Raw genomic sequence first — 56,132 nt, forward strand, 5'->3', positions numbered from 1 at the left:
GCGCTGCTGAACAACGAAGGCAAGGCGTTCAAGCCGCAGAACATTGGCAGCTTCAGCGAGCTGCCGCGCCTGAGCGGGCCGGAGCGAGCCAAGCGCAAGGTCATGCGTCAGTACCAGCAATTTAGCGGCCTGTTGCGGCCGCAGGGCATGGTGGTCAGCAGTCTTGAGTTGCGTGATCGCGGCAGCTGGTTTCTGACCACCGAGGACGGCATGCAGCTGTTGCTCGGGCGCGACAATCTGGTGGAAAAAATGCAGCGGTTCATGACCGTCGAACAGCTGATGCTGTCTGACCGCCGTGAACTGATCGCGCGGGTCGACCTGCGCTACAGCAATGGTATGGCCGTGGCCTGGCGAGATGCCGCCACGGCGGAAACAGCGGGGGAGTAACGGGAGATTATGGCAAGCAAGCAGGGCAGCAGAATGATTGTGGGCCTGGACATCGGCACCTCCAAGGTGGTCGCGCTGGTCGGTGAGATCGGCTCGGACGGCGAGTTGGAGATCGTCGGTATCGGCTCGCATCCCTCGCGCGGACTCAAGAAAGGCGTGGTGGTCAATATCGAGTCGACCGTGCAGTCGATCCAGCGCGCTATCGAGGAAGCCGAGCTGATGGCGGGCTGCCAGATTCACTCGGTCTACGCCGGTATTGCCGGTAATCACATCCGCAGCCTGAACTCCAACGGCATCGTTGCGATTCGCGACCGTGAAGTGGTGCAGGCCGATATCGAACGCGTGCTGGATGCCGGTCAGGCGGTCGCCATTCCTGCGGATCAGAAGGTGCTGCACATCCTGCCGCAGGAATACGTCATCGATAACCAGGAAGGCGTGCGTGAGCCGCTGGGCATGTCGGGTGTGCGTCTGGAAGCCAAGGTGCATCTGGTGACCTGCGCACTGAATGCGGTGCAGAACATCGAAAAGTGCATCCGTCGCTGCGGCCTGGAAGTCGAAGACGTGATTCTGGAGCAGCTGGCGTCCAGCTACGCGGTGCTGACCGAGGACGAGAAAGAGCTGGGCGTGTGCCTGGTGGATGTGGGTGGTGGCACGACCGATATCGCGATCTTTACCGAAGGGGCGATTCGCCACACCGCGGTGATTCCGATTGCCGGTGATCAGGTGACCAACGACATCGCCATGGCGCTGCGTACGCCGACCCAGTACGCCGAAGAAATCAAGATTCGCTATGCCTGCGCGCTGGCCAAGCTGGCTGGCCCGGAGGAGACCATCAAGGTACCGAGCGTGGGTGAGCGCCCGCCGCGCGACCTGTCACGTCAGGCGCTGGCTGAAGTGGTCGAGCCGCGTTATGACGAGCTGTTCACGCTGATTCAGGCGGAACTGCGTCGCTCCGGCTTTGAAGACATGATCCCGGCCGGCATCGTGCTGACCGGCGGCACCGCGAAGATGGAAGGGGCCATTGAGCTGGCCGAGGAGATTTTTCACATGCCGGTTCGCCTTGGTATGCCGCAGGAGTTCAAGGGGCTGACCGATGTGGTCCGCAACCCGATTTACGCCACCGGTGTGGGCCTGTTGCATTACGGCATCAAGCACCACGGTGAGCAGAGCGCTCAGCCAACTGACAGCAATAAGGCGTCGGTGGTTGAGCGTATGAAGAAGTGGTTCCAGGGCAACTTCTAGTCGCCCGCAGTTAACAGACCCGCCAGAGCGGGCACATGCAGTAAACGAAACGACAACGAAACAAAGAGTGATTCAAGGAGAAAGGCCATGTTCGAACTTATCGACAATGTTCCCCAGAACGCAGTAATCAAAGTCGTCGGCGTTGGCGGCGGTGGCGGAAACGCCCTCCAGCACATGGTGGTCAACAACGTGGAAGGCGTTGACTTCATTTGTGCCAACACTGATGCCCAGGCACTGAAGAACGTCAGTGCCCGCACTGTCCTGCAACTCGGCTCCGGCGTGACCAAGGGCCTGGGTGCCGGCGCGAATCCGCTGATCGGCCGTGAAGCGGCGATCGAAGACCGCGAGCGCATTGCTGAAGTCCTGCAGGGCTCCGACATGGTGTTCATTACCGCAGGCATGGGCGGTGGTACCGGCACCGGTGCTGCACCGATCGTTGCTGAAGTCGCGCGCGAAATGGGCATCCTGACCGTTGCCGTGGTGACCAAACCGTTCCCGTTTGAAGGTCGCAAGCGTCTGCAGGTTGCCGAAGAAGGTATCCGCGAGCTGAGCCAGCACGTTGACTCGCTGATCACCATCCCGAACGAAAAACTGCTCACCGTACTGGGCAAAGATGCCAGCCTGCTGGCTGCCTTCAGCAAAGCCAACGACGTGCTGCTGGGCGCGGTACAGGGTATTGCTGACCTGATCATGCGCCCGGGTATGATCAACGTTGACTTTGCCGACGTGAAAACCGTGATGAGCGAAATGGGCATGGCAATGATGGGTACCGGCCACGCCAGCGGCCCGAACCGCGCCCGTGAAGCGGCCGAAGCGGCCATCCGCAGCCCGCTGCTCGAAGACGTCAACCTGATGGGCGCCCGCGGTATCTTGGTCAACATCACCGCCGGTCCGGACCTGTCGCTGGGCGAATTCTCCGAAGTAGGTAGCACCGTTGAGGAGTTTGCCTCCGAGTCCGCCACCGTTGTAGTCGGTACCGTTATCGATCCTGAACTGCGTGACGAACTGCGAGTTACCGTGGTTGCCACCGGCCTGGGTGCGCGTGAAAAGCCAGTCAAAGTGGTCGATAACACCGCCGCCGCTGCACCGGTTGCCCGTCAGTCTGATGCCGGTGCGCCTAACTACCGCGACCTGGATCGCCCGACTGTAATGCGTAACCAGCCTGCAACCAGCGCTGCTGCGCACCTGAGCAAACCGGCAGAAGATCTGGACTACCTGGATATCCCGGCCTTCCTGCGTCGTCAGGCCGATTAATCCGGTTAATCGGAGGCATAGGGCTAATTGGTATTCATCAAAAGCGGTCTTTGCTATGATGCACGCCAATTTATTGAGGGTTTTTCGCAACCAGAGCGGAAGCAAACATGATCAGACAACGCACACTGAAGAACGTCATCCGGGCAACCGGTGTAGGTCTGCATTCGGGTGAGAAGGTATATCTCACCCTGAAGCCGGCACCGATTGACACGGGTATCGTGTTCCGTCGCGTGGATCTCGACCCTGTGGTCGAGGTCCCTGCCCGAGCCGAGTGCGTGGGCGAGACGACCATGTCTACCACCCTGATCAAGGATGGTGCCAAGGTCGATACCGTCGAGCATTTGCTGTCTGCCATGGCCGGTCTGGGGATCGATAACGCCTATGTCGAGTTGAGCGCACCGGAAGTCCCGATCATGGATGGTAGCGCCGGTCCCTTCGTATTCCTGATTCAGTCGGCGGGTATTGCCGAGCAGGATGCAGCCAAGCAGTTCATCCGCATCAAGCGGGAAGTGACTGTCGAGGAGGACGGTAAAACCGCGACCTTCGTACCTTTCGAGGGCTTCAAGGTCAGCTTCGGGATTGATTTCGACCACCCGGTATTCCGTGGTCGCAGCCAGTACGCCAGCGTCGACTTCTCCAGTACCTCCTTTGTCAAGGAAGTCAGCCGGGCACGGACCTTCGGTTTCATGCGCGACATCGAGTACCTGCGTTCACAGAACCTGGCGCTCGGCGGCAGCGTTGACAACGCCATCGTCGTCGATGAATACCGGGTGTTGAACGAAGACGGTCTGCGCTACGAAGACGAGTTTGTGAAGCACAAGATCCTGGATGCCATTGGTGACCTGTACCTGCTGGGCAAAAGTCTGGTTGGCGAGTTCCGTGGTTACAAGTCCGGGCATGCGCTGAACAACAAGCTGCTGCGCGCGCTGCTGGCCAATCAGGATGCCTGGGAGCTGGTGACCTTCGATGATGCTGGTACCGCACCCATTTCTTTCATGCGTCCGGCCACCGCTGTATGAGGGCCTGAGCCCACCCCTTTCTCGTTTCGTTGTACTTTGTTTCGGCCACCCTCGGGTGGCCGTTTTCTTTTTGGCGGGACGGGGAACTTGGCGACCGCTTGGGTGTCCCTGTGTGCCTCAAGATTGTCCCTGGCCATCGTCGTGGTGACGAGCCAGGCGTTGCAGGGCGGCTTTCAAGCCCGGGTCTTCCACGTAGTCGGCGGTTTCGCGCAGGCTGGCACTGGCCACTTGTGAACGCGGCATAGTGCGAACCGGTGGTGCTTTTTTGACCAGTGGTGGTTGTACCCTGCAATGAATTTTCGTTAAGGTGGCGAATTCGTTGAACGCCTGCAGGTCGCGAATCAGCCGTTTTTGCTGATAGCGCAGCCTGGTTGCCCAATGGCTGCTGCTGACCACCAGGCGTAATGTGCCGCTATCCAACGCTGCAACATGACAGTGCGCGCGGGCCGCCGGTTCCAGACGGGATTCCAGCAGCGCCTGCAATCGCTCAATTTGACGGGATTTTTCCAGCAGCGCCTTGAGCGTGCTGTTGGTGCGTAACAGGTCGGTTGGTCGACGTGCATCCAGTGGACGGAATGCCATGGGGGTTGCTGCCAGCCAGAGAAGTAGAGGAGCGGCCATGCTAACAGAAGCGCCGCCACGATTGTTTGGGGTCGTTATTTGAATATCATCATTTTAACCGGACGCCACGGCGCGTCGCGGACCGTGACGCTGGGAGCGCACTGGGTTGCCGCGGGGGTGAGCCTGTTGCTTGCCTTGCCGTTGGTGGCTTCTCTTGTGACCTGGCAATTGCTCTCCGGTTCCGGAAGCGCTGTTGCTGACGACCGGGCTGTGCCGGCCTGGCAGCAAGCCTTGCAGGAGTATGAAGTAGAGCCGCTGCAGGAAGACGACGGCACGCAGGCGCAGATAGAGCGTATGAGCCAGCAGCTGGCGCGGTTGCAGATGCGTCTTACCCGGCTGGATGCCCTCGGTGAGCGGTTGACCGAGCTGGGTGAATTCAGTGATGGCGAGTTTGATTTTGGCGCCGAGGTCGATTTTGGTCTGGGTTCGGAGCTTGAGCCCGGCATGGGCGGCCCCGAGCTGCGCGATGATGACCTCAGCTACAACGCACCTGATCTGCAGGGCCTGATCGAGCAGCTGTCGGCGCGAGTCGATAATCGCACTCGGCAACTGCAATTGCTGGAAGACCTGATGGTCAGCCGGCAGACCGATGTTGACGCAATTTTGGATTTCATTCCGGTGCCCGACGGGCGCCTGTCTTCCGGTTTTGGGCGTCGTACGGACCCTATTACCGGGCGTTTTTCGATGCATAACGGCCTGGATTTCGCCGCGCCGCGCGGCACGCCAATCCACGCGGTGGGGGCGGGCGTGGTCACCTTCGCTGCCCGCAATGGGGCGTACGGCAATATGGTGGAAATTAACCACGGTAACGGTCTCAAAACCCGCTACGCTCACGCCTCGGAGCTGAAGGTGAGCAAAGGTGATCTGGTGCAGAAGGGGCAGGAAATCGCCACTGTTGGCAGTACCGGGCGCTCCACTGGCGCTCACCTGCACCTCGAAGTGTACAAGAATGGTATGGCCGTTAACCCACGCCGTTTCCTGGCATTGAATTAGTCTCGCGTCGCCCCCACTCATATCCTTTCATACCGGCCTTTGCCTGAATTGTTGTGGCAAAGGTCGCGCCGGCCGCGCGGTTTAATGTGCGGCAAGAATCAGAGTAGAATGCCTTTTTCAGTGCTGGTCCGGGCTGCACGGGACTGAGCTCGTCACCTCTCACATGGATACCTAATTCGATTATGTTTGCGCCGTTAGTCAGAAAGCTGTTGGGAAGCAAGAACGATCGTGAGTTGAAGCGCATGGGCAAGGTGGTTGTCGCCATCAACGCTCAGGAGGAGGGGTTGAATGCGCTGAGCGATGAACAGCTGAAGGCGAAGACCGGCGAGTTCAAGCAACGCCTGGCTGATGGCGCCACCCTGGATCAGCTGCTGCCGGAGGCCTTTGCTGTTGTGCGCGAGGCCGGTAAGCGGGTGATGGGCATGCGTCACTTTGATGTCCAGCTGATCGGCGGCATGACCCTGCACGAAGGCAAGATCGCCGAGATGAAAACCGGTGAGGGTAAGACGCTGGTAGCAACCCTGCCGGTCTACCTGAATGCGCTGGCTGGCAAGGGCGTTCACGTGGTGACGGTCAACGACTATCTGGCCAGCCGTGACGCCAACACCATGCGTCCGCTATACGAGTTTCTCGGTATGACGGTTGGCGTGGTGGTGCCATTCCAGGACCCGCAGCAAAAACGCGCGGCCTATCAGTGTGACATCACCTACGGTACCAACAACGAACTGGGCTTTGACTACCTGCGCGATAACATGGCTTTCCGTCTGGAAGACAAGTTCCAGCGCGAACCTTATTTTGCGGTGGTCGATGAAGTTGACTCCATTCTGATCGACGAAGCCCGCACGCCGTTGATCATCTCCGGCCCGGCCGAAGACAGCTCCCAGATGTATGCGGCGATCAACAAACTGATTCCTCAGCTCAAGCGCGGCCAGGCTGCCGAAGAGGGTGTCGAGGCGGTCGATGGTCATTACCTGATCGACGAGAAGGCGCGCCAGGTTGAGCTGACCGAAAGCGGCCACCAGTTTATCGAAGACCTGCTGGTACGCGAGAAGCTGCTCAATGAGGGCGACAGCCTTTATGCGGCGCAGAACCTCGGCCTGCTGCATCACGTGAACTCCGCGTTACGCGCTCACACCCTGTTCCATCGCAACGTCGAGTACATCGTACAGAACAACCAGGTGCTACTGGTCGATGAGCATACCGGGCGCACCATGCCGGGCCGTCGCCTGTCCGAGGGGCTGCACCAGGCCATCGAGGCGAAAGAAGGCCTGCAGATTCAGGCTGAGAGCCAGACCCTGGCCTCCACCACCTTCCAGAACTATTTCCGTCTGTACCAGAAGCTGGCGGGCATGACGGGTACGGCGGATACCGAAGCCTTTGAGTTTCGTCAGATTTACGGCCTCGACGTGCTGGTCATTCCGACTAACAAGCCGATGGTGCGCAAGGATTACAACGACCTGGTCTATCTCAGCATTGAAGAGAAGTTTGCCGCCATCGTTGCCGATATTAAGCACTGCATGGAGCAGGGCCGTCCGGTGCTGGTAGGTACCGCCTCCATTGAGTCGTCCGAAGTTGTTGCCCAGTTGCTCAATCGTGAAAAGGTCCCGCACAAGGTCCTCAACGCGAAATTCCACGAGAAGGAAGCCGAGATCGTAGCCCAGGCGGGTCGTCCGGGTGCCGTCACCATCGCCACCAACATGGCCGGCCGGGGTACTGACATCATTCTCGGCGGCAACTGGGAAGCCGAGGTCGCCGCTCTGGAGAACCCGACAGAACAGCAAGTCGCGCAGATCAAGGACGAATGGCAGCTGCGGCACCAGCAGGTGCTGGAAGCGGGCGGCCTGCATATCATCGCCTGCGAGCGTCACGAATCCCGCCGTATCGACAACCAGCTGCGCGGTCGTGCTGGTCGTCAGGGTGATCCGGGTTCCAGCCGCTTCTACCTGTCGCTGGAAGACAACCTCATGCGCATCTTCGCCTCTGACCGGGTGAAGAACTTCATGAAAGCCCTGGGGATGGAGAAGGGTGAGGCCATCGAACATCGCATGGTCACCAACGCCATCGAGAAAGCCCAGCGCAAGGTCGAAGGCCGTAACTTCGATATTCGCAAGCAGTTGCTGGAATACGACGATGTTGCCAACGAACAGCGTAAGGTGATTTACGGCCAGCGTAATTCCATTCTTGCCAGCGAATCGGTTGAAGAAACCATCGCGGCGATCCGTCAAGACGTCGTCAACGACATGGTGGCCATGCACATGCCGGCAGGTAGTCTGCCTGAGCAATGGGACGTTGATGGGCTGGAGAAGGCGCTTGCCGGCGAGCTGGGCCTGCATCTGCCAATCCAGCAGTGGCTGGATGAAGATGAACGGTTGCAGGAGCAAGGCGTAGCCGAGCGCATTCTGGACGCGCTGGTTGCGGCCTATCGCGAGAAGGAAGAGCTGGCAGGCGCGGAAGCCCTGCGTACCTTTGAGAAGCAGATGCTGTTGCGCGTGCTCGATGACCTGTGGAAAGAGCACCTGGCGACGATGGATCACCTGCGCCAGGGCATCCATCTGCGTGGTTATGCGCAGAAGAACCCGAAGCAGGAATATAAGCGCGAAGCCTTCAACCTGTTCCAGGAACTGCTGGATACGCTCAAGCGCGACACCATTCGCGTGCTGAGCCACGTGCAGGTGCGTCGCGAGGATCCGGCCGAGGAGGAGGCGCGTCTGCGCCGCCAGGCCGAGGAAATGCAGCGGCGCATGCAGTTCAAGCATGAAGAGGTCAATGCCGTCGCAGACGAGGCAGAGCCCGCCGAAGAGCCCCAGCAAGCCGCGGCGCCGCAGACCCGTGAAGGGCCCAAGGTTGGCAGAAATGATCCCTGCCCATGTGGCTCCGGCAAGAAGTACAAGCACTGCCACGGGCAGATAAGCTGAGCCTGAAAAGCAGCTGTAAGCTTCAGCGGCAAGCTACAAGTTAAACCCGTTAACCCTCGGCTTTATAGTCGGGGGAATCTGTATGCTTTTGAAGCTTGAAGCTTGAAGCTTGAAGCATGCAGCTTCTCTCTCCCTCTTTCTTTGGAGCGTTATACATGCCTGTTGGTCTTGGTCCTCTGCCCGCATTGCACCCGGTTTCCGGTTTTCGTCTTGGCATCGCCTCGGCGGGTATCAAGCGTGCTGGCCGTAAGGATGTGGTGGTAATGGAGGCCGCTCAGGGCTCCAGCATGGCTGGCGTGTTTACCCGTAATGCTTTTTGCGCTGCACCCGTAACCCTGTGCCGCCAACGGCTGGCAGGGTCGCCGCAGTACCTGCTGGTCAACACCGGTAATGCCAACGCCGGTACCGGCAAGTCTGGCATGCAGGCTGCCGAGCGCACCTGTGAGGCGCTGGCCGAGAAGGTAGGTTGCGAGGCGGCGCAGGTGCTACCGTTCAGCACTGGTGTGATTGGCGAATTGTTGCCTGCCGACAAAGTGATCGCAGCGCTGCCGGCTGCCTTGGCTGATCTGGCCGAAGATAACTGGGCGAACGCGGCGGAAGGCATCATGACTACCGATACCCAGCCCAAAGGCTGCAGTCGGCGTATCGAGATTGCCGGCCAAGTCATCACCATCACCGGTATCTCCAAGGGCGCCGGCATGATTCGCCCGAATATGGCGACCATGCTGGGCTATGTCGCGACCGATGCGCCGGTTGCTCAGCCGCTGCTGCAATCGCTGCTGCGTGAGGCGGCCGACCTGTCGTTCAATCGCATCACCATTGATGGCGACACCAGCACCAATGATTCCTGCATGCTGATTGCGACCGGTAAGGCGGATATTCCGTTGATCGACAGCGCTGATGCGCAGGGCTATGAGGAGCTCGCAGCCGCCATCAAGGATGTGATGCTGACACTGGCGCAGGCCATTGTGCGTGATGGGGAAGGGGCGACCAAGTTCGTGACCATTCGTGTCAATGGTGGGGTCAACGTCGACGAGTGCCTGGATGTCGCATACGCTGTGGCCCACTCTCCTCTGATCAAGACCGCGCTGTTTGCTTCCGATCCCAACTGGGGGCGCATCCTGGCTGCCGTTGGCTATGCCGGTGTGCCTGATCTGGATGTCGAAAAAATCGACGTTTATCTGGACGATGTCTGCATTACCCGTCAGGGTGGTCGTGCCGCCGAGTACGAGGAGTCCCAGGGTGCGCGCGTCATGGCGCAGTCAGAGATCACCATTCGCATCGAGCTGGGTCGCGGCGAGGTGAGTGAAACCTTGTGGACGACCGACCTCTCGCACGAATATGTCCGGATTAACGCCGAGTACCGTACCTGAGGTACCTAGGGGCTGTTGACGTTTCGCTCGCCCGCCTGCCGGAGGCCATTTTTTCGGTCAGGCAAGGCGGAGGAAGCGTAGTGTCGTTGATCTACATAAGCGACCGACAACGTAGCATGGCCGAAAAATGGCCCCGGCCCTGCGGGTGGGGCCGTCGAGGTTGCGCCTGTAAAGCCGCCACTCGGCGTCGCTCGTCGCTGATTTGGAATGACCACAAAAACGCAGGGAGCGTTTTTGTGCGCCAGCCCCAAAGGGGTGAGGTACAGGGATGTGCTGAACAAACTGCGCTCTTTGCCTCTTGATTGGCGGCCCTACAGGCAGCAACAGGTGGGTGAACGAAACGTCAACAGACCCTAGGCGCACACCTTGTCACGGGTGTGCGCTTCGCTTATGGCGTGGCGGCGCACTGCCGTGCGTCAAACTGACGAGACTCTGTGCGCAGGCGCCCGACACGATTGATGATCAGCTGTCGGCCGCGCTGCTTCAGATCTGGCGGGCACAGCCTAAAGCTGCCGGCCAGAAAGCCGCCGTATACCTGCTCTGACTCGCCCAGCGCGTTGTAGCGCAAGTAGCTTCGCAGTTGACCACTCGCGGCGACGCTGGACAGCAATGCCGCCTGATCTTCCAGCAACAGAACGTCACCGGCGCCAAGTGCAAGGTTGTTATCCCGGTCGACAAACACCTGCCAGCCTCTGTTCCAATCCCCTGTCATTGGCATCATTACTACCGGCTCATTGCGCTCGATGGCCTCGTTCCGAGTAAACCGAATGCTGCGCTCTAAGGCGTCCTGCGCGCTGTCCAGGCGCTGCTGGTCGATCAGTCGCTGCAGTGACGGCACGCCAATACTGATCAGAATGCCGAGTAAGGCCACTGCTACCAGCAGTTCGGTCAGGGTAAATCCGTTACTTTTCATCTGCACTTGGCCCACACCTTCGGATCGGTTGTCAGCTTGTCCGGTGATTATGACCGCCTATCTGCAGTGCCGAGCTATTGATGTAGGCGAGATTTATGATCTACCAATCAAAAAGTGGAGGTTCTGAGAATGCAGCGGGAAAGAGGGTTTACTGTGCTCGAGCTGATGGTGACGCTAGTGGTCGCTGCCATTGTGTTGAGTCTTGCCGTGCCGTCCTTCCAGAGAACTGTTGCAAATAATGCCGTCAGATCAACTACCAGTGATCTGGTCTCCGCGCTTAAGGCTGCCAGGGCGGAATCTATGAGTTCCCGGGCGACGGTTACGGTGCTACCCCAGGGCGGGGACTGGGGCAACGGGTGGGCCATCGTTCATCAGGCTTCTGTAAACAGTGACGACGCTTACCAGCTTGCCGACAAAATCAGAGTTAGCAGTGATATCGCTTCCGTCGTCTTCAGTCCAGAGGGTGGTCTCTCCGCTGCGGGAAACAACATCACCATCTGTCACGACGATGCCACCATTGATGGCAGGCGTATAACACTTTCTTTTCTCGGGCGTGTGACGGTTGAGGTGATCGCAGGGGGGTGTGGAGCGTGAAGATGCTTTCGATGAAGAACGCTCAAGCAGGCGTGAGCATGGTAGAAGTGCTTATTGCGGTGCTTGTTTTGGCGGTTGGCGCGCTAGGGTTTGCCGGCGTGCAAGTAGTCGCGATGCAAAAGTCCGAGGATGCCAACTATCGCAGTGCGGCCATGTTAATTGCGCAGGACGCCGCAGAGCGCATACAAGCAAACGCAGCCAATATTGCTGACTACCTGAACGGCGCTGCTGTTGCTACGCCTGCCAGTGTGCCTGCGCAGACTTGCGGTGCTAATTGTAACGTGGCTGACCTGGATTTAGCCCAGTTGGCATGGGCTGCCAGCCAAACTCTGCCAAATGGCCAAGTCAAGATTGATAGCTGCGATTTCAATGGTCTGACTTGTGTGGTGCTCAACTGGGGGGAGCGAGACGGCGGAGCGAACAGTATTGATGCGTGCACCAGTGGTGCTGGCGTGAACCTGTCCGAGGATGCGAATTGCCTAGTAATGGAGTTTGTTCGATGAAGCACGCTCAGCAAGGGTTAACCTTGGTAGAACTCATGATCGCATTGTTACTTGGCTTGTTGCTGAGCTTTGCGGCTATACAGCTGTTGGTTAGTAATCAGCGGACTTTCTCATTGCAGGATGCTGTGACGGCCATTAATGAAGACGGGCAAACCGTGTTGCGATATATCGCTGCCGATATTCGAAACGCAGGGCGGGGTAGTTCAGTTGAAGGGTATGTCCAGCCCGTTGTACTCAACCTGGCGGTGGACGATGGTGGCGGCACGCCGGTCGCATTTCAATCGTCGGATGGTGGTGCTGGCGGTAACGATGTGTTGGTGGTCCGTTACCTGGCTCAAAGAGCCTGCCAGGGCGCCGACCTAACTGCGGGGGGCGCCAACCCAGAAGGGGAGATCGTCGTCAACCGCTACTTTGTCGTCGATGAAAGTCTATGGTGTGCAAGTTTGAGTGAGAGAGCAGACGGGGGCTATGACGCGTTGGCCCCTAATGCGGTGGAGCTGATTTCCGGAGTTGAGAGCTTTCAGGTTTTGTACGGTGTAGATGGCCTTCGCAATGGCAAGATTGGTGCGACTGGGTTTGTGTCAGCTGCCGGTTTGGCTGCTGCTGACTCTGTTGTAGCTATACGAGTTGGCTTGCTCCTCCGGAGTAGCGACACAACGCTACCGGTTCCTGCTGGTGGTCAGACGCTCTCAGTGCTTGATCAGCAGGTTGTGACACCGGAAGATCGCGCAATTCGCCGTGTTTTCTCTACCACCGCGCAAGTTCGTAACATTTTCTGGGATGGTATTTGATATGAGGTCTTTGCTTAATAATGGCATCGGGCAGCGAGGTTCTGCGCTAGTTGTCGCGCTGTTTATCCTGCTCATGGTGTCGGTTCTGGGGATCTCGGCGATGCGCACGAGTATCTATTCCGCCAAGGTAGCGACCGGCGTGCAGGCGGATACGATGACCTTTGACGCGGCAGAGTCGGCTGTGTCTAAAAGTTTTACACATTTAGGGGAGCTTACTGAGCAAGAGCTATCGCTAGGCGTGCTCAACGGCGAATCACTTACATCTTGTCTCAAATCGAATGGTGAATTGGGTGTGGGTGGGTGCGGTGATAGTGATCGAATGGACTCGCGCGGGCTTCTCCAGGCAGAAAGTTATATTGTGCATGTCAAGAATAATTGCCGCATGGTGTCTGGGAGTGATGTTGAGTTATATCGAGACTATGTGATCGATATATTGGCTCAGAGCAAGATGGATTCTTACCAGATAGAAAATAATCACTTGCAAGAGGCCTTGAAAGTTGGTCTCGACTGTATCCAGCTTTGAGTCTGGAGGAGGCGAAAATGAATATTTTTACTCGTTACACTCCTGTTGCTTTTTTTGCTGCTACAGCGGTTTTTGCATCGGGGCAGCTCTGGGCTGAAGATGTTGAAGTTTATTACTCTGAAGTATTGTCAGACGACTCGGTTAATAAAAATATCGCTAACGTCATGATTATGCTGGATAACTCTGGCTCGATGCGTAACTGTGAGCAAGGTACCGGGGCTAACTGGTGTACAGGGAGCGACTGGCGTGAGCGCAGGATCAATCTATTGCATGATGCGATGGAGACCATTCTGGATGAAGTAGATGAGAACGTAAGAATAGGCTTGGGGCGGTTCAATAACTCCAGTAATGGCGGCTATGTCATGGTGCCGGTAATGCCGGTGACTGAGAAAACGCGCCCCTATTTTGATGCTGCGCTTAACTCGATCAACCCTAATCGAAATATTCAGTCCCCTTCTGGGAGCGCTGCAGATCGGATGCCAAATACCGGTACGCCAACTTCCCGTGGTTATGAGGAGATGGCGGACTATATGCTTGGTCGTGCCAGTAGTAATTCGTACTCTTCTTCAAATAACCAGTTTTGTATTAAGGATGAGTACGAGGAGCAGTGTACGACGGAGTACGAGTACTCAGGAGGGGTTCCTGTCAGCTATTGTGATGTAAGCCATCCATCCTGCACTGTCACCTATGGAGACTGGACAGCTTTGCCTGTATCGGCCAGTTGTAACGAGTCTAATGCTGACGTTTGCCGGGTCATCGAGCTTGGGTGGTCCAGCGGACGATGCCCCTCAGGCGCTGTGCGCTGCGAACAGCGGTGGGGGTTGTTTAGCGGGTGGCGACACAATTTGTCCCAGTTTCAAGAGCGGACAGGAAGCTACATGCAAGGGTCGGTTATAAATGAGGTCACCTATTGTGAAATGGTGCCGACCGGCGACTGCGAGGAGTCTGTGCAAATTACCTCGGGCTCTAGTTATGACTCCCCAATTGTGCAGGCTAACCAGTGTGAGTCAAATCACATTATCCTGTTTACTGATGGTGCTCCCTCTGGCGATAGTCCCAACAATGTGGAGCTGGTTTCCTGCTCGAACGGTTCTTACGATTGTCAGGTTCGCATTGCCCGCCACCTGAATAGGGACAATAACGCGGCTGGGCGTGAGATTAAAACGCATAACATCGGCTTGTACATGGGGGAGAACACTCTTGCAAATATGCGGAGTGTATCGTCAGCAGGTGGCGGAAGCACTTACAACTCCGACAATGCCGATAGCCTGCTGTTAGCTTTTCAGTCAACCCTTGATTTGATTGCCGACGAAGCCAGTACGATGGTTTCGCCGGGTGTGGCGGTGAATCAAAGTCAGCGTTTTCAGCATCTTGACGAAATGTACTTTTCGTTGTTCAAGCCCCTGCAGAATAGTTTTTGGAACGGTAACCTCAAGCGTTATCGGGTCGGAATACAAGGCGGGGAGGCGACCTTTTATGACGCCGCTGGCAGCAACGCGATGAGCGGCAGTGATTTTTCTGCTTCGGCTCGTAGTTGGTGGAGTCGTTCGGTCGACGGGGCGGACATCATGCTGGGCGGTGCTCGTGATCGGCTGCAGACGTCCTCGCGCCGGCTTTACTACACAGCCGCTCCTGGCGGTAGCCTGCGTCAGTTTGATCTGAATGACTTTACGAATGCGCAGCTATTGCTACCTCCAGAAGCGACCGATGCCGTGCGCACCAACGTGGCCAATGAGCTGCTTAACATGTGGGGAGATCCGCTGCACAGTCGGCCGCTGATGGTAAATTATGGTGGCACCGGAAGTGGTGAAAACTTTGTTGAAGACAATATCGTCTTCGTCTCTACCAACGCCGGTATGTTGCACGCAATCGATACGAGCAATGGTGACGAGAAATTTGCCTTCATGCCGTACGAGTTTATATCGAAGGCGTCCAGTTACACAGTTAACCGCTTACCATTAGCTGGAGGAAACAAACGCCAAACCTACGGCCTAGATGGCAGCTGGTCTGTACTTCGGGTGCCTGGCGCAACGATTCAGGATGCCCCAGAGAAGGTCATGATCTACGGCGGGATGCGCCGCGGCGGGAATAGCTATTTTGCGTTGGATGTCACCAATGTCACTAGCCCGGAACTGGCCTGGCAAATTAGCGGCAGCACTGGTGACTTTGTTGACATGGGGCAGACTTGGTCTACGCCTAAGGTTGCTCTCTTTCCCGGTCGCGTGCCGGTGGTAATCTTTGGGGGCGGCTATAGCCCAGCAGATCATGACGACCATAAAGAACGTCGCTCTCAGGATGAAAAGGGTAATGCGATTTATGTGGTTAATGCTCTGACGGGCGAGCTGGTCTGGTCTGCGGGCAGTCGGAATGCGAATGTTCAAGAAACAGTGCCTGAAATGACGCACTCAATACCGGGAAGTATCGCGGTGGTTGATGTTGATGCTGACGGTGTAGTGGATCATTTGTATTTTGCCGACCTTGGCGGTCAGCTGTTCCGTGCTGACATTGATGGCTCGGCGTCGGCCAACCACAAGGTTGAGCTATTGGCGCAACTGGGTGGCACCGGTGAGAATCATCGTCGCTTCTACGAGCAGCCGACGGTCTCCTACGTGCGTGAGGGCAATAAGTCTATCTACTACGTATCACTGGCGTCGGGGTATCGTAGTCACCCCTTGGATGTTGATACGCAAGATGCGCTCTTTGTGCTGCGTGACCAGGTGCCGTTTGGTGGTGCGGAGCAAACGGTTGCAACACTGACAGACTTTACCAACGTGTCGACCGGAGCTGAGCCGGATACAACCAAGCGTGGTTGGTACATGCCGCTTAACAAGGCTGAAGGTGAGAAGTCGCTGTCATCGCCCGCAGTCTTTAACTACGAGGTATTGTTCACTACTTACTCTCCTCGTAGTGCCGCGGATGATGAGAGTGATCCATGCTCGGTCAGCTATGGTCAGTCTTATCTGCATCGCGTTGACCTGCTGACTGGGGAGGGTGAGCGTTCTACTCTGCTGCAGCCTGGTCTCCCGCCGGGTGTTACTGTTCTGTTTGGCGAGAATAACGAAACCGCGATTGTCGTTGGGACCGAGACTGTCTCAGCTGACTCGCCCGATGACGATGACGATGACGATGACGAGCCGAACGTGCGTTCGTTGCGCCAAGGGCGCTGGATGCAGTTGACGCCAGATGGTGCTGGGGCTATCAAACAGCCTTGAGGCTAAGGCGAGAAGGGGATTAAATGGTTACGAGTAAAGCGATAAGAGTCCCGCGTAGTGCCGGTTTTACGATAGTCGAGGTGATGATTGTAGTAGCGATTGTGGGGATTCTCGCCGCAATCGCTTATCCCTCTTATCAAGAGCACATCCGCAACACGCGAGAGGCGGAGGCTAAGGGTTTGATAATGGAGTACGCCAGCGAGTTGGAGGCATTCAGGGCTAAAAACTTTGAATACCCTGCTGACGATGCTGCGGCTAGGAGGTTCGCTCCTGACGGTCTATATGGCGGTGATTTTTATACGCCTGTGTACAGTCGTGATAGTCCTCATGCCTTTACGATCACCGCGGCTCCTAAAGGTATTATGACGGGTGAGCAGACGCTTGAGTTTGAGACCGTAAATGGTGGGCCGCAGTGGGCTGACTGAGGGGCTCTTATTTTTGCTCCAGCAACACCCCGGACTCCATATGGTGGGTATAGGGGAATTGATCGAACAAGGCGCACCGCACTACGCGGTGCGTTTTTGTTAGGGTCTGCAGGTTGTCTGCCAGGGTCTCCGGGTTGCAGGAGATGTAGAGAATGCGCCGGTAGTCTTTGACCAGGTCCAGCGTGGCGGGATCGAGGCCGGCGCGCGGCGGATCGACGAATACGGTGCCGAACTCAAAGCCGCTCAGATCGATGCCCTGTAAGCGGCGGAAGGGGCGCACACCGGTCAGTGCCTGGGTAACTTCTTCGCTGGCCAGGCGTACCAGGGTGACATTGTCGACGTTGTTCAGGCGCAGGTTTTCCTGTGCGGCGCGTACTGAGCTCTTGGCCAGCTCGGTAGCCATAACCCGGCGGAAAGCGGTAGATAGCGGTAGCGTGAAGTTGCCGTTGCCGCAGTACAGCTCCAGCAGGTCGTCGCTGTTGCTGCCGGTGGCATCCAGCGCCCAGCTCAGCATATGCTGGTTAACGCCGCCGTTGGGTTGGGTAAACCCGCCTTCAATCTGCTGGTAGTGCCATTGGCGGCCAGCCACATCCAGCACTTCCACTACGTGATCTGTCTGCAGAACACGCTTCTGACCGCGGCTGCGGCCGATCAGTTGTACCCCGAGTTGGGCTGCAAGCGTGCGGGCGGGGCCATCCCAGGCGTCGTCCAGTGGGCGGTGGTAGCACAGGGTGATCAGTGCTTGGCCGGATAGTGTTGTCAGAAACTCGACCTGGAACAGCTTGCGGCCCAGAATGGGATCGGCCTTGCAGGCGTCCAGCAGGGGCATCATCAGTGCATTGATCTGGCGGCTGGCGATGGGCAGTTGGGTGATCAGGATCGGCTTGCGTTTGTCGCCCTGCTCAAACATTGCGTAGTGCGGCTCGCCATTCTCGTACCAAAGACGAAACTCGGCGCGCAGGCGAAAGTGTTCGCGCGCGGACTCGAATACCTCGGGGGCAGGAGCGTCAAAGGGGGCAAGCAACTGCTCAAGACGTTCGCGCTTGGCGGCCAGTTGGGTGTCGTACTGCTCGGGTTGGAATGCGGTACTCATTAGCTGAACAGCGCCAGTTTGATGACGAACAGGGCAGCCAGGATGTACAGGCTGGGGTTGAGTTCACGCCAGCGGCCCGCCAGCAGCTTGATCACCGTCCAGCTGATAAAGCCAAGCGCGATACCATTGGCGATCGAGAAGGTCAGCGGCATTGCCAAAGCGGTCACGACGACGGGAGCCGCTTCTGTCAGGTCGTCCCAGTTGATCTGTACCAGGCCGTGGGTCATCAGTACTGCAACGAACAACAGTGCGGGTGCCGTCGCATAGCCGGGTACGGCCGTGGCCAGTGGCGAGAAGAACATGCTGAGCAGAAAGAGCAAAGCGACCACGCAAGCGGTCAAGCCGGTACGGCCGCCGGCGCTGATGCCGGCGGTGGACTCGATATAGCTGGTGGTGGTTGAGGTGCCTAGGGCGGCGCCGGCCATGGTGGCGGTGCTGTCGGCCATCAGGGCCCGGCCCAGACGCGGCATCTTGCCGTCGGCTTCGACCAGGTTGGCCTTCTGTGCCACGCCGATCAGGGTGCCGGAAGTGTCGAACAGGTCGACGAACAGGAATGCAAATACGACGCTTAGCAGGCCGACTTCCAGCGCTCCCTTGATATCCAGTTCCAGAAAGGTGGGCTTGAGACTGGGGGGCGTCGACACCAGGCCGTCAAGGTGGCTCAGGCCAAGCAGGAAGCTGGCGGCGGTGACCAGCAGAATGCCGATCATCACGGCGCCGGTCACCTTGCGGTAGGACAGAGCCACGATGACGGCGAAGCCGGCTGCCGCCAGCAACGGCTCTGGCTGCCCAAGGTCGCCCATGGTGACCAGTGTGACCGGGTGATCAACCACCAGTCCTGCGCTCTTGAGTGCGATCAGTGCGAGGAATAGCCCGATACCTGCCGCGATGGCGGAGCGCAGCGGCAGCGGGATGCTGTCGATAATCCACTCGCGAATGCGGAACAGACTAAGCAGAAAGAATAAAAAGCCGGACAGGAATACGGCGCCTAGGGCAACTTGCCAGCTGTAGCCCATGGAACCGACCACGGTGTAGCTGAAGAACGCGTTCAGCCCCATGCCGGGCGCCAGTGCGATGGGGTAGTTGGCCCACAGGCCCATGACCAGTGAGCCGATTGCTGCTGCCAGGCAGGTGGCGACAAAGGCAGCGCCCGGATCGATCCCTGCGTCTGCCATCATCATCGGGTTGACGAAGATGATGTAGGCCATGGTCAGGAAGGTGGTAACGCCAGCGAGCACCTCTGTGCGTACGTTGCTGCCGTGTTCGTGCAGTTTGAACAGTTTTTCCAACATGGGTGTGGCGTTCCAGGCTGAGGGCGAAAAGCCGCCAAGTGTAGCGGATTCGCCGCTGCGGGTGAATTTTTGCCGACAATGTGTCAGTCTTGTCGGCCATTTTTCTAGCGGAGTGCCGCCACCATGAGCAATACAATTGATACCGACGAGAAGCGCGTCAGCTACGGCATTGGCCGCCAGATGGGCGATCAGCTGCTGGCCAGCAATATTCCTGATCTGGATCTGGAACTGGTTGCCGCCGGCCTTAAGGACGCGTTTGGTCAGCAGGCGAGCCAGGTGCCGGAAGCTGACCTGCAGGCTGCCTTCCAGGTGCTGCAGGGGAAAATGCAGGCTGCGGCCGAGGCTGCTGCAAAAGAGGCGGCGCAGGCTGGTGTCGATTTCCTGGCTGAGAACGCCAAGCGCGATGGCGTTGTGACTCTGCCTTCTGGTTTGCAGTACGAAGTGGTTACCGCGGGTACCGGCGCTACCCCTGAAGCCAGTTCCACGGTACAGACTCATTACGAGGGCACGCTGATTTCCGGTGAGGTGTTCGACAGCTCCTACAAGCGTGGTCAGCCGGCAGAGTTTCCGGTTGGTGGCGTGATCGCAGGTTGGACCGAGGCGCTGCAATTGATGCAAGAAGGTGCCAAATGGCGCCTGTTTATCCCCTCGGAGCTGGCCTACGGCGCTCGCGGAGCGGGCAACAGCATTCCGCCGCACAGTGCACTGGTGTTCGATATCGAGCTGCTGAAAGTGCTCTGATGCTGAATGGCAGGACCAAAAAAGGCACGCATTGCGTGCCTTTTTTGTCTCAAGAAGCGTTGGCTCCCGGTCTGTTGTTGGCCAGCGTGCTGGCTGCGGGTGCGATTGCGCCGCTGCTCCAGTTTCAGAAGCTACGCTTGACCGCAAAGCGTGCCAGTTGCTCCAGCGCGTCGCGGTATTCAGACGCCGGCAGAGTGTCCAGCAGAGCGATGGCGCGATCAGCATGCTGCTGGGCAAGGCGGGCGGTGTAGTCCAGCGCGCCAGAGGCGGTTACGGCTTCGCGGATGGGGGTCATGTCATCGGTGCCGCCTTTCTGGATCGCCTGGCGAACCAGCGCTGCCTGCGCCTCAGTGCCGTGGCGCATGGTGTAGATCAGCGGTAGCGTAGGTTTGCCTTCGGCCAGGTCATCGCCAACGTTCTTGCCCATCTCGGCCGCGTCACCGCTGTAATCAAGCAGGTCGTCCATCAGCTGGAAGGCAATGCCGAGCGCGTCGCCAAACTCGCGCAGCGCCTCAATTTGATCGGCCTTGGCTCCGGCCAGCACGGCGGCGCTGTGGCTTGCCGCTTCAAACAGCATGGCCGTTTTGCTGCGGATGACTTCCATGTAGGTGGCTTCGTCGGTGTTGGCGTCGCGCACCTTGGACAGTTGCAGGACTTCACCTTCGGCGATGACGTTGGTCGCGTTCGCCAGAATTTGCATGACTTCCATATTGCCCAATGCAACCATCATCTCGAAGGCGCGGGAATAGAGAAAGTCGCCCACCAGCACGCTGGGCGCATTACCCCAGAGTGCGTTGGCGGTGGAGCGGCCACGGCGCAGGTCGGAGGTGTCGACCACGTCGTCGTGCAGCAGAGTCGCTGTGTGCAGGAATTCGATGATGGCTGCGAGTGTGTGTTGCTCGCTGCTGTCTGCACCGCAGGCGCGTGCGCTGAGCAGCACCACCAGTGGGCGCAGGCGTTTGCCGCCCGCGCTGATGATGTAATGGCCGATCTTCTCCACAAGCGGGACCCGGGAATGCAATTGATCCAGGATCAGCTGGTTGACCGCAGCGAAGTCTCCGGCGACCGGCTCATAGAAAGGCAGCGTGCTCATTGAATGCAGAATTCCAGAAAAGGTTCCGCGGCATGCTAGGTTGCGGGCTGCGGGCTGTCAAGAAAGGCCGGTTGTCGCAGTGTTTCAAGGCTTGCTTAATGGCAGGCGGTTGAGTAAAATCCGCGCCCTGAGATAAAAAGCATCCCTGTTTTGACAATGGCAAGGTTGAACTCGATAGGCGAGCTCACTTGCAGCCATGCCAGCCAATAACCATTAGATAAAGCGCTGGGTGAGCAGGATTACGGAGAAAGCAACATGTACGCAGTCATTGTTACCGGCGGCAAGCAATACAAGGTCGCTGAAGGCGAGTTCCTGAAAGTAGAGAAACTGGACGTTGAGACTGGCGCCAGCATCGAGTTCGACAAGGTGTTGCTGGTAGGCAACGGTGACGACATCAAGATCGGTGCGCCGGTTGTTGAAGGTGCCAAAGTGACTGCCGAAGTCAGTGCGCACGGTCGTGGCGATAAAGTTCGCATCATCAAGTTCCGTCGTCGCAAGCACCACATGAAGCGTCAGGGCCACCGTCAGTGGTACACCGAAATCAAGATCACCGGCATCTCTGCCTAAGCTGATTCAGGAGAGTAAAGACTCATGGCACACAAAAAAGCAGGCGGTTCCACACGTAACGGTCGCGATTCAGAATCCAAACGACTTGGTGTGAAAATCTACGGCGGCCAAGCCATTATTCCGGGCAACATCATTGTCCGTCAGCGTGGCACCGAATTCCACGCCGGCAAGAACGTCGGTATGGGCAAGGATCACACTCTGTTCGCCAAGGCGGAAGGTGTGGTCAAGTTTGAAGTCAAAGGTAAATTCAATCGCCGTTACGTCAGTGTCGTAACTGCCTGATTGGCCTGAGATTGCAAAAAGCCCTGTCTTGCGACGGGGCTTTTTTGTTTGTAGCGTATTCTTTCCATTAGCCCGTCCCTTTCGGGAAGGGGAGCAGAATGAAATTTGTTGATGAGGTAGCCATCACGGTCAAGGCTGGCGATGGTGGTAACGGCTGCATGAGCTTCCGGCGTGAGAAGTTCATCCCCAAAGGCGGCCCTGACGGCGGTGATGGTGGTGATGGTGGGTCCATCTTTCTGGAGGCCGACGTCAATCTGAATACGTTGGTTGATTATCGCTACACGCGTCGCTTTAACGCCAAGCGCGGCGAAAATGGCCGTGGTAGTGATTGTACTGGCGCCAAGGGCGAAGACATGGTCCTGACGGTGCCGGTGGGTACGACGGTGATCGATGCGGGCACCCAGGAGATCATTGGTGATCTAACTGAGCCGGGTCAGCGCTTGCTGGTTGCGCAGGGCGGTTTTCATGGTTTGGGCAACACGCGCTTCAAGTCCAGCGTGAACCGCGCGCCGCGCCAGACTACCCAGGGTTCGCTGGGGGATCTGCGTGATCTCAAGCTGGAGCTGAAGGTGTTGGCTGATGTCGGCTTGCTGGGGCTGCCCAATGCCGGCAAGAGTACCTTTATTCGTTCTGTTTCCGCGGCCAAGCCCAAGGTGGCTGATTATCCCTTCACGACCATGGTTCCCAATCTGGGTGTGGTGGATGTGGGTCAGCTGCGCAGCTTCGTGATTGCTGACATTCCGGGTGTTATCGCCGGCGCTGCCGATGGTGCGGGTCTGGGGACGCGCTTTCTCAAGCACTTGTCACGCACGCGTTTGCTGTTGCACCTGGTCGATATGGCGCCGCTGGATCAGTCTGATCCTGTTGAGGCGGTTGAAACCATCCTGCACGAGCTGGGCAAGTTCAGCCCCTCGCTGACCCTGCGTGAGCGCTGGCTGGTGCTGAACAAGTGCGACCAGCTGCTCGAAGACGAGCAGCAGGCGATTCTGGATGATGTTGTCGAGCGTCTGGAGTGGGAAGGTCCGGTATATGTCATCTCTGCATCTGAGCGCCAGGGTACCGCTGAGCTGGCCAAGGACGTAATGAATTGGCTGGATGAGCGTGAGCATCGACTGATCGAGGATGAAGAGTACGCCGAGGCGATGGCGGAGCTTGATCAGCGCATTGAAGATGAGGCTCGGGCGCATATCCAGGAGCTGGATGATCGGCGTGCTCTGCGTAAGCAGGGTATCGGTGCTGATGATCTGGATGATGACGACGATGAGGATGATGAAGACGGGCCTGAGATTATCTACGTCCGTTGAGTGAGCGCCGTGGCGGCCGCCGCAGTCGCCACGGGTGGGCTTTGACAATCTGTTGATGGAATCAGCATGCGTGAAAAGGTAACCGGGGCCCGTCGCTGGGTGGTGAAGATTGGTAGTGCGCTGCTCACTGGTGACGGTCGTGGCCTCGATCAGGCGGCCATGGCGGTATGGGTTGAGCAGTTGGCGGCCTTGCGTGCCTCCGGTGCTCAGGTGGTGCTGGTGTCCTCAGGGGCGGTCGCGGCTGGGATGAGTCGCCTGGGCTGGAGTGAGCGGCCTAAGACGACCCATGACTTGCAGGCGGCGGCTGCTATCGGTCAGATGGGGTTGGTGCAGGCTTGGGAGTCCAGCTTCCAGCGTCATGGGTTGTCGACTGCGCAGGTGTTGCTGACCCATGATGACCTGTCTGATCGCAAGCGCTACCTGAATGCCCGCAGCACGCTGCGCGCCCTGCTGGATCTGGGGGTTATCCCGGTTATCAACGAAAACGATACTGTCATCACTGACGAGATTCGTTTTGGTGATAACGATACCCTGGGTGCCCTGGTGACCAATCTGGTTGAGGCTGATCTGCTGGTCATCCTGACTGATCGCGATGGCTTGTTCACCGCCGATCCGCGCAGCAACCCAAATGCCGAGCTGGTGTCCTCTGCCATGGCAGACGACCCTGAGCTGGACGCGATGGCTGGTGGCAGTGCGGGTGCGCTGGGGCGCGGGGGGATGGCTACCAAGCTCCGTGCTGCGCGGCTGGCGGCGCGTTCCGGCGCAGCCACGGTGATTGTGGGTGGTCGGCTGGAGCGAGTGATTGATCGGCTGCACGCGGGCGAGTCGCTGGGTACGCTATTGCTGTCCGAAAAGGGCATGCTGGTGGCGCGCAAGCAGTGGCTGGCGGGGCATCTGCAGACCCGTGGTCGCCTATTGCTGGATGCGGGCGCTGTCAGGGCGCTGCGGTCGGGCAAGAGCAGTTTGCTGCCCGTAGGTGTTGTGGGGGTTGAGGGTGGTTTTCGGCGCGGCGAGATGGTTGTCTGTGTCGGGCCGGACGGGCGCGAGGTTGCCCGAGGGCTGGCCAATTACGCTGCGCAGGATGCGGCGCGTATTGCTGGCAAGTCGACCGATGAGATTGCCGGTATTCTGGGTTATATCGACGACCCGGAGATGGTGCACAAGGACAATCTGGTCCTGGTGTAAGTAGTTTGGTCGGGCGTGCCGCGGCGAGCCCGGCCTGGTTGTTCTGACTGGCCCGGTTTGCGGGCGCAAAAAAACCGGCCTTGGCCGGTTTTTTTTGTTCAGCAAGAACTGCGAATCAGGCGGCTTCAGCCATGGCCTTGATGTGCGCGTTCAGGCGGCTCTTGTGGCGAGCAGCCTTGTTCTTGTTGATGATGCCCTTGTCAGCCATGCGGTCGATGACCGGAACAGCAGCGGTGTAGGCTGCTTTGGCTTTGTCGAGGTCCTTGGTATCAATCGCCTTGACGACGTTTTTGATGTAGGTGCGGACCATGGAGCGCAGGCTTGCATTGTGGTTGCGGCGCTTCTCGGCCTGCTTGGCGCGTTTCTTGGCTTGAGGTGAGTTGGCCACCGTCTTGCTCCTCAGAAAATCTGGATGAATTAGGTACAAATAAGGCCGCGTACTATGCCGCCGGTCTTATCGAATGTCAAGCCTGTCAACGCGGGCTTGAACGGCTCAGTTGACCAGTGGTCACAGTGGCCGAGGTGGCGGCATTTTACACCCAAGCTGCCTGACAATGGCAGCGGTGCGCCGCTATTATGGCGCTTTTATTTCGGTGTGATACTTCATGTCCCAATCTGCTGCACCTGAACCTGCTACTCCCAAGGCGCCCAGCCTGCTCAGATCCGGCATGGTGGTAAGTGTCATGACCCTGTTGTCGCGGGTACTGGGCATGGTCCGGGACATTGTCGTGGCGGCCTATTTTGGCTCGCAATCCGAGGCCGACGCGTTTTTTATTGCCTTCAAGATTCCGAACTTTCTGCGTCGCCTGTTTGCTGAGGGGGCTTTTGCGCAGGCGTTTGTGCCGGTGCTGTCGGAGTACCGTACCAAGTTCACGCTGGCAGAAGTGCGCCAGTTGGTGGACAGGGTGACCGGCACCCTGGGTTTGACGCTGGCCGGGATCACCGCGCTTGGTGTGGCTGGGGCGCCGGTGCTGATTACGCTGTTTGCGCCCGGCTTTTATGATGATGCGGCCAAGCTGGCGTTGGCGACGGATATGCTGCGCATTACCTTCCCCTACCTGTTCCTGATTTCGCTGACCGCGCTCTGCGGGTCGATTTTGAACAGTTACGGCCGCTTTGCCGTGCCGGCTTTTACTCCGGTGCTGCTGAATGTCTGCATGATCGGTGCGACCCTGTGTCTGACGCCTTATTTCGACCAGCCGATCATGGCGCTGGCTTGGGGGGTGTTTATTGCCGGGGTGGCGCAGCTGCTGTTCCAGCTGCCGTTTCTTGCGCAGATCAAGTTGCTGCCGGTGCCAAGGCCCAACCGCAAGGACCCGGGCGTCAAGCGCATCATGACGCTGATGATTCCGGCGCTCTTTGGTGTGTCGGTCAGTCAGATCAATCTGTTGCTGGACACAGTGCTGGCCTCCTTTCTGCAAACGGGCAGCATCTCCTGGCTGTATTACGCTGATCGCCTGTCCGAACTGCCTTTGGGCGCCTTTGGTATCGCCATTGGCACGGTCATCCTGCCTGCCTTGTCTCGCCAGCATGCCGGTGAAGATCTGAAGGCCTTCGGGCGCACGCTGGACTGGGCGGTGCGCATGGTACTGCTGGTTGGGGTGCCGGCTGCGCTGGCGTTGTTGCTGCTGGCAGAGCCGTTGATTGCTACCTTGTTTCACTACGGCGCCATGACCGATGCGGACGTGGGGCAGGCCGCAGCAGCGCTTCGGGCCTACGCTGTGGGGGTTATGACCTTCATGCTGATCAAGGTGCTGGCGCCCGGTTACTTTGCACGCCAGGACACCAAAACGCCGGTGCGCATCGCGATTATCTGTATGGTCGCCAACATGGGGCTGAACCTGCTGCTGATCTGGCCGCTGCAGCACGTGGGGCTGGCGCTGGCGACCTCGCTGTCGGCGCTGCTTAATGCAGGTCTGCTCTGGTGGGGGCTGCGCCGTGATGGTGTTTACCACGCGCAGCCAGGCTGGTTGCGCTTTGCGCTGCGGTTGCTGGTCGCGACGTTGGCTATGGCGGCGCTACTGGTCTGGCTGGTCCCGCCAACGGCGGACTGGCTGGTCTGGGGCTGGCAGCGCAAGGCCTGGGAGATGACGCTGCTGGTCACTGGCGGCATGCTGATCTATCTGGTGGTGCTGTTTGCCCTTGGTCTGCGTCTGCGTGAGCTGAGGGCAGGGCAGGGCTGAACGGCATGACGGGCGGCCCTGCAAGTCTGTATACTGCTGCGTTTCGATTGATCCACCTTTGACGAGCAATATGGAACTGGTCCGCGGTTTACATAACCTGCGGCCCCGGCACCGGGGCTGCGTCGCCACCATCGGCAATTTCGACGGCGTGCATGTCGGACATCAGGCCATTCTGGCGCGTCTGCGTGCGCACTCCGAGCGCTTGGGGCTGCCCGGCTGCGTGGTGATTTTCGAGCCTCAGCCACGGGAATTCTTTGCGCCCGATGCGGCGCCACCGCGCCTGACACGCTTGCGCGAGAAGCTTGCGCTGCTGCAGCAGCACGGCGTTGATCGGGTGCTCTGCCTGGCATTTAACCGCCGGTTGCGCGAGCTGAGCGCCGAGCAGTTTGTTCAGCAGGTGCTGATCGAGGGCTTGGGCGTGCGCCATCTGGAAGTGGGTGACGATTTCCGCTTTGGCTGTGATCGTTCCGGCGACTTTGCCTTCCTGCAGGATAGCGGCGCCAAACACGGCTTTACCGTCGAGGCGGCCAATACCGTGGCGGAGAATGGCGAGCGCATCAGCAGCACGCGTTTGCGCCAGGTGCTGGCCGAGGGCGATTTTATTCTCGCCTCGTTGTTGCTGGGCCGGCCGTTCAGCATTACCGGACGGGTGGTCTATGGCCAGCAGTTGGGGCGTACCCTGGGTGCGCCGACCGCCAATGTGCAGCTCAAACGCGTCAACCCCCCGCTGCACGGAGTGTATCGTGTCAGTGCCGAGGTCGATGGCGTGGTGCGCAAGGGCGTAGCCAACATTGGCAAGCGTCCGTCGGTCAGTGGTGACGGCAAGGCGCACCTGGAAGTGCATCTGTTTGACTTTTCCGGCGACCTCTACGGCCGTCGTCTGACTGTGGTATTTCACCAGAAACTGCGGGACGAGCAGCGTTTCGACTCGCTGGACGCATTGCAGGCGGCAATCAAGGCTGACTTTGCTGCCGCCAGAGCCCAATGGGGCCTGTGAATTTTTCGAGAGCCTGATAGAACATGACCGATTACAAAGCAACATTGAATCTGCCCGCCACGGATTTTCCGATGAAGGCTGGCCTGCCGAACCGTGAACCCGAGACGCTCAAGCGCCTGGACGGGTTGTATCAGCGGATTCGTGAGGTCAGCAAGGGGCGCCCGCAGTTCATCCTGCACGACGGCCCGCCCTACGCCAACGGCGTGATTCACATCGGTCATGCACTCAATAAAATCATCAAGGACATGATCACCCGCTCCAAGACACTATCGGGTTTTGATGCGCCTTATGTGCCGGGCTGGGACTGTCATGGCCTGCCGATCGAGCATAAGGTTGAAACCACCCACGGCAAGCATCTGCCTGCCGAGCAGGTGCGTGCGCTGTGCCGCGAATACGCGGGCGAGCAGGTTGCGCTGCAGAAGGCGGACTTTATTCGCCTGGGTGTGCTGGGTGACTGGGATAATCCCTACCTGACCATGAACTTCGCCAACGAGGCCGGTGAGATCCGCGCCTTGGGCCGCCTGGTTGAGCAAGGTGTGGTGTTCAAGGGCCTGAAGCCGGTCAACTGGTGTTTTGATTGTGGCTCGGCGCTGGCCGAGGCGGAAGTCGAATATCAGGACAAGACCTCTGAAGCCATCGATGTTGCCTTTGTGGCGGAAGATACCGACAAGCTCGCTGCCGCCTTCGGCCTGCCAGCGTTGAGCAAGCCCGCTGCCATCGTCATCTGGACCACCACTCCCTGGACCATCCCGGCCAACCAGGCGCTGAATGTCCATCCTGAGTTCAACTATGCGCTGGTCGATACCGGCGAGCGCCTGCTGGTGCTGGCCGAAGAGCTGGTTGAGAGCTGCCTGGAGCGCTACGGCCTTGAGGGGCAGGTGCTGGCAACCGCTGAAGGTGCTGCGCTTGAACTGATCCGTTTCCGTCATCCGCTGTACGAGCGCTTCTCGCCGGTCTATCTGGCCGAGTACGTTGAGCTGGACGCCGGTACGGGCGTGGTTCACTCGGCGCCGGCCTATGGCGAAGACGACTTCCGCACCTGCAAGCAGTACGGCATGAGCAATGACGATATTCTCAGCCCGGTACAAAGCAATGGCGTGTACGTGTCTGACCTGCCGTTCTTTGGTGGCCAGTTCATCTGGAAGGCCAATCCGGCCATTGTGGCCAAGCTGGAAGAAGTCGGCGCGCTGCTCAAACACAACCGCATTCAGCACAGCTACATGCACTGCTGGCGCCACAAGACGCCGCTGATCTACCGCGCCACTGCACAGTGGTTTGTCGGCATGGACGTAGCGGTTGATGGCGGCGCGACGCTGCGTGAGCGCGCCGTCAAGGCCATTGAAGAAACCGAGTTTGTCCCGGCGTGGGGCAAGCAGCGTCTGCACAACATGATTGCCGGTCGTCCGGACTGGTGTATCTCCCGCCAGCGTAACTGGGGGGTGCCGATCCCGTTCTTCCTGCATCGCGAGACGGGCGAGCTGCATCCGCGTACCGTTGAGCTGATCGAGCAGGTTGCGCAGCGGGTCGAGCAGCAGGGCATCGATGCCTGGTTCAATCTGGATGCCGCCGAGCTGCTGGGTGACGAGGCGCCGCTTTACGAGAAGACCAGCGATACGCTGGATGTGTGGTTTGACTCCGGGACGACTCACTGGCACGTCATGCGTGGCTCGCATCCCATGGGCCATGACGAAGGTCCGCGCGCCGATCTGTATCTGGAAGGCTCTGATCAGCACCGTGGCTGGTTCCACTCGTCGCTGCTGACCGGCGCTGCGATTGATGGACACGCTCCCTATCGCGGTCTGCTGACCCACGGCTTTACCGTGGATGAGAAAGGCCGCAAGATGTCCAAGTCGCTGGGCAACACCATTGCCCCGCAGAAGGTCAATGACACGCTGGGCGCCGACATTCTGCGTCTGTGGGTATCGTCGACCGACTACTCGGCCGAAATGGCCGTGTCTGACCAGATTCTGCAGCGCAGTGCCGATGCCTATCGTCGTATCCGCAATACCGCACGCTTCCTGCTGTCCAACCTGAACGGCTTTGACCCGGCGACCGATGCGCTGCCGGCCGAGCAGATGCTTGATCTGGACCGCTGGGCGGTGGATCGCGCGCGCCTGCTGCAGCAGGAAATCGTCGAGGCTTACGACACCTACCGGTTCTGGAACGTCTATCAGAAGATCCACAACTTCTGTGTGCAGGAGCTGGGCGGTTTTTACCTGGATATCATCAAGGACCGTCAGTACACCACGCAGACCAACAGCGTGGCGCGCCGCTCCTGCCAGACGGCGCTGTACCACATTGCCGAAGCGCTGGTGCGCTGGATTGCGCCGATTCTGAGCTTTACCGCCGAGGAGCTGTGGCAGTACCTGCCGGGCGAGCGCAATGAGTCGGTGATGCTCAATACCTGGTACGAGGAGTTGGCCGAGTTGCCGGAGGGGCAAGCCTTGGGCCGCGAGTTCTGGGCCGATGTGATGCGCGTGAAGGAAGCGGTCAATAAAGAGATCGAGAACCTGCGCAACGCCAAGACCCTGCGCGGTAACCTGGAGGCGGAAGTTACTCTGTACGTTGACCAGCCGCTGCAGGAACGCCTGGCTCAGCTTGGCGATGAGTTGCGCTTTGTGCTGATCACCTCCCAGGCTGCGCTGGCGCCGCTGGCGCAGGCCGATGAGCAGGCCGTGGTGACCGAGGTTGACGGCTTGAAGCTGCGGATCGTCAAATCGGCTGCGACCAAGTGTGCACGCTGCTGGCATCTGCGTGATGATGTTGGCAGCAACCCGGCGCATCCGGAGATCTGCGGTCGCTGCGTAGAAAACATCGAAGGTGCAGGCGAGGTGCGCAAGCATGCCTGATCTGCGTCGTGGCAGTCTGATCTGGCTCTGGTTGTCGGTTGCCGTCATCGCGCTGGATCAGGTGACCAAGTGGATCGCTGTGGACGCCCTGCAGCTGTATCAGCAGGTGCCGATCATTGATGGCCTGTTCAGTTTTACGCTGGCCTATAACACTGGTGCCGCATTCAGCTTTCTGGCTGACGCCAGCGGCTGGCAGCGCTGGCTGTTTGCCGGCATTGCTGTCGTCGTGAGCGTGGTGCTGTGCGTCTGGCTGGCGCGGCTGGATCGCGCGCGCAAGATGGAAGCGATTGCACTGGCGCTGATTCTTGGTGGCGCCTTGGGTAACCTCTATGACCGGGTTGTTCACGGCAAGGTGACCGACTTTATTTTGGTGCACTGGCAGCAAAGCTGGTTCTTCCCGGCGTTCAACATCGCCGACAGCGCGATTACCGTCGGTGCCGTGCTGCTGCTGCTCGACATGTTCTTTGGCCGCAAGCCTGAGTAATAATGCGCGCCCGCCCTTAGTGAGGCGGGCGCCGCCGTCCTGATGAGATTGATACCATGACAGAAAGCCGAATCGGTCACGACTCCGAGGTGACCCTGCACTTTACCCTCAAGCTGCCCAACGGTGACGTGGTCGATACGACGCTGGACAAGCAACCGGCGACCTTCAAGGTAGGGGATGGCAGCCTGCTGCCCGGATTTGAGCAGGTGCTGTTCGGACTCAAGGCAGGCGATGCTCGTAGCTTTGAGATTGACCCTGAGCGCGGCTTTGGCCCAGGCAATGAACAGAACATTCAGACTGTGCCCCGCGATCAGTTCAACGAAATGGAGCTGGAGCCGGGTTTGCTGGTGATCTTTACCGATGCCGCCGGTGGTGAGTTGCCGGGCGTGGTCAAGCAGGTGCATGATCAGGTGGTCGAGGTGGACTTCAATCATCCGCTGGCCGGCAAGGTCATTACCTTTGATGTCGAGATCGTCGACGTACGCTAGCGAGCACCAAGAGGCAACTCATGCAGATTAAACTGGCCAACCCACGCGGCTTTTGTGCCGGTGTTGACCGCGCCATTGAAATCGTCAACCGCGCGCTCGAAGTGTTCGGGCCGCCGATCTATGTGCGTCACGAGGTGGTGCATAACAAGTTCGTGGTGGAAGACCTGCGCAACCGTGGCGCGGTGTTTGTCGAGGAGATTGATCAGGTCCCCGACGATGTGATCGTCATCTTCAGCGCCCACGGCGTTTCCCAGGCAGTGCGGCAGCAGGCGGAAGACCGTGGACTCAAGGTGTTTGATGCGACCTGTCCGCTGGTCACCAAGGTGCACATGGAAGTAACCCGCTACAGCCGCGATGGCCGTGAATGCATCCTGATCGGTCATGCTGGTCACCCGGAAGTTGAAGGCACCATGGGCCAGTACGACCCCAGCAGTGGTGGGGCGATCTACTTGGTTGAGGACGAGGACGACGTTGCGCGTCTGGCAGTGAAGGATCCTCAGCGTCTGGCGTTTGTGACGCAAACAACCTTGTCAATGGACGACACTGCCAAGGTGATCGATGCTTTGCGGACACGTTTTCCGGCGATCGACGGGCCGCGCAAGGACGATATCTGCTATGCCACCCAGAACCGTCAGGACGCGGTCAAGCAGCTCGCTGCTGAGTGCGATGCTGTGCTGGTGGTGGGCAGCCCTAACAGCTCCAACTCCAATCGCCTGCGTGAGCTGTCTGAGCGCATGGGCACGCCGGCCTTTCTGATTGATGGCGCCAGCGAGATCCAGGCGGCCTGGTTGGAGGGTGTCAGCAAGATCGGCGTTACCGCTGGGGCGTCTGCACCGGATGTGCTGGTGCGTCAGGTGATTGAGCACCTGCACGCCCAGGGAGCTACCGGTGCTGAAGAACTGGCGGGCAAGGAAGAAAATATCGTTTTCAGCGTGCCGAAAGAGCTGCGGATTGTTGATCTGAGCTGAGGCATTGATGCGCTAGGGAAGCACTGACTCATCGCCCTCCCGTAGGGACGCGACATGTCGCGTCCGTGCCGTCCCGCCGGCGCCAATGCCAATCGGCCGCGGCATGCCGTGGCCCTACGGCTGTTTCCACAGCCCGCGTATGGCGGCGATGCCCTGGGCGCCGGCGTCATGCGCTGCTGCCAAGTCCTCAGCTGTCAGTCCTCCAAGCAGGTAAACCGGCAGGCGACAGTTGCCGAGCATAGCGTGGGCCCGCTCCCAGCCCAATGGGCTGGCGTGCGGATGTGATGCTGTAGGCAGCAGGGGCGATAGCACCGCAAAATCCACCCCAAGCATCCCAGCCATCTGCAGCTCCTCGACATCATGACAGGATGCGCTGAGCCAGCGCTCAGCGGGTAGAGGGCGTGCTGGTTCCGGCTGGCTGCACAGTGCACGTAGCTGCCGTGATGTCAGGTGCCACCCGGCACTGGGCTCTGGAGTTGGCTGATCGCCCTTGAGCATAAAGGTGGCCCGTGCGCCGTAGCGCTGTAGCACGTCCTTGCATAGAGCTCGATAGCCTTGGGTATCAAGCTGGGTTTGGCGCAGTTGAATCAGGCGAATGCCAGCGTCGATGGCGTGCTCAATGCCCTGTAGCAACTCTACCGCTGTGCAATCGGGCGTAATCAGATAGCGCTGGGGGAGTCGGGCTGCTGCCACGATAGGCTGGTTGGCCGCCGGAAAGTCATAGCTTGGCAGCTGCTGTTCGGTTACCCATTGGACCGGTTGGCCTTCTGCGCCGTGCGCCGTGCCCGTGAACTCGGATACTTCCCAGACATCCAGTCTGATGTGCTTGTCCGGGTAATTGTGCTGCAGGTCAATCAGTGGGCGAGCTTGCTGCACGGTTATACCCAGCTCCTCACGCAGCTCACGTTGCAGCGCCTCCAGGCGGCTCTCGCCCGGCTCGAGCTTGCCCCCCGGAAACTCCCATAGCCCGCCCTGGTGGGCGTCGTTGGGTCTTTTGGCAATCAGAATACGACGTTCGGCGTCGCGAATCACCGCGGCCATGACATGAATGCGGCGCACTGTCATTGCTCCGGCAGGTCGTCAGAGAACAGATCCTGCTCTTCATTCTCGCCGCCGGGGATGACATGTTCTTCGGCGGCCCAGGCGCCCAGATCGATCAGCCGGCAGCGCTCGCTGCAGAAGGGGCGTTGTGGAAATTGATCAGTCCAAGACACCGGGGCCTGGCAGGTGGGGCAGTTGACGGTCAGCGTCATTGGGGGCGCTCCAGCAGTTCCAGATAGCGTTTGTGCAGTGCGTCTACCTGCGCGTGCAAGGCGGCCAGGTCACCGTCGTTGGTCAGCACGTCATGAGCGTGACGCATGCGCTCTTCACGCTGGGCTTGCGCCTGCATGATCGCGCGCACTTGGGCCTCGGGAACGGCGTCACGCTCGACGGTGCGGGCTAGCTGCATCGCCTCTGGAACGTCGACGACGATGACGCGAGAGGTCAGGTTATTCTGTCCGGACTCCACTAGCAGGGGAGAAACCAGCAGGGCGTAAGGGGAGTTTGCCGACTGCAGGTCGGAGATGATCTCGTCGCGGATCAGTGGGTGCAGCAGCTCCTCCAGCCATTGCCGCTCCTGCGGGGCTGCGAAGACCTTTTCGCGCAGGGCGCTGCGATTCAGGCTACCGTCCTTCAGCAGGATGGCTTCGCCAAAGCGATCAACGATATGGGTGAGTGCTGGGCGGCCGGGCTCGACAACAACGCGGGACTTCTGGTCGGCATCCACAACATGAATGCCGTGAGCGGCAGCAAAGCGGTTGGCGGCAGCGGTTTTCCCGCTGCCGATCCCGCCGGTCAGGCCTATGATCATCCGGGGTTCCTTCGGTCAGGCAGCCAGCGATCTGGTCGCCCTGGGAGGGCAGCTCAGAAACCGGCGAAACGCAAATAGTGGCCGGTGATTGTCTCACCCCAGATCAGTGCGATCCAGCCGGCGATGGCCAGGTAGGGGCCAAAGGGCAGGGGAGTGCTGTTGTTGGCACCACGTGCCTTGAGAATTATGATGCCCAAAATCGCACCGACCAATGACGACAGCAGGATGGTCAGTGGCAATACCTGCCAGCCACCCCAGGCGCCCAGCATGGCCAACAGCTTGAAGTCGCCGTAACCCATGCCCTCCTTGCCGGTAACCAGCTTGAACAGCCAGTAAACCGACCACAGGCTCAGGTAGCCTGCAACGGCGCCCCAGAGCGCGGTGTTGAGGTCGGTGTACACGCCAAAGCTGTTGAGGATCAGGCCTAGCCACAGCAATGGCAGGACGATGATGTCCGGCAGCAATTGGGTATCGGCGTCAATCATACTCAGGCAGATTAACGCCCAAGTGAGCACCAGCATACCCGCGGTTGCCAGGCCAAAGCCCATTTGCCAGGCAACCAGCATGGACAGGCCGGCAGTGAGTAGCTCGATTGTCGGGTAGCGCAGGCTGATCGGCTCCTTGCAGTTGCCGCAACGGCCACGGAGCAAGAGGTAGCTGATGACCGGTATGTTCTGCCAGGGTTTTATCTCGGTCTTGCACTTGGGGCAATGCGAGTGCGGCAGAATCAGGTTGTACGTGGCAGGTGGTTCATGCTCGCTGTCCGGCTCAAGAATCTCCCGCGCCTGCTGCTGCCACTCAATCTCCAGCATGCGCGGCACGCGCAGAATAACCACGTTGAGAAAGCTGCCAATGATCAGGCCCAGGAGGCCGGCGAGCAAAATAAAGGCCAGCGGGGTGCTGGCCAGATAAGAGCTGAATTGCATGTGTTTAGACGACGTTACCGAGCTGGAAGATTGGGAGGTACATGGCGATGATGAGGCCACCTACCAAGACACCCAGCACACACATGATCATCGGCTCAAGTAGTGTCGTCAGGTTGTCAACTTTGTTGTCAACTTCCGCCTCGTAGTAGTCCGCTACTTTTTCCAGCATTCCGTCCAGGTTACCTGACTCCTCGCCGATGCCGGCCATTTGCACAGCGAGCGAAGGGAACACATTGGTGGTGCGCATTGAGAAGTGAAGTTGAGAACCGGCAGAGACGTTCTCTTTGATTTTCATCACCGCGTTGTAAAACACGACATTACCTGATGCTCCGGCCACAGAATCAAGGGCATCTACAAGAGGTACGCCGGCCGCAAAGGTTGTCGACAGCGTACGCGCATAACGCGCTACGGCAGCCTGATAAATGATTTCGCCGACAATGGGAGCTTTGAGTAAGGTTCTGTCCTGGAAGTCTCGAAAAGCTTTGGATCGGCGGTGCGCTTGCCCATAGGCATAACCCGCGATGATTATCATAACCAGCAGGATGAACCACCAAGATTGGAGCCATTCGGATAACGCGATGACGAAGGTCGTGAACGCGGGTAGCTCGGCGCCAAAGCTAGAGAAGACCTCTTGGAAGCTTGGAACCACTTTCAGCAGCAGAATGGCGGTCACGATAATCGCTACCACAATAACTGCAATCGGGTAGGTCATCGCCTTCTTGATTTTGGCTTTGAGGGCCTCGGTTTTCTCTTTGTAAGTTGCGATGCGGTCAAGTAGCGACTCGAGACGACCGGACTGCTCCCCCGACTCGACAAGGTTGCAAAAGAGGTCGTCAAAGTGCTGAGGATGCTGGCGCAGGGAATCTGCCAGCGTGTTACCAGCAGCCACATTGGTTTTTATCTCGTTGACGAGCTTCGCGAGGTTGGGGTTTTCAGCTCCTTCAGCGATGATTTCAAACGCCTGAATGATGGGCACGCCAGACTCCATCATTGTTGCCAGTTGCCGTGTAAAAAAGGCAATGTCTAGCGGCTTGATCGGTTTCGCCCGCTTACTGAACAGGGTGGACTTGCGGTTGATCTTGGTGACCAGGATCCCCTGTTTTCGCAGCTGGTGTTTGATTAGGGCTGCATTAGCGCCCTGAATCTCACCAGTGATTTTGGTGCCTTTACGATCTTTTCCCTCCCATTTGAAAGGGAAAAGCTTTTCTTCCTTGGCCTTTTTGGCGGCGGCAGGGTTCTTTTTAAGTGCTGCTTGTTGCGCCATGACTTAGTCCTTGGTCACTCGGTTTACTTCCGCCAGACTGGTCACGCCCTCTTCGACCTTCATCAGGGCTGACTGACGTAAGTTTCTGAAGCCCTCGCTCTGGGCGACGTCTGAGATCTGAATCGAGTTGCCGTCTTCCATGATGATGCGTTGCATGGCCGGGGTGATCCTGACGACCTCATAGATACCAACACGTCCTTTATAACCGTCTTTGCAATTTTCGCAACCCACAGGGCCATAAATTGTCAGCCCGGCATCAATTTTTTCGGTGGAGAACCCTTCTTCGATCAGTGTTTCTCTTGGAACCTCCATCGGCTTCTTGCAGCTTTTACATAGGCGTCTGGCAAGGCGTTGCGCGATGATGAGGTTTACCGATGTGGCGATGTTGAAAGATGGGACACCCATGTTGCGCATCCGCGTCAGTGTTTCAGCTGCGCTGTTGGTGTGCAGCGTCGACATCACCATGTGGCCCGTTTGTGCGGCCTTGATGGCAATTTCAGCGGTTTCAAGGTCGCGGATCTCACCCACCATGATGATGTCTGGGTCTTGGCGGAGGAACGCGCGCAGGGCTTTTGCAAAATCCATCCCCTGCTTGGGGTTGACGTTGACCTGGTTGATGCCCTCTAGGTTGATCTCAACCGGGTCTTCAGCGGTTGATATGTTCCGCTCACTGGTGTTCAGGATGTTCAGGCCCGTATAAAGGGAAACTGTCTTGCCTGAGCCGGTGGGCCCTGTGACCAAGATCATGCCTTGCGGGCGTGAAAGCGCCGCCAGATACATCTGCTTCTGGTCATCTTCGTAGCCCAGGGCATCAATACCCATTTTTGCGCTTTCAGAGTCGAGGATACGGAGTACTACTTTTTCGCCCCACAATGTAGGTAGGGTATTAACCCGGAAGTCGATGGCCTTGTTTTTGGATATCTTCAGCTTGATGCGGCCGTCCTGCGGTTTCCGACGCTCGGCGAGATCCATCGAAGACATAACCTTCAGGCGAGCAGCAATGCGAACACCGAGCTGCTGCGGGGGTTTTGCCACCTCGTGGAGGACGCCGTCGGTGCGAAAACGTACGCGATACACCTTTTCGTAAGGCTCAAAGTGTAAATCAGAAGACCCCATACGCACGGCGTCTAGCAGCATTTTGTTCACGAATCGAACGATTGGGGCGTCATCTGCATCGGACCCGCCCTCCTGTTTTTCGTCATCTTTTACGGCCTGGACGTCAAGTTCATCCAGGTCGGTATCTGTGATGTCTCCCAAGCCACCGGTCGGGTTATCCAAGTATTTTTCTATTGCACTGTGCAGCTTGTCGTCTTCCACGATTACTGCATCGGTCATCAAGCCGGTGTTGAACTGAATGTCGCTAAGCGCTTGTTGGTTGGTTGGGTCTGACAGGGCCAGGTAAAGTCTGGAGCCTCTCTTGAACAGGGGCATAACGTTGTGTTGGCGTATCAGTTTTTCACTGACCAGCTCGCTGGGCTGCGCCTCTTTTTCCAGTGCTGCCAGATCAAAGTAGGGGTAGCCGAACTCGTCTGCGCACACCATGGCTAGCGACTTTGCGTCGGCAAGCTTTCGTTGGACGAGGTGGGTAATGAACGGGATCTTATCTTGCGCTGCCTGTTGAGATGCTTTGCTCGCGGCTTCCGAGCTTAGGATCCCTTCTTGCACGATGCGGCGTGCGAGCCCTGATAAAACGGGAGTTTCCATGAGGCCTTAGGTTCCAATCAATCGTTACGCTTTACTCTTCACTATAGTACACGTGCCTTACTAATTGCACTGTTGTGCGGGTTAAGGCGTATGGGGTCTTTGATGTGTGACAAAAAAAGTCACTTTCGGCCTATTTGTGTGAGCTTTCGCGTCGTGTCTACTGCTCAATTTGGCCAGGAAAGCTTTAGCGATAGGGGTTTGCAGCGGATGGCACAGCATTTGCTTTTACGTCAGGTAGCCAACCGGCTATCTCACAAAAGGAGTTTACTATGAAGGCTCAAAAGGGTTTTACCTTGATCGAGCTGATGATCGTAGTTGCGATCATCGGTATCCTGGCTGCCATCGCACTGCCGGCCTACCAGGACTACACCGCTCGCGCCCAGGCTACTGAAGGCTTGAAAGCGACCGCTGGTCTGCAGGCTGATATCGCTGTGGATTCTGCAGAGGCCGCGGCGGCCGCTGCTGGCGCTACCACCATCGCTTCGGCGCTACTGCTTGATGGTCAATATTTTGATCCGGGCGAAGTGACTGTGAGCAACGCGGGTGTTATCACCGTTTCTTTCTCTTCGGGTGCCCTGGCAGGTGATACCCTGACCATGACCCCGAATGTAACTGCGACTGGCCAGATCGCCGGTTGGACTTGTGCCGGTACTCTTGATCCAGCCCACATTCCGTCCGGCTGCCGCTAACGGATAGGTGGAGAGAGTTTTAGCAGTAGTTTTACGCGCTGCTTGTTGACTCTTTGCGATAAAAACCCCCGGTTTGTCCGGGGGTTTTTTATGGGCGCCGTCTGAGTCTGGACGCTATCCTGATTGACGGCACTTCCTGCATGCTTGGTCTAGCTACGCTCAAGATCTTAGTAGCAATGGCCTTTTATCTTTGTTTCACCCTTCTCCCACAACCGCCACTCCCCAGTCTCATACGCCCGCCACTGCTCATTGCTGGTCAGCGGCTCTGTCGCGATCACGGTCACCACGTCGGTGCGGGTGGTGTGCTGCTGAAAGTCGATTTCCAGATCAGTGTCACTGAGCACGGCGGGGCCGAAGGGTGCGCGGCGGGTGATCCAGTGGAGTTTGCTGGTACACAGGGTGAACAGCCAGTCGCCGTTGCTGAGCATCAGGTTGCATACCCCCAACGCGCGCAGCGGGGCGCAGCATTGGCTGAGGGTGTCGGCAATCTCGGCAAGGCTTGGCAGCTCGCTGTAGCGGCGGGCGAGGTTGTTCAGCAGGTGGCAGAAGATCGCTTCGCTGTCGGTGTCGCCGACCGGGGTGTAGGGGCCTTGATCAGGGTTGAAACCGGCCAGTTGACCATTGTGGGCGAAGGCCCAGTACTGGCCCCAGAGTTCGCGGGTGAACGGGTGGGTGTTGGCCAGGCTGACGCCGCCGACATTGGCCTGGCGGATATGGCAGATGACGTTTTCCGACTTGATCGGGTACTGCTCGATCAGCTTGGCAATCGCTGAGCTGTGGCAAGGGTTGGGGTCATGGAAGCAGCGCAGCCCTCGGCCTTCGTAAAATGCGACTCCCCAGCCATCGCGGTGCGGGCCGCTGCCGCCGCCACGGCGCATCAGGCCGGCGAAGCTGAAGCAGATGTCGGTTGGGACGTTGGCGCTCATGCCAAGCAGTTCGCACATGGTGGCTCCGGGGTAGGCGGGTGGCTGCAGGTATTCTACCCGGCGCCGGGTGAGTTTGTGTTCAGGTGCGGATAGTTGTTGGGTGTCAGGATGATGGCCGAGACGGTTGGTCTGACCTTCGTGCATGAGCCTGCAAGAGAAGAGTGGTGATGGTCTTTTCTGGGGCGCCGCGGGGCTTTTTCTGGTGCGGTTGCCGCGCGGAAGCTGAATCTTTTTTGTTTTTTGACTCATCTTTCGATGGCTTGCAGCTGTCTGGAAAGGTGCTTTCAGACCCTCGTGAATATTGTGTGTTGATCTGTTTTTATGGCTGTGACTCAATGGTCACAGAATTGCATTATCTTGTTTTGGATCAACTCAGGGCTGTTCTCTTTTTTTCTACAATAAGAGTCTCTTTCCCTGCCTGCATCGGATGCGCAGTTTCGTCTGGTGCTCGATTCCGTTGTGCGTTGCGGTCGCCTGAACCGTCGCGCGTACACCCAACTGGTATTGAGGACGTCGACCATGAAACAACTGACCCCAATGGATTCCCATTTCTTCTACTTTGAGGCGCCAAACCAGCCGATGATGATCGGCAGTCTCTGGTTGTGTGATCAGAGTAGTGCGCCAGGCGGGCTGGTGCGGCACAAGGAAATCCTGCAGTACATATCCGATCGCCTGAACACGACGTCTTACTTTCGTCGCCGTCTCGAGCAGGCTCCTTTCCAGCTGGATGATCCGTACTGGCTGGATGACGAAAACTTTGATCTGGAGTACCACGTTCGGCACGTGGGGTTGCCGCAGCCGGGTGACTGGCGTCAGTTGTGCATCTTTACTGCTCGCACCATGTCGCGCAGCGTCGATATGGAGCGCGCGCCCTGGGAGATCTACATCATTGAGGGCGTCAATAATGTGCCCGGCATCCCGCCGAACAGCTTCGCGGTGCTGATTCGCTTTCACCATGCCTATGTGGACGGCAAGGCCAGCCTGGAGCTGACCACCGCCATGATGGAGGAGACGGCTGAGCACGAATACGGTCGGCGTGATCGGGTAGAGGTCGCTGAGCGCGCGCCAACCCGGCTGGAGATGTGGGCGCGCACTACGCCGCGCATGATGGGGCAGACGTTCCGCAGTTTGCGGGCCGGCTGGGTGGTCGGGCGCAAGAGCTTCGACCTGGTCCGTCGTTTGCGCGACGAGGCCCAGCCCGAGCAGCGCAGGGTGCCGCGCACCCTGTTCAACGCGCAAGTGTCGCCCCATCGCGCCTACGGTGCTCTGACCTGGAATATCCCCGAGCTCAAGCGCATGCGGCAGCTGTGCCCGGGTGCCACGCTGAATGATGTGGTTATCGCCATTATTGGCGGCGGCATGCGGCGCTACCTGATGCACCACAACCAGCTGCCGGCCAATGAGTCGCTGGTGTCTATGTGTCCGGTGTCGGTGCGGCCAACCGAAGCCATGAAGGATTGCGGCAACCTGATCTCGGCAATGTTTATCGGTATCGGCACCGATATGGCCGATGCGACAGATCGCCTGGCTGCCGTCCGCCGGCGCACAGCACGTGGCGTGCCTTTGGCCAAAGACGTGCTCTGTGACCTGAATAATGCGGTGGGCGACATGATTCCGCCCTACATGCGCGCGCTCGGCGCCTGGGTTCAGAACAAAGCGCGTCTGGCGGGCGTCATGCCGCTGATCAACACGCTGATCACCAACGTGCCCGGCATTCCCGGTCTGCAGCCCCGCTATTTTGCCGGCGCCAAGATCGTCAATGTGTTTCCCATTGCGCCCGTATGCGATGGCATGGGTGTCAGTCACTGCCTGACCGGTATTTATGACGATCTGAATCTCGGTGTGCTGGCTGACCGCAAGATGATGCCTGATATGGATCAGTACATCGCCTGCATGGCAGCGTCTACCGATGAGTACCGCGCTTTGCTGGCTGAGCTGGAAAAGGCCGCAGCCGCAGAGCCGGTGTTGCTGGAAACGCGTAAGCCAGGAGCAGACGCGCCGACCGCCGGGACGCCGGCCGCCGAATCGCCGGCCGCACAGCCTGAGACAGCCCGGCAAGCCGGGCGCCGACGCAAGGCGTCCAGTCGCTCCGGCGACGGATCTGCCGCCGCCAGTGCCAAGCCGGCCGGCGCAGCCTGAACCTGATCAATCGCACTGTGGCGGCACTCAGGGTGCCGGGGGAGTATCGTATGGCGGTTAGTTTATTTCAGCGAGGCAAGAGCAAGGCGCTGCTGCAATCCATGGAGAAGGCCGAGGATTACGCGCAGTGGAGCGAATTGGCTGCGGCCTGGGATCACGAGCAAGGGCTGGACGAGTGGAAGCAGGATGACGCCTGCGAAAGCTACGACTACCGCTCGATACGCCAGCGCCTGGACATATTGCGGGACCTGCGCTTTCGCAAGGACTGGCACCAGCTGCTGTTTGTGCTTAATGAGGGGGTGCACGGCAACCTGGGTGGTATCGGCAAGCCGTCGCTCTATAACAAGGCGCGTTTGGGCACCAAGAACTTGATCACCCGCTACATTGACGAGCTGTGTGGTGCCTTGAACGACCTGAACGAGGTCGACGACGAGATTATCCCGCTGGCCGAGAAGCAAGACTTCTTCCTGCGCGCCAGCCACTGCAATGGTCGTACGGCGCTCATGCTCAGCGGTGGGGCGGTGCTGGGCTTTTTTCACACCGGCGTGCTCAAGGCGTTGTTTGATCAGGGCCTGCTGCCGGAGATCATTTCCGGCAGCAGCGCCGGGTCCATTCTGGCGGCAACCGCCTGCACCCACCCCGATGAGGAACTGCGCGAGCGACTGAGCCTGGATAACCTGCATCACGAAGTAGAAGAGACGAGCGCCATTCGCCCCTCGCTGACGTTGTTTGGCGGCAGTCGCGCGATGGACGTGGACAACCTGCGCGATTACCTGGCGAAGATCATTCCTGACATGACCTTTCAGGAGGCCTTCGAGCTGACCGGTCGCAAGCTCAACATTACGGTCACCGGCCTGTCGACTCAGCAGGCGCCGCGTCTGCTAAACGCCATTACCTCGCCTAACGTGCTGATCCGCTCGGCGGTGATGGCCTCGTGCGCCATCTATGGCATTTATCCGCCGGTGACCCTGATGTGCCGCAACGCCTCAGGTGAGACAGTGCCGTATCTGCCGGGCATGAAGTGGATCGACGGCTCCTTTGCCGATGACCTGCCCGCCAAGCGCCTGGCGCGCTTGTATGGCGTAAATCACTTTATTTCCAGTATGACCAACCCGGCGGCGCTGGCGATCACCCCGGATCCGGATGCGCCGCGCAGTCGACTGCGCAACCTGGCGCATTTTCAGGCGCGTTTTCTGAAACTGGGGGCTGCCGAGGCCATGCGCTTTACGCGTGACAACGTGCGTATCAAGAGCCCGGTCATCAACCTGATGCAGCACCTGACCTATGGCGTACTCGCGCAGGAGTACACCGCCGACATCAACATCTTCCTGCGCAACCGCTGGGATCATCCGCTGCGGCTGCTGGCGCCGCCCACGCGCGAAGCCATGCACCGCCTGATTCACGAGGGCGAGCGCTCAGCCTGGGAGAAGGTCGAGATGGTGCGAAACTGCACCGCCGTCAGCCGTACCCTGGACAGCATCCTGCACACCCGGGGCTGGGAGAAGTAGCGCCGGTACATTGTGGTTGTATGTTTTTCCGCCCCGTAGGGTTGGCAGATGTAGCGTAGGGCCACAGCATGCTGTGGCCGTCGGGTGCTACGCCGGCGTTCGCGCAGGCATGGCCCATCGCTTGCCGACGATGGTGGATGTACATCATGCTTTTCATTCATCGCGGCTCTGCGCACAATGCCGCGATGAACTTTGAACGTGAAGATGCTGCCATGACCTCTGAAGACCTGCCGCTTGCCGGCCGCCGTATTGCGCTGCCCGAGAGTCGTGAACTCGACCTGTTTGCCGACATGCTGATCAAGCGTGGTGCGGATGTGCTGCGCTGTCCGCTGGTGGCGATCCATGACGCGCCTGACCCGGCGCCAGTGCTGACCTGGATGCACACGCTGATCAGCCATCCGTTTGACCGTTTGATTCTGCTGACGGGCGAGGGTTTGCGGCGCATGCTGGCGCTGGCCGAGCGGCAGGGCGGCAGCCTGCAGGCAGACTTTATTGCCGCGCTGGAGCGGATTCCCAAGCTGACCCGTGGCCCCAAGCCGGGAGCGGCGCTGCGCAAGGTGGGGCTCAAGGCAGACCAGGTTGCGGTGTCGCCGACCACCGAAGGCGTGATCGAGACCCTCAAGGACGAGAATCTGCGCGGTCAGCGTATCGGCGTGCAACTCTACGGCACTGATCCAAACCGTCGGCTGGTGGAGTTTCTTGTCGGCGCCGGTGCCGAGGTCAGCACTGTAGCACCCTACATTTATGCTGATGATGTGGAGGATGCACAGGTCGACGCGCTGATTGATGCGCTGCTGGCGACCGAGGTAGATGCCATCGCCTTCACCAGCGCCACCCAGGTGCGCCGCCTGCTGCAGATTGCCAAGCGGCGTGAGCAGGGCGAGGCGGCACTGTTGTCTGCGCTGGGCCGCATCAAGGTGGCTGCCGTCGGACCGGTGGTGGCCGACGAGCTGACTGCCTGTGGCGTGCAGGTAGATCTGATGCCCGAAAGCAGTTTCTTTATGAAGCCGCTGGTGCGCGAGCTGGTGAAGGTGCTGGGCACGCGCTGATCTGGGTTAAAGGCGGGTTTTTGTGGAATGTTGTGATAGCGCGTAAAGGTACTGCACAGTGTGGTCTGCCGAGTGCGCGGATGCTGGAGCGTGCACCGGGTTTTGTCCCGTTTACGCGGGCGAGTAGCGCAGGGCTGGCGGGAAAAAGAGCGGCAGCATGTCTGAGGAGCGGAGCGACGAGTTCTGCCGCTCCCCGTCAGACCGAGCAACGCAGCGAACCCGAAGGGCTGCGTAGTCGGGTGCCCCGGGGGATCGCCAAGGGGGCTGGGCAAGCAGCCCCCCTTGGCTCGCCGTGAAGGCGAAAAGCTGACTTGATGTAGGCGTAATGAAAGAAGATCAGTTGCTCTGTGGTTCGCGCCGCGCTTTTCGACTCTGTATCTATCGCCTCTTGTCACGCGCAAATGCTGGGGCAACAATGCGGTTTTGCTCACGCCATAGCACCAAGGACGCTGGATGACCACCGAACCCGCCGCACTGCGCCTGACTCCCGAACAGCTCACCGCCCCCATCGATCTCGATAACCTTGGCTTTGCCACCACCGACGACCTGGAACCCTTCCGCGGCATTCTTGGCCAGGAGCGGGCCGTTGAGGCGCTGCAGTTTGGCGTTGCAATGAGCCGGCCCGGTTATAACGTCTTTGTAATGGGCGAGCCGGGCACCGGCCGCTTCTCCTACGTCAAACGCTACCTGCAGGCCGAGGCCAAGCGCCAGATAACCCCGCAAGACTGCGTCTACGTCAACAACTTCGACGAGCCGCGCGAGCCCTGGGTGATCAGCTTGACGCCAGGCTCCGCCGGGCAGTTGATCGAAACCATCGAAACGCTGATCGACAACCTGCTGGCGACTTTTCCTGCGGCCTTTGAGCACCCGGCTTATCAGCAGAAGAAAAATGCCATCGACCGCGCCTTCAATCAGCGCTATGACCGGGCGTTGGATGCGGTCGAGCGGTTGGCGCTGGAAAAGAGCATCGCGCTCTACCGCGACGCGCAAAACATCGCCTTTACGCCGATGAAAGAAGGCAAGGCGCTGGATGAAGCCGAGTTTGCCCAGTTGCCCGAAGAGGAGCGCGACCGCTTTCATGCAGACATCTCTGCCCTGGAAGAAAACCTCAACGAGGAGCTCTCCAGCCTGCCGCAGTGGAAGCGCGAATCCAGCAACCAGCTGCGTGAGCTGAACGAGGAAACCATCACCGACGCGCTGCAGCCACTGCTGGAGCCGCTGCTGGAAGCCTATAGTGGCAACCAGGCGGTGTGCGACTACCTGCAGGCAATGCGTCAGAACCTGCTCAAGACGGTGATTGATCAGCTGGTTGAGGAGCGCGCGCTGGAGAGCCGGCCGGACGCCTACAAGAAGCAGCTGCTGACCGAGCAGTACTGCCCCAGTCTGATCGTTGGCCATGCGACTAATGGCGGTGCGCCCGTGGTGCACGAGCCGCATCCGTCCTACGACAACCTGTTTGGCCGGATCGAATACTCACCGGAGCAGGGCGCGCTGGTCACCAGCTATCGCCACATCCGCTCCGGTGCTCTGCACCGGGCCAACGGCGGCTATCTGCTGCTTGAAGCGGAGAAGCTGCTGAGTGAGCCCTTTGTCTGGGATGCGCTCAAGCGTGCGCTGCACTCACGGCAGCTGAAGATGGAGTCCCCCTGGGCGGACATGGGGCGTCTGGCGACGGTCACTCTGACGCCACAGGTGCTGCCGCTGAACCTCAAGGTCGTGATCATCGGCTCACGGCAGGTCTATTACGCCCTGCAGGACCTGGATCCGGATTTTCAGGAGATGTTTCGCGTGCTGGTCGACTTCGACGAGGACCTGCCGCGCACACCCGACAGTGTCGAGGGCATGGCGCAGTTGCTCAAGACGCGTACCTCGGAGGAGGGGCTGGCACCGCTCAGCGCCGCGGCTGTGGCGCGAGTGCTGACTTACAGTACCCGGCTGGCCGAGCACCAGGCGCGGCTGTCGGCGCGTATCAGTGACATTTTCCAGCTGGTGGCTGAGGCTGATTTTCTGCGTCAGCTGGCCGGTGACCCTTTGACCGATACCGCGCACATCGAGCGCGCCCTGCGGGCCAAGGAAACGCGTACCGGCCGGGTCAGTGCGCGTATTCGTGAGGACATGGTGTCCGGCGTGATCCTGATCGACACCGACGGTGCAGCCGTTGGCAAATGCAACGGCCTGACGGTACTGGAAGTTGGCGACTCGGTGTTTGGCTTGCCAGCGCGAATCAGCGCCACCGTGTATCCGGGCGGCAGCGGTATTGTGGACATTGAACGCGAGGTCAACCTCGGCCAGCCGATTCACTCCAAGGGGGTGATGATTCTCACCGGTTTTCTGGGTAGCCGCTATGCGCAGAAATACCCGCTGGAGATCTCCGCCAGCATTGCGCTGGAGCAGTCCTACGGCTATGTCGATGGCGACAGCGCCTCGCTGGGTGAAGTCTGCACCCTGATCTCTGCGCTCTCTCGCACGCCACTCAAACAGTGCTTTGCCATTACCGGCTCGATCAATCAGTTCGGCGAGGTGCAGGCGGTGGGAGGCGTTAACGAGAAGATCGAGGGCTTCTTCCGCTTGTGCCAGGCCCGTGGCCTGACCGGGGAGCAAGGGGTTATCATTCCGCGCTCCAACGTGCCTAACCTGATGCTGGATGAAGAGGTATTGCAGGCGGTGCGTGCTGGTGAGTTCGCCGTGTATGCCGTGTCCTGCGTTGATCAGGCGCTGGCATTGCTGGCGGGTGCGCCGGCCGGTGAGTTGAACGCCGAGGGTGACTTTACCGAGGGCAGCATCAACGCCCTGGTGGTCGCGCGGTTGGCCGAAATCGCCGAGCGGGATCGCGAAGAGGATGAAGACGGGGAACAGGCCGACGCCGAGGGTAAGTGACAAAAGGCCACTATGTCTCGCGCCGCACCTGCTCTGGTGCGGTTCACGGGGTTCTGTCTACAGGGTTATCCACAGCTTTGGCTGCGCCGCGCTGCTGCGACGGGGCGTCGCGTGGGCGCATTTGTAGCTTGACGCGGGCTTGTTCATCTGAGTTTTGATTGGCTTGCGGTCAAGCCAGAGGCGGCATATGGGCTGGGCTGCAAGCCTGCGAAGAGTAAAAGACGCGGCTGCTGTAACCGTTGTGCAAAAAACGCACTGTTTGCCGAAGTCGCCGAGTTTATAAGGCACAGGGCGGTTTATCAGACCACTGCACACAGACTTATCCACAGATACTGTGCACAACTGCTCTGACCATGAGTTATCTACACGAGGCACTATTGTTTATGGAACGTTTACTGGAAAACATGATGTATTCGGCGCGCTGGATTCTGGCGCCCATCTACTTTGGCCTGTCATTCGCGTTGCTGGCCCTGGCGGTCAAGTTCTTCCAGGAGCTCATTCACCTGGCTCCGCACCTGCTTGAAACCGCCGAGGCTGACCTGATTCTGGTTGTGCTCTCGCTGGTGGACATGGCATTGGTCGGTGGCTTGCTGGTCATGGTCATGATCTCCGGCTACGAGAACTTTGTGTCCCAGCTAGATATCGACGAAGGTAAGGAGAAACTCAGCTGGCTGGGCAAGATGGACTCCGGTTCGCTGAAAATGAAGGTGGCAGCGTCCATCGTTGCCATCTCTTCGATCCACCTGCTGAAGGTATTCATGAACGCGACCAACATCGATAACGACAAGCTGATGTGGTACGTCGTGATTCACCTGACCTTTGTTGTGTCGGCTTTTGCCATGGGCCTGCTGGACAAGCTAGCCAAAGACAAGAGCTACGACTGATTGTCTGTATAATTTTGTTGCTTTTTTGATCGTGGTGTATAGTCTCTGTATAGGTTTTTGGAGGCATAGCCATGACCCTGGAAGAACTGCATAGCGCCGCGCGTGAGGGCCAGCTGCAGCGTTTATCGCTGCTGTCTCAGGAAGGCAGCCTGTATTTGGTTGAGGCCCGCATCGACGGTCATACCGCGCTGCTGTGCGACGAGGGTGTGGCAAAGCCGCGGCACTTCCGCTCGCTGGACGATGCGCGACGGGCGCTCAAGGAATTGGCCTGGCCGAGCATTGATCTGGTACACCTGAATGTTGCCGATGAGGCGTGCGCCGGCGATCCCTTGAGCCCGGCGGCAGCTCAGGGGGCGATGCGGCTGCGTTTGCCACTCCGGCCGTGAGTGTGCGCCGCCTGGTGCTGCTGCTGGGTGATCAACTGGACCCGGAGATCAGCAGCCTGCGTGACGCCGATCCGCAGCGCGATTGCATTCTGTTGGTCGAAGCGGCCGAAGAAGGGCGCTACGTCCCCCATCATCCGCAGAAAATCCTGTTTATCCTCTCGGCCATGCGCCACTTCGCCGGGTATCTGCGCGAGCAGGGTTTTACCGTTGATTACATCACCCTGGATGACCCCGCTAACACCGGTAGCCTGCACGGTGAGCTGGCGCGTGCCCGTGAGCGATACAAGCCAGATAGCATCCTGTTGACCGAGCCGGGGGAGTGGCGGTTGCTGGAGCGCTTTTGTCAGCGTCAGTCCGACTGGCCCGAGCTTGAATTGCGTGCTGATACGCGCTTCTTCTGCAGCAAGGAGCGCTTTGCTCGCTGGGCTGATGGGCGCAAGCAACTACGCATGGAGTATTTCTACCGCGAGATGCGCCGAGAAAGCGGCCTGTTGATGACGCCTGATGGCGAGCCGGAGGGTGGTGCCTGGAATTTTGATGCGGATAACCGCAAAGCGCTGCCGCGTGGTACCAGAGCGCCGGCGCAGGCGCATTTTCCCGCAGACCGCATAACCCGTGACGTCGAGGGGCTGGTGCGTGAACACTTTGGCGGCCACTACGGCGGGCTGGACGGTTTCGACTACCCGGTGACGCATGCAGACGCGGATGCCCTGTGGCAGCATTTTCGTCAGCACGCACTAGCCTGCTTCGGTGATTATCAGGACGCCATGGCGACTGATGAGCACTGGTTGTTCCACGCCCGCATTGCCGCGGCCATGAACATTGGGTTGCTGGACCCAAGGCGCGTCTGTCTGGACGTCCAGGCGGATTGGCAGGCCGGGGCCATTCCGCTGAACGCGGCGGAAGGCTTCATTCGCCAGATTCTGGGGTGGCGAGAGTATGTGCGGGGCATCTACTGGCTGATGATGCCGGAGTATGCCGAGCGTAACGCCTTTGGCAACCAGCGCGCCTTGCCCGAGTTCTACTGGACCGGCCAGACCCGCATGCGCTGCATGCAGCAGGCCATCGGTCAGACCCTCGAACATGCCTACGCTCACCATATTCAGCGGCTGATGGTGACGGGCAATTTTGCCCTGCTGGCGGGGGTTGAACCCACGCAGATCTGTGATTGGTATCTGGCGGTTTATATGGACGCCTTTGACTGGGTAGAGCTGCCCAATACGCTGGGCATGGTGATGCACGCTGACGGCGGGTTTCTTGGCTCCAAGCCCTATTGTGCCAGCGGCCAATATATCAAGCGCATGTCCGACTATTGCACGGGCTGTCGCTACAAGGCCAGCGAGCAGACCGGGGCCAAGGCGTGCCCGTTCAATGCGTTGTACTGGCATTTCATCATGCGCCACCGTGAGCACCTGCGCGGTAACCCGCGCATGGGGCTGGTGTACCGCAATCTGCAGCGCATGCCAGAGGCGAAGCAGCAGGCGTTGTGGGACTGGGGTGAGCACCTGCTGGCGCGGCTGGACGCGGGCGAGGCTTTATGAGGCGCAAGGGCGACTTGCCGCAGAAGGTCTGCGCGGTCTGTGGCCGCCCCTTCAACTGGCGGCGCAAGTGGGCTTTGTGCTGGGATGAGGTGCGATACTGCTCGGAACGCTGCCGACGAACGCGCCGCAATTGATGCTCAGCTGGCGGCCAGCACGATGAATTTGGGCGCCGCTGCCACTTGCTCGACGGTGCCAAAGTAGCGCTTGAGTGTCTGGTGATAGCCCAGATGGCGGTTGCCTACCACCAGCAGTCGGCCGCTCGGGGCGAGCGCGTGGTGGCTCTGGCGAAACAGCCGTCGGGCGATCTGGTCGCCGACCACCTGTTGCTGGTGGAAGGGCGGGTTGCAGAGGATAAGGTCTGCGCTGTTCGTTGTGGCCTCGCTCAGGCCATCGCTGACGACAAAGTGAGCGTTGCGCCCGGGAAAGGCTGCGGCAAAGTTGTCGCGCGCCGAGGCCACCGCCGCCCAGGACTCGTCGATAAAGGTGAGTTGTATGTGCGGATTGCGCTGGGCAGCCAGCAAGCCGAGCGCGCCATTGCCGCAACCCAGATCAACCACCCGGGCTTCGCCCAGGTCGGCAGGAATACAGGGCAGCAGCACGCGGGTGCCGATATCCAGCTTCTCGCGGGAGAACACGCCGGGGCGGTTGCGCAGCTGCAGGTCTGTGCCCTCCAGCGGGTAATGGCTGGTCAGGTCGCGGATGGCAGGCTGCAGGGATGGGTCGTATTGACACTGCAACAGGCGAGCCTTTTTCCAGCCGAGCGAAGCCTGGTAAGGGCCGATGTGCGCAGCCAGCAGGTCTCCGGCGCTGGGCGGCAGGTGCTTGATCATGCTGCCAGCCAGCAGCAGTGCCTGATCAGCCAGCAGCGGACGCAGTCGTTGCAGCTGGTCCTGCAGCAGACTCAGGCTCTTGGGGATACGCAGCAATACCTGCTGATAGCGAGCTGTGGGTGTCTCGGTACTGTTGAAAAACTGCACGGCGTCGCTGCCCAGCCCGTTGGCTGCGAGGTTGCTCTGCAGCGCCCGCCAGCTCATCCAGGAGTCACCCCAGCTGTGCACTGTCTTGCCTGCTGCAGCCAGTGCGCAGGCCAGGGCGCCAAAGCTGTCGTTGATCACCAGCAGTGGCTGGTCGCTCTCTGGCTCTTGCTGCACGCGTTGCAGCAGATACAGGTCGGCAGTATCAAAGGCCTGAAGTGCGGTATCGCGGGTGGCGGGGTAGCGCTGCAATTGCAGCGTGCCATAGGGCGTGGTGCAGGAGAGCATGGCGGGCCAGTGCGTTGAACGGGGGCGGCAGTATAGCATCGAGCGGGGGCGGTGCCCCGCTCCGGGTGGCGGCCCTCAGGCCTGTTTCTGGTCTTTCAGCAGGTCGCGAATCTCGCTCAGCAGTACTTCTTCCTTCGACGGCGCTGGCGGGGCGGCGGGCGCTGCCTCTTCCTTTTTCTTCAGGCTGTTCATCACACGTACGGCAACAAAGATGGCGGCAGCGATGATGATGAAGTCCACCACGCTTTGAATGAACAGGCCGTAGCCAATGGCGACTTCAGCGGCTTCTCCTTCGGCTTCCTTGAGCACGATCGACAGCTCGTTGAAGTTGACGCCACCGATCAGCACGCCCAGTGGCGGCATCACGATGTTGTTGACGAAAGAGGAGACGACCTTGCCAAAGGCGGCGCCGATAATGATACCCACGGCCATGTCGACGACATTGCCGCGCATTGCAAAGGTCTTGAATTCGCTCAGCAGCTTCATGCTTGTAATCCTTGTCTGACGCCCCGTTGGCGTGCCTTGATCATAGCCAGCTGCCGGCGTTCATACCAAGCGTTATATGTCGCGTGCTCAGTGCTCTTTCAGTGCATCAGTCAGGGTCTCGCAGACGATGCGCAGCGCCTGGATGCGCGCGTAGCGTTTGTTCTCTGCTGGAATCAGGTGCCAGGGGGCTTGGCGCGTGGAGCAGTGTTCGACCATGTCGTTCATCGCCTGCGCGTAGTCAGGCCAGCGCTCGCGATTGCGCCAGTCTTCCTCGGTCAACTTGTAGCGCTTGACCGGGGACTCCTCGCGGGCCTTGAAGCGCTTGAGTTGCTCCTCTTCGGTAATCGCCAGCCAGAACTTGATCACCAGGGTGCCTCTATCGCTCAGTTGCTGCTCGAAATCATTGATTTCGCCATAGGCTCGTTGCCAATCGGGGGCTTCGCAGAAGCCCTCGACCCGCTCGACCAGTACCCTGCCGTAGTAGCTGCGGTCGAAGACCACCACGTTGCCCGGTGCCGGAATGCGTCGCCAGAAGCGCCAGAGATAGGGCATGCGGCGCTCTTCGTCGGTGGGTGCGCTGGTGCCGTGTACGCGCAGAATACGCGGGTCCAGGCACTGGGTGATGCGCCGGATAGTGCCGCCCTTGCCGGCCGCGTCGCTGCCCTCGAATACCAGTAGTAGCGAGCGGCGGGCAAAGCGTGGGTGCTGGATCAGCTCGCGCAGTCGCGTCTGCCAGGTTTCCAGCTGCGCTTGGTAGTCATCTTTGTCCAGCGCCAGGCTGTAGTCCAGCTGGCCCAGATAGTCGCGCTGGGCTGGCTGCCAGCCATAGACTGGTCGTGGTGCCGGCTCGCAGGCCAGGCGCTGGCGCATGGCCTCGAGCACGATCTGGCCAATGCGCTGGTCGCGTTCGTGTGGGTCCGCTGCGGGCACGCGAATCCAGGGCGCGCCCTGGGTGGAGGTCAGCTCGGTCATCAGCCGGGCACCTTCGCGTACCTTCTCGTAATCGGCCGCGCTGAAATCGCCCCACTCGCGCATGGCGACGGTCTGCTTCAGCAGGGCCGGGTCGATGCGCTGGTGCTTGCCCTGCTGGTCATCGGTCAGATGCAGCCAGATCTTGACCAGAATGATGCCTTCGTCGTTGAGCAGGCGCTCAAAGCGCAGAACTTGCTGCATCTGGGCGGTAAAGCGAGGAATGCTCATCTGGCCGCGGCTCAGGCGCATCAGTGGCTGGTGGTACCAGGAGCCGAGGTAGAAACCCAGCTCGCCCGTTGGCGGCAGGGTGCGCCAGTAGCGCCAGAGCCTCGGCATGCGGCGCTCCACCCCTTTGGGCAGGGCAAAGGCACGGGTGTTGAGATAGCGGTTGTCGAGCCATTCGTAAAAGCTGTGAATAATCTCGGCCTTGCCGGCAAAGTCGTTACCGCTGATCAGCAGCAGTACCGAGCCATGCTGCAGGGTGCGCAGCTCGAACTGGGCCTCGAGCAGCTCTTCGCGCAGGGCCTCGCGTTCTGCCTTGCGTTTGCGGTGGTGGTCCTTGTCGCTCATGCCGGCACCTTTGACCAGTCAACCTCAGGGATTTGCTCGTAGGCCGGGCGGGCCAGCAGGTAACCTTGGAAAAGGTAGACGCCTATGTCGCGCAGGAAGGTCAGCTCGGCGACGGTCTCAACGCCCTCGGCAATGACCTCGATACTGAGCGCCTGACAGACGCCGAGAATGCCGCGCACGATGGCCTGACGAACCGGATCGCGGTCAATGTTGCGCAGCAGCGCCATATCCAGCTTGATGATGTCGGGCTGAAATTCGGCCAGCAGGTTCAGACCCGAGTACCCAGCACCAAAGTCGTCGATGGCGGTCTTGAAGCCCCGGCGGGTGTATTCGCCGAGAATGCTCTTGAGATGATCGTGATCGGTGACCTGCTCTCCCTCCGTTACCTCGAACAGCAGGCGCTCCGGCGGGAAATTGTAGCGCTTGGCAGCTTCCATTGTGGCGCGGATACAGGTCGCCGGCTCGTAGACGGCGTTGGGCAGAAAATTAATGCTGACGTAGCAGGATAACTGCAGGCGAGCGGCCAGCTCGACGGCCTTAACTCGGCAGGCCTGGTCAAATTGATACCGGTTGTCGTCGGTCACCTGTGCCAGAATGGCGGCGGCGCCGCTGCCGTCGGTGCCGCGTACCAGCGCCTCGCAGGCAAACAGGCTGCGGTTGCGCACATCGACAATCGGCTGAAAGGCCATGCTGAATTCAAAGGGCAGAGCGGGGCGCTCTGTGCACGCACGGCAGGGTGGCGGGGATGGGGATTCGCTCGTCATGGTATCGGATCCTTACGACTGACTCGCTGCCTCTTGTCAGTCTTTATGGGCGACAGTGCACAGTGTTACGTTGCCGCCCGAATTGGCGACAGACCTTAGGTTGCCAGTATGGCACGATGCAAGCAAAGCATGTTGAGACCGATATGGCCAAACAAAAACGCGTATACGGTTGCACCGAGTGCGGTGCGACGTTTTCCAAGTGGGCAGGGCAATGTCCAGAGTGCCAGGCCTGGAACTCGATGGTTGAGACCGTGGTGGACACCACGCCAACGGGCGGTAGTTCGTCACGTTCAAGCAACTGGACCGGCCAGCAGGCGCAGATCAAGACCCTGGCCGAAGTAACCACCGAAGAAACGCCGCGTCAGGCCAGCGGCTCCTCGGAGCTGGACCGGGTGCTGGGCGGTGGTTTGGTAGGCGGTTCTGTGGTGCTGATTGGCGGTGATCCCGGGATCGGCAAGTCCACCATCTTGCTGCAGACCCTGTGCCGTCTGGCCCAGAGCATGCCGGCACTGTATGTCACCGGTGAAGAGTCGCAGCAGCAAGTCGCCATGCGTGCCCGCAGGCTCGGGTTGCCGGAGGACAAGCTGAAGGTGATGACCGAGACCTGCATTGAAAGCATTGTCGCGACTGCGCGGCATGAGCAGCCCAAAGTCATGGTGGTGGACTCGATTCAAACCATTTTTACCGAGCAGCTGCAGTCTGCACCAGGCGGCGTGGCTCAGGTGCGTGAAAGTGCCGCGCTGTTGGTGCGCTATGCCAAGCAAAGCGGTACGGCGATCTTTCTGGTCGGGCATGTGACCAAGGAGGGTTCGCTGGCGGGCCCGCGGGTACTGGAGCACATGGTCGATACCGTGCTGTATTTCGAAGGCGAGGCTGATGGTCGCTACCGCATGCTGCGCGCCGTGAAGAACCGCTTTGGTGCGGTCAACGAGCTGGGCGTGTTTGCCATGACCGACAAGGGTCTGAAGGAGGTCGCCAACCCCTCGGCGATTTTCCTGTCACGCTATGACGCGCCGATTCCGGGTAGCGTGGTGATGGCCACCTGGGAGGGCTCACGCCCCATGCTGGTGGAAGTGCAGGCGCTGGTCGATACCAGCCATTTGGGCAATCCGCGGCGGGTGACCCTTGGCCTGGATCAGAACCGACTGGCCATGCTGCTGGCGGTGTTGCACCGCCACGGTGGCGTGGCGACCTACGACCAGGATGTGTTCGTCAACGTGGTGGGCGGAGTGAAGGTGCTGGAGACTGCCGTTGACTTGGCGTTGCTGGCGGCGGTGATGTCCAGCCTGCGCAACCGGCCTCTGCCGATGGATTTGATGGTGTTCGGCGAGTTGGGCCTCTCGGGCGAAATTCGCCCAGTACCCAGCGGCCAGGAGCGCCTCAAGGAAGCCGCCAAGCACGGCTTCACCCGCGCCATCGTGCCCAAGGCCAATGCGCCTAAGGAGTCACCCAAGGGGATGCAGGTCATCGCGGTGACCCGATTGGATCAGGCGTTGGCGGCGATATTCGAGTAGCAGCGGCCTAGCCGCTGCTACAGCTGCAAGCTGCAAGCTGCAAGCTGCAAGCTACAAGCTACAAGCGAAAAGCGAAAAGCGAAAAGCTGGAGGAAAAGCCCCCGGGGCTAGTCGCTGGGGCAGAGGCTCTCTCAGCTTGTTGAGGCTTGAGGCTTGAGGCTTGCAGCTGCGGCGCTCGCCGCCGCCTACAGCAACGCCCCCAACTCACGCTCCAGCAGTGCCTCATCACCCAGGTTGAGGGCGATGAGGCGGCGCAGGTGGCTGATGGAGTCGAGATCGATGTGTTGGCATTCGAACCCCAATAGGCCTTCCTCGGCGTGGGCGAGGGTGACCTCCATGCGAATCTGGTTGGCGCCGGCCAGCTCGATGAGGGCGATAAAGGGCGCGCGCGAGCGCTGCGCATCCCACTCATCGGGTTCCAGCAGCAATAGGCCCCGCAGAGAAACATCCACCAGTTGCACGGTAATGCACCAGTCATCCTGCTGCAGCAAGGTATGCCCGTCGAAGGGGACGCGGCTGAAGCGGCGG

52 protein-coding genes (2 of these 52 cut by a window edge) are annotated in these 56,132 nt (G+C 59.3%); 34 read left to right on the forward strand and 18 right to left on the reverse strand.

The annotated features are described in order from the left end of the window. The 4 genes from ASB58_RS01935 to lpxC all read left to right on the forward strand — a co-directional run. Window positions 1-387, forward strand: partial view of a cell division protein FtsQ/DivIB gene (locus ASB58_RS01935; protein WP_118129161.1) — the end only. 474 nt of this gene lie to the left of the window's left edge; only the last 387 of its 861 coding nucleotides appear in the window; the start codon falls outside the window, past its left edge; its stop codon occupies window positions 385-387. A 9-nt stretch (window positions 388-396) separates the two neighbouring features. Beyond that, the gene (gene ftsA, locus ASB58_RS01940; protein ID WP_096004014.1) at window positions 397-1,629 is read left to right on the forward strand and encodes a cell division protein FtsA; all 1,233 of its coding nucleotides are present in this window, start codon (window positions 397-399) and stop codon (window positions 1,627-1,629) included. 87 nt (window positions 1,630-1,716) lie between these two features. Continuing rightward, window positions 1,717-2,883: a cell division protein FtsZ gene (ftsZ, locus tag ASB58_RS01945; protein WP_096004015.1), complete on the forward strand. Its 1,167-nt coding sequence runs from the start codon at window positions 1,717-1,719 to the stop codon at window positions 2,881-2,883. A 107-nt stretch (window positions 2,884-2,990) separates the two neighbouring features. Next, window positions 2,991-3,902 (forward strand): UDP-3-O-acyl-N-acetylglucosamine deacetylase, encoded by a 912-nt coding sequence (lpxC, locus tag ASB58_RS01950; protein WP_083728261.1) that lies wholly within the window; start codon window positions 2,991-2,993, stop codon window positions 3,900-3,902. A gap of 117 nt (window positions 3,903-4,019) precedes the next feature. Here the strand turns inward: lpxC and ASB58_RS01955 are convergent, their stop codons facing one another. Beyond that, a complete protein-coding gene (locus ASB58_RS01955) occupies window positions 4,020-4,484 on the reverse strand; it encodes a DUF721 domain-containing protein (protein ID WP_096004016.1) in 465 nt (154 codons plus the stop codon). A gap of 195 nt (window positions 4,485-4,679) precedes the next feature. Between ASB58_RS01955 and ASB58_RS01960 the strand changes: the two genes are divergently transcribed. The 3 genes from ASB58_RS01960 (at window position 4,680) to argJ (ending at window position 9,804) form a co-directional block, all read left to right on the forward strand. Continuing rightward, window positions 4,680-5,516, forward strand: coding sequence for a M23 family metallopeptidase (locus ASB58_RS01960; RefSeq protein WP_133065868.1), 837 nt, complete (start codon window positions 4,680-4,682; stop codon window positions 5,514-5,516). Window positions 5,517-5,698: 182 nt separating this feature from the next. After that, a complete protein-coding gene (gene secA, locus ASB58_RS01965) occupies window positions 5,699-8,431 on the forward strand; it encodes a preprotein translocase subunit SecA (RefSeq protein ID WP_118129162.1) in 2,733 nt (910 codons plus the stop codon). 155 nt (window positions 8,432-8,586) lie between these two features. Beyond that, window positions 8,587-9,804 (forward strand): bifunctional glutamate N-acetyltransferase/amino-acid acetyltransferase ArgJ, encoded by a 1,218-nt coding sequence (argJ, locus tag ASB58_RS01970; protein WP_118129163.1) that lies wholly within the window; start codon window positions 8,587-8,589, stop codon window positions 9,802-9,804. A 388-nt stretch (window positions 9,805-10,192) separates the two neighbouring features. Here the strand turns inward: argJ and ASB58_RS01975 are convergent, their stop codons facing one another. After that, window positions 10,193-10,717, reverse strand: coding sequence for a GspH/FimT family pseudopilin (locus ASB58_RS01975; RefSeq protein WP_147336782.1), 525 nt, complete (start codon window positions 10,715-10,717; stop codon window positions 10,193-10,195). 129 nt (window positions 10,718-10,846) lie between these two features. Between ASB58_RS01975 and ASB58_RS01980 the strand changes: the two genes are divergently transcribed. The 6 genes from ASB58_RS01980 to ASB58_RS02005 all read left to right on the forward strand — a co-directional run bounded on the left by ASB58_RS01980 (window position 10,847) and on the right by ASB58_RS02005 (window position 16,765). Then, window positions 10,847-11,311: a GspH/FimT family pseudopilin gene (locus ASB58_RS01980; RefSeq protein WP_118129973.1), complete on the forward strand. Its 465-nt coding sequence runs from the start codon at window positions 10,847-10,849 to the stop codon at window positions 11,309-11,311. Between the two features lie 2 nt (window positions 11,312-11,313). Continuing rightward, window positions 11,314-11,814, forward strand: a complete 501-nt coding sequence (gene pilV / locus ASB58_RS01985; protein WP_118129165.1) for a type IV pilus modification protein PilV — start codon at window positions 11,314-11,316, stop codon at window positions 11,812-11,814. Further along, a complete protein-coding gene (locus ASB58_RS01990) occupies window positions 11,811-12,605 on the forward strand; it encodes a PilW family protein (protein WP_118129974.1) in 795 nt (264 codons plus the stop codon). Before pilV ends, ASB58_RS01990 begins: the two co-directional genes overlap by 4 nt. 1 nt (window position 12,606) lies before the next feature. Continuing rightward, the gene (locus tag ASB58_RS01995) at window positions 12,607-13,128 is read left to right on the forward strand and encodes a pilus assembly PilX family protein (RefSeq protein WP_181977847.1); all 522 of its coding nucleotides are present in this window, start codon (window positions 12,607-12,609) and stop codon (window positions 13,126-13,128) included. A 17-nt stretch (window positions 13,129-13,145) separates the two neighbouring features. Further along, window positions 13,146-16,340 carry a PilC/PilY family type IV pilus protein gene (locus ASB58_RS02000; RefSeq protein WP_118129167.1) on the forward strand — a complete coding sequence of 1,065 codons (3,195 nt, stop codon included), beginning with the start codon at window positions 13,146-13,148 and terminating at the stop codon, window positions 16,338-16,340. An 83-nt stretch (window positions 16,341-16,423) separates the two neighbouring features. Next, the gene (locus tag ASB58_RS02005; RefSeq protein WP_407920666.1) at window positions 16,424-16,765 is read left to right on the forward strand and encodes a type IV pilin protein; all 342 of its coding nucleotides are present in this window, start codon (window positions 16,424-16,426) and stop codon (window positions 16,763-16,765) included. Between the two features lie 7 nt (window positions 16,766-16,772). On the opposite strand, the gene trmA is transcribed toward ASB58_RS02005, so the two are convergent. Next, the gene (gene trmA / locus ASB58_RS02010; protein WP_118129169.1) at window positions 16,773-17,858 is read right to left on the reverse strand and encodes a tRNA (uridine(54)-C5)-methyltransferase TrmA; all 1,086 of its coding nucleotides are present in this window, start codon (window positions 17,856-17,858) and stop codon (window positions 16,773-16,775) included. Beyond that, window positions 17,858-19,150, reverse strand: a complete 1,293-nt coding sequence (locus ASB58_RS02015) for an NCS2 family permease (RefSeq protein ID WP_118129170.1) — start codon at window positions 19,148-19,150, stop codon at window positions 17,858-17,860. Before ASB58_RS02015 ends, trmA begins: the two co-directional genes overlap by 1 nt. A gap of 123 nt (window positions 19,151-19,273) precedes the next feature. Between ASB58_RS02015 and ASB58_RS02020 the strand changes: the two genes are divergently transcribed. Then, the gene (locus ASB58_RS02020; RefSeq protein WP_096004025.1) at window positions 19,274-19,891 is read left to right on the forward strand and encodes an FKBP-type peptidyl-prolyl cis-trans isomerase; all 618 of its coding nucleotides are present in this window, start codon (window positions 19,274-19,276) and stop codon (window positions 19,889-19,891) included. Window positions 19,892-20,015: 124 nt separating this feature from the next. Here the strand turns inward: ASB58_RS02020 and ispB are convergent, their stop codons facing one another. Then, window positions 20,016-20,984: an octaprenyl diphosphate synthase gene (ispB, locus tag ASB58_RS02025; RefSeq protein ID WP_118129171.1), complete on the reverse strand. Its 969-nt coding sequence runs from the start codon at window positions 20,982-20,984 to the stop codon at window positions 20,016-20,018. 255 nt (window positions 20,985-21,239) lie between these two features. Here ispB and rplU point away from each other — a divergent pair, with 255 nt between their 5' ends. The 4 genes from rplU to proB all read left to right on the forward strand — a co-directional run bounded on the left by rplU (window position 21,240) and on the right by proB (window position 24,322). After that, on the forward strand, window positions 21,240-21,551 hold the full coding sequence (gene rplU, locus ASB58_RS02030; protein WP_096004027.1) for a 50S ribosomal protein L21: 312 nt from the start codon (window positions 21,240-21,242) through the stop codon (window positions 21,549-21,551). Between the two features lie 24 nt (window positions 21,552-21,575). Beyond that, window positions 21,576-21,833, forward strand: a complete 258-nt coding sequence (gene rpmA, locus ASB58_RS02035) for a 50S ribosomal protein L27 (RefSeq protein WP_083728244.1) — start codon at window positions 21,576-21,578, stop codon at window positions 21,831-21,833. Between the two features lie 98 nt (window positions 21,834-21,931). After that, entirely contained in the window at window positions 21,932-23,137 is a 1,206-nt protein-coding gene (gene cgtA / locus ASB58_RS02040) for an Obg family GTPase CgtA (protein ID WP_118129172.1), read from the forward strand. Window positions 23,138-23,203: 66 nt separating this feature from the next. Then, the gene (gene proB, locus ASB58_RS02045) at window positions 23,204-24,322 is read left to right on the forward strand and encodes a glutamate 5-kinase (RefSeq protein ID WP_118129173.1); all 1,119 of its coding nucleotides are present in this window, start codon (window positions 23,204-23,206) and stop codon (window positions 24,320-24,322) included. Window positions 24,323-24,437: 115 nt separating this feature from the next. On the opposite strand, the gene rpsT is transcribed toward proB, so the two are convergent. After that, window positions 24,438-24,710 carry a 30S ribosomal protein S20 gene (gene rpsT, locus ASB58_RS02050; protein WP_096004050.1) on the reverse strand — a complete coding sequence of 91 codons (273 nt, stop codon included), beginning with the start codon at window positions 24,708-24,710 and terminating at the stop codon, window positions 24,438-24,440. Window positions 24,711-24,927: 217 nt separating this feature from the next. On the opposite strand from rpsT, the gene murJ reads away from it, so the two are divergent. The 6 genes from murJ (at window position 24,928) to ispH (ending at window position 32,291) form a co-directional block, all read left to right on the forward strand. Next, window positions 24,928-26,505 carry a murein biosynthesis integral membrane protein MurJ gene (gene murJ / locus ASB58_RS02055; RefSeq protein WP_118129174.1) on the forward strand — a complete coding sequence of 526 codons (1,578 nt, stop codon included), beginning with the start codon at window positions 24,928-24,930 and terminating at the stop codon, window positions 26,503-26,505. A gap of 70 nt (window positions 26,506-26,575) precedes the next feature. After that, the gene (gene ribF / locus ASB58_RS02060) at window positions 26,576-27,502 is read left to right on the forward strand and encodes a bifunctional riboflavin kinase/FAD synthetase (RefSeq protein WP_096004052.1); all 927 of its coding nucleotides are present in this window, start codon (window positions 26,576-26,578) and stop codon (window positions 27,500-27,502) included. 23 nt (window positions 27,503-27,525) lie between these two features. Continuing rightward, entirely contained in the window at window positions 27,526-30,351 is a 2,826-nt protein-coding gene (ileS, locus tag ASB58_RS02065) for an isoleucine--tRNA ligase (protein WP_118129175.1), read from the forward strand. Next, window positions 30,344-30,835: a signal peptidase II gene (gene lspA / locus ASB58_RS02070; protein WP_118129176.1), complete on the forward strand. Its 492-nt coding sequence runs from the start codon at window positions 30,344-30,346 to the stop codon at window positions 30,833-30,835. Before ileS ends, lspA begins: the two co-directional genes overlap by 8 nt. 56 nt (window positions 30,836-30,891) lie before the next feature. Further along, window positions 30,892-31,323, forward strand: a complete 432-nt coding sequence (fkpB, locus tag ASB58_RS02075; protein WP_083725318.1) for an FKBP-type peptidyl-prolyl cis-trans isomerase — start codon at window positions 30,892-30,894, stop codon at window positions 31,321-31,323. A gap of 20 nt (window positions 31,324-31,343) precedes the next feature. Further along, complete coding sequence (gene ispH, locus ASB58_RS02080) at window positions 31,344-32,291, forward strand: 4-hydroxy-3-methylbut-2-enyl diphosphate reductase (RefSeq protein ID WP_118129177.1); 948 nt, start codon at window positions 31,344-31,346, stop codon at window positions 32,289-32,291. 114 nt (window positions 32,292-32,405) lie between these two features. On the opposite strand, the gene ASB58_RS02085 is transcribed toward ispH, so the two are convergent. From ASB58_RS02085 to pilB, 6 genes are read right to left on the reverse strand one after another with little or no spacing between them, the layout of a single operon-like run. Continuing rightward, window positions 32,406-33,350 carry a Nudix family hydrolase gene (locus ASB58_RS02085; RefSeq protein ID WP_118129178.1) on the reverse strand — a complete coding sequence of 315 codons (945 nt, stop codon included), beginning with the start codon at window positions 33,348-33,350 and terminating at the stop codon, window positions 32,406-32,408. A gap of 2 nt (window positions 33,351-33,352) precedes the next feature. Continuing rightward, window positions 33,353-33,544, reverse strand: coding sequence for a DNA gyrase inhibitor YacG (yacG, locus tag ASB58_RS02090; protein ID WP_096006519.1), 192 nt, complete (start codon window positions 33,542-33,544; stop codon window positions 33,353-33,355). Continuing rightward, window positions 33,541-34,143, reverse strand: coding sequence for a dephospho-CoA kinase (gene coaE, locus ASB58_RS02095; RefSeq protein ID WP_096006520.1), 603 nt, complete (start codon window positions 34,141-34,143; stop codon window positions 33,541-33,543). Before coaE ends, yacG begins: the two co-directional genes overlap by 4 nt. A 53-nt stretch (window positions 34,144-34,196) precedes the next feature. Beyond that, the gene (locus ASB58_RS02100) at window positions 34,197-35,069 is read right to left on the reverse strand and encodes a prepilin peptidase (RefSeq protein WP_118129179.1); all 873 of its coding nucleotides are present in this window, start codon (window positions 35,067-35,069) and stop codon (window positions 34,197-34,199) included. 4 nt (window positions 35,070-35,073) lie between these two features. Then, a complete protein-coding gene (locus ASB58_RS02105; RefSeq protein WP_118129180.1) occupies window positions 35,074-36,333 on the reverse strand; it encodes a type II secretion system F family protein in 1,260 nt (419 codons plus the stop codon). 3 nt (window positions 36,334-36,336) lie between these two features. Continuing rightward, window positions 36,337-38,037, reverse strand: coding sequence for a type IV-A pilus assembly ATPase PilB (gene pilB / locus ASB58_RS02110; protein WP_118129181.1), 1,701 nt, complete (start codon window positions 38,035-38,037; stop codon window positions 36,337-36,339). Window positions 38,038-38,306: 269 nt separating this feature from the next. Here pilB and ASB58_RS20150 point away from each other — a divergent pair, with 269 nt between their 5' ends. Then, window positions 38,307-38,726 carry a pilin gene (locus ASB58_RS20150; RefSeq protein WP_118129182.1) on the forward strand — a complete coding sequence of 140 codons (420 nt, stop codon included), beginning with the start codon at window positions 38,307-38,309 and terminating at the stop codon, window positions 38,724-38,726. A gap of 167 nt (window positions 38,727-38,893) precedes the next feature. Here the strand turns inward: ASB58_RS20150 and ASB58_RS02120 are convergent, their stop codons facing one another. After that, the gene (locus ASB58_RS02120) at window positions 38,894-39,670 is read right to left on the reverse strand and encodes a class II glutamine amidotransferase (RefSeq protein ID WP_118129183.1); all 777 of its coding nucleotides are present in this window, start codon (window positions 39,668-39,670) and stop codon (window positions 38,894-38,896) included. 501 nt (window positions 39,671-40,171) lie between these two features. On the opposite strand from ASB58_RS02120, the gene ASB58_RS02125 reads away from it, so the two are divergent. The 8 genes from ASB58_RS02125 to ASB58_RS02160 all read left to right on the forward strand — a co-directional run bounded on the left by ASB58_RS02125 (window position 40,172) and on the right by ASB58_RS02160 (window position 50,170). Continuing rightward, window positions 40,172-41,791, forward strand: coding sequence for a wax ester/triacylglycerol synthase family O-acyltransferase (locus ASB58_RS02125; protein WP_118129184.1), 1,620 nt, complete (start codon window positions 40,172-40,174; stop codon window positions 41,789-41,791). 50 nt (window positions 41,792-41,841) lie between these two features. Further along, window positions 41,842-43,299 (forward strand): DUF3336 domain-containing protein, encoded by a 1,458-nt coding sequence (locus ASB58_RS02130; RefSeq protein WP_118129185.1) that lies wholly within the window; start codon window positions 41,842-41,844, stop codon window positions 43,297-43,299. 146 nt (window positions 43,300-43,445) lie between these two features. Next, window positions 43,446-44,348, forward strand: coding sequence for a uroporphyrinogen-III synthase (locus ASB58_RS02135; protein WP_202974578.1), 903 nt, complete (start codon window positions 43,446-43,448; stop codon window positions 44,346-44,348). A gap of 453 nt (window positions 44,349-44,801) precedes the next feature. Then, complete coding sequence (locus ASB58_RS02140) at window positions 44,802-47,225, forward strand: ATP-binding protein (RefSeq protein WP_118129186.1); 2,424 nt, start codon at window positions 44,802-44,804, stop codon at window positions 47,223-47,225. 383 nt (window positions 47,226-47,608) lie between these two features. Beyond that, entirely contained in the window at window positions 47,609-48,109 is a 501-nt protein-coding gene (locus ASB58_RS02145) for a TIGR00645 family protein (protein WP_096003358.1), read from the forward strand. 71 nt (window positions 48,110-48,180) lie between these two features. Further along, window positions 48,181-48,495 carry a DUF6482 family protein gene (locus tag ASB58_RS02150; protein ID WP_118129187.1) on the forward strand — a complete coding sequence of 105 codons (315 nt, stop codon included), beginning with the start codon at window positions 48,181-48,183 and terminating at the stop codon, window positions 48,493-48,495. Further along, window positions 48,492-50,036 (forward strand): cryptochrome/photolyase family protein, encoded by a 1,545-nt coding sequence (locus tag ASB58_RS02155; protein ID WP_118129188.1) that lies wholly within the window; start codon window positions 48,492-48,494, stop codon window positions 50,034-50,036. Before ASB58_RS02150 ends, ASB58_RS02155 begins: the two co-directional genes overlap by 4 nt. Beyond that, window positions 50,033-50,170 carry a DUF2256 domain-containing protein gene (locus ASB58_RS02160; protein WP_118129189.1) on the forward strand — a complete coding sequence of 46 codons (138 nt, stop codon included), beginning with the start codon at window positions 50,033-50,035 and terminating at the stop codon, window positions 50,168-50,170. The genes ASB58_RS02155 and ASB58_RS02160 overlap by 4 nt, the downstream gene beginning before the upstream one ends. A 3-nt stretch (window positions 50,171-50,173) precedes the next feature. On the opposite strand, the gene ASB58_RS02165 is transcribed toward ASB58_RS02160, so the two are convergent. From ASB58_RS02165 to ASB58_RS02180, 4 genes are all read right to left on the reverse strand, one after another. After that, entirely contained in the window at window positions 50,174-51,298 is a 1,125-nt protein-coding gene (locus ASB58_RS02165) for a methyltransferase (RefSeq protein ID WP_118129190.1), read from the reverse strand. A gap of 75 nt (window positions 51,299-51,373) precedes the next feature. Then, window positions 51,374-51,784 (reverse strand): large-conductance mechanosensitive channel protein MscL, encoded by a 411-nt coding sequence (mscL, locus tag ASB58_RS02170; RefSeq protein WP_096003363.1) that lies wholly within the window; start codon window positions 51,782-51,784, stop codon window positions 51,374-51,376. Between the two features lie 87 nt (window positions 51,785-51,871). Next, window positions 51,872-53,326, reverse strand: a complete 1,455-nt coding sequence (pap, locus tag ASB58_RS02175) for a polyphosphate:AMP phosphotransferase (protein ID WP_118129191.1) — start codon at window positions 53,324-53,326, stop codon at window positions 51,872-51,874. Next, complete coding sequence (locus ASB58_RS02180) at window positions 53,323-54,090, reverse strand: EAL domain-containing protein (protein ID WP_202974579.1); 768 nt, start codon at window positions 54,088-54,090, stop codon at window positions 53,323-53,325. Before ASB58_RS02180 ends, pap begins: the two co-directional genes overlap by 4 nt. Before the next feature lie 143 nt (window positions 54,091-54,233). Between ASB58_RS02180 and radA the strand changes: the two genes are divergently transcribed. Continuing rightward, entirely contained in the window at window positions 54,234-55,604 is a 1,371-nt protein-coding gene (gene radA / locus ASB58_RS02185; protein WP_096003366.1) for a DNA repair protein RadA, read from the forward strand. A 185-nt stretch (window positions 55,605-55,789) separates the two neighbouring features. Here the strand turns inward: radA and ASB58_RS02190 are convergent, their stop codons facing one another. Then, on the reverse strand, window positions 55,790-56,132 hold the 3' portion of the coding sequence (locus ASB58_RS02190) for a PilZ domain-containing protein (protein ID WP_118129193.1). 14 nt of this gene lie beyond the right edge of the window; 343 of the gene's 357 nt are visible here — the last part of the coding sequence; its start codon lies off the right edge, out of view; the stop codon is at window positions 55,790-55,792.

It is taken from the genome of Pseudomonas abyssi (assembly GCF_003444685.1).
Classification (GTDB): Bacteria; Pseudomonadota; Gammaproteobacteria; order Pseudomonadales; family Pseudomonadaceae; genus Halopseudomonas; species Halopseudomonas abyssi.

Excerpts from the sequence above, each read along its gene's own strand:
- ASB58_RS02105 (WP_118129180.1), bottom strand. The coding sequence starts at position 36,333 with ATGGCGCAACAAGCAGCACTTAAAAAGAACCCTGCCGCCGCCAAAAAG.
- ASB58_RS02130 (WP_118129185.1), top strand. The coding sequence starts at position 41,842 with ATGGCGGTTAGTTTATTTCAGCGAGGCAAGAGCAAGGCGCTGCTGCAA.
- proB (WP_118129173.1), top strand. The coding sequence starts at position 23,204 with ATGCGTGAAAAGGTAACCGGGGCCCGTCGCTGGGTGGTGAAGATTGGT.
- rpmA (WP_083728244.1), top strand. The coding sequence starts at position 21,576 with ATGGCACACAAAAAAGCAGGCGGTTCCACACGTAACGGTCGCGATTCA.
- radA (WP_096003366.1), top strand. The coding sequence starts at position 54,234 with ATGGCCAAACAAAAACGCGTATACGGTTGCACCGAGTGCGGTGCGACG.
- ASB58_RS02000 (WP_118129167.1), top strand. The coding sequence starts at position 13,146 with ATGAATATTTTTACTCGTTACACTCCTGTTGCTTTTTTTGCTGCTACA.
- ASB58_RS02150 (WP_118129187.1), top strand. The coding sequence starts at position 48,181 with ATGACCCTGGAAGAACTGCATAGCGCCGCGCGTGAGGGCCAGCTGCAG.
- pilB (WP_118129181.1), bottom strand. The coding sequence starts at position 38,037 with ATGGAAACTCCCGTTTTATCAGGGCTCGCACGCCGCATCGTGCAAGAA.
- ASB58_RS02145 (WP_096003358.1), top strand. The coding sequence starts at position 47,609 with ATGGAACGTTTACTGGAAAACATGATGTATTCGGCGCGCTGGATTCTG.
- ASB58_RS02015 (WP_118129170.1), bottom strand. The coding sequence starts at position 19,150 with ATGTTGGAAAAACTGTTCAAACTGCACGAACACGGCAGCAACGTACGC.
- ASB58_RS02180 (WP_202974579.1), bottom strand. The coding sequence starts at position 54,090 with ATGACGAGCGAATCCCCATCCCCGCCACCCTGCCGTGCGTGCACAGAG.
- ASB58_RS02120 (WP_118129183.1), bottom strand. The coding sequence starts at position 39,670 with ATGTGCGAACTGCTTGGCATGAGCGCCAACGTCCCAACCGACATCTGC.
- trmA (WP_118129169.1), bottom strand. The coding sequence starts at position 17,858 with ATGAGTACCGCATTCCAACCCGAGCAGTACGACACCCAACTGGCCGCC.
- ASB58_RS02165 (WP_118129190.1), bottom strand. The coding sequence starts at position 51,298 with ATGCTCTCCTGCACCACGCCCTATGGCACGCTGCAATTGCAGCGCTAC.
- rplU (WP_096004027.1), top strand. The coding sequence starts at position 21,240 with ATGTACGCAGTCATTGTTACCGGCGGCAAGCAATACAAGGTCGCTGAA.
- ASB58_RS02125 (WP_118129184.1), top strand. The coding sequence starts at position 40,172 with ATGAAACAACTGACCCCAATGGATTCCCATTTCTTCTACTTTGAGGCG.
- ASB58_RS20150 (WP_118129182.1), top strand. The coding sequence starts at position 38,307 with ATGAAGGCTCAAAAGGGTTTTACCTTGATCGAGCTGATGATCGTAGTT.
- murJ (WP_118129174.1), top strand. The coding sequence starts at position 24,928 with ATGTCCCAATCTGCTGCACCTGAACCTGCTACTCCCAAGGCGCCCAGC.
- ftsZ (WP_096004015.1), top strand. The coding sequence starts at position 1,717 with ATGTTCGAACTTATCGACAATGTTCCCCAGAACGCAGTAATCAAAGTC.
- ispH (WP_118129177.1), top strand. The coding sequence starts at position 31,344 with ATGCAGATTAAACTGGCCAACCCACGCGGCTTTTGTGCCGGTGTTGAC.
- ispB (WP_118129171.1), bottom strand. The coding sequence starts at position 20,984 with ATGAGCACGCTGCCTTTCTATGAGCCGGTCGCCGGAGACTTCGCTGCG.
- mscL (WP_096003363.1), bottom strand. The coding sequence starts at position 51,784 with ATGAAGCTGCTGAGCGAATTCAAGACCTTTGCAATGCGCGGCAATGTC.
- ASB58_RS01980 (WP_118129973.1), top strand. The coding sequence starts at position 10,847 with ATGCAGCGGGAAAGAGGGTTTACTGTGCTCGAGCTGATGGTGACGCTA.
- argJ (WP_118129163.1), top strand. The coding sequence starts at position 8,587 with ATGCCTGTTGGTCTTGGTCCTCTGCCCGCATTGCACCCGGTTTCCGGT.
- ASB58_RS02100 (WP_118129179.1), bottom strand. The coding sequence starts at position 35,069 with ATGCAATTCAGCTCTTATCTGGCCAGCACCCCGCTGGCCTTTATTTTG.
- secA (WP_118129162.1), top strand. The coding sequence starts at position 5,699 with ATGTTTGCGCCGTTAGTCAGAAAGCTGTTGGGAAGCAAGAACGATCGT.
- ASB58_RS02005 (WP_407920666.1), top strand. The coding sequence starts at position 16,424 with ATGATTGTAGTAGCGATTGTGGGGATTCTCGCCGCAATCGCTTATCCC.
- ASB58_RS01995 (WP_181977847.1), top strand. The coding sequence starts at position 12,607 with ATGAGGTCTTTGCTTAATAATGGCATCGGGCAGCGAGGTTCTGCGCTA.
- lspA (WP_118129176.1), top strand. The coding sequence starts at position 30,344 with ATGCCTGATCTGCGTCGTGGCAGTCTGATCTGGCTCTGGTTGTCGGTT.
- pilV (WP_118129165.1), top strand. The coding sequence starts at position 11,314 with ATGCTTTCGATGAAGAACGCTCAAGCAGGCGTGAGCATGGTAGAAGTG.
- pap (WP_118129191.1), bottom strand. The coding sequence starts at position 53,326 with ATGAGCGACAAGGACCACCACCGCAAACGCAAGGCAGAACGCGAGGCC.
- coaE (WP_096006520.1), bottom strand. The coding sequence starts at position 34,143 with ATGATCATAGGCCTGACCGGCGGGATCGGCAGCGGGAAAACCGCTGCC.
- ASB58_RS01955 (WP_096004016.1), bottom strand. The coding sequence starts at position 4,484 with ATGGCATTCCGTCCACTGGATGCACGTCGACCAACCGACCTGTTACGC.
- ileS (WP_118129175.1), top strand. The coding sequence starts at position 27,526 with ATGACCGATTACAAAGCAACATTGAATCTGCCCGCCACGGATTTTCCG.
- lpxC (WP_083728261.1), top strand. The coding sequence starts at position 2,991 with ATGATCAGACAACGCACACTGAAGAACGTCATCCGGGCAACCGGTGTA.
- ASB58_RS02140 (WP_118129186.1), top strand. The coding sequence starts at position 44,802 with ATGACCACCGAACCCGCCGCACTGCGCCTGACTCCCGAACAGCTCACC.
- ASB58_RS01990 (WP_118129974.1), top strand. The coding sequence starts at position 11,811 with ATGAAGCACGCTCAGCAAGGGTTAACCTTGGTAGAACTCATGATCGCA.
- yacG (WP_096006519.1), bottom strand. The coding sequence starts at position 33,544 with ATGACGCTGACCGTCAACTGCCCCACCTGCCAGGCCCCGGTGTCTTGG.
- cgtA (WP_118129172.1), top strand. The coding sequence starts at position 21,932 with ATGAAATTTGTTGATGAGGTAGCCATCACGGTCAAGGCTGGCGATGGT.
- ASB58_RS01975 (WP_147336782.1), bottom strand. The coding sequence starts at position 10,717 with ATGAAAAGTAACGGATTTACCCTGACCGAACTGCTGGTAGCAGTGGCC.
- ASB58_RS02160 (WP_118129189.1), top strand. The coding sequence starts at position 50,033 with ATGAGGCGCAAGGGCGACTTGCCGCAGAAGGTCTGCGCGGTCTGTGGC.
- fkpB (WP_083725318.1), top strand. The coding sequence starts at position 30,892 with ATGACAGAAAGCCGAATCGGTCACGACTCCGAGGTGACCCTGCACTTT.
- ribF (WP_096004052.1), top strand. The coding sequence starts at position 26,576 with ATGGAACTGGTCCGCGGTTTACATAACCTGCGGCCCCGGCACCGGGGC.
- ftsA (WP_096004014.1), top strand. The coding sequence starts at position 397 with ATGGCAAGCAAGCAGGGCAGCAGAATGATTGTGGGCCTGGACATCGGC.
- ASB58_RS02020 (WP_096004025.1), top strand. The coding sequence starts at position 19,274 with ATGAGCAATACAATTGATACCGACGAGAAGCGCGTCAGCTACGGCATT.
- ASB58_RS02135 (WP_202974578.1), top strand. The coding sequence starts at position 43,446 with ATGCTTTTCATTCATCGCGGCTCTGCGCACAATGCCGCGATGAACTTT.